Genomic DNA, 54671 nt, shown 5'->3' on the forward strand with positions numbered 1-54671 from the left:
CCCGGCCCGGCGCGCAACGTGACTGGACAGCCCGGCCCGGCGCGCAACGTGACTGGACAGCCCGGCCCGGCGCGCAACGTGACTGGACAGCCCGGCCCGGCGCGCAAAAAAGCCCGGGCAGCGGTACTGCCCGGGCTTTTTTGCGCGCGCCTGCTGTCGCGGTTCAGGCCGCGCGCTTCCCGGCGAAACTGCGGGTCGGGAAAAAACAGTAGAAATCTCCGTTGCCGATGCGGGCGATCCGCCGGACAACGTCGTGCCCCCGGGAAACCACGAACCTGCCGGTGCGCATGGCCAGCACCAGGCCGCAGAACCCGAACAAACCTTCAGTGAAAAACCATTGGGCTTCCATGTCGTCCTCCTCGGCCCGAAAGAGTACTCCTTCGAGCGCGCTGGTCAATACCCCTTTTCAAATTCTTTGCTTCACAAGATGAGGCGATTTTCGCTCATCCTCTTTCTCCGCCCCCTGGCCGCGCCCCGCCCTCACCGGGATTCGCCGCCCCGCGGGGCGCGCCGCGCCGCGCCTTCGCCCTGGCCGGGGCGCTGCGTCCCGCCAAAGGTCCGGGTGGGGAAAAAGCAATAAAACTCCCTGTCCCCCGAGGTCCACAGGCCCCTGATGAAGGCTCTCGACCTGGACGCCAGCCAGCCCCCCGCGCGCATGGCCAGCACCAGGACGCAGAACCCCAGCATGTACTGCGTGAAATGCCACTCGTGTTCCATTACCTCCTCCTCAACCCAATAGGCTACACTTTCCGGGAGGTTGGTCAACACCCTCGGCCAAATTCCTTCATTCACAAGCATGGGCTGATTTCGCCTATGCCCAAAACAAAAGAAGGCCCGGGAGGCTTACTCCCGGGCCCATTGGCGTCGAATGTTCGGCCCAGCGCTACGCGGCGGCCGTTTGTCCGCTACATGGCGTCGCTGGCGTCCAGCTGGTCGATCTGCTCGTCGATGGCCTTTTGCAGCTCGGCGGGCAGGCCCTCCATCTCCACGTTCAGGAAGCCGCGCACGATGGTGGAGGTGGCCTCGTCCTCGTCCAGGCCGCGCGCCTGGAGGTATTCGATTTCCTCCTGGGCGATCTTGCCCACCGCGGCCTCGTGGGACAACTCCACGCCCTCGACGTGGGCGTCCAGCTCGGGGATGGCGTGGATGCGGCCGCCGCCCAGGATCAGGCCCTTGCACTCCAGGTGCCCGCGCGCGGGCGCGCTGTGCGCGGTGATGCGCCCGGGGGCGATGATGGTGCCGCCCGTGGTCAGGGTGCGGGAGATGATCTCGCCGGCGGTGTTCTCGGCCAAGAGGTTGACCTCGGAGCCGGAGTTGATGTGCGAGCCCTTGGGGGCCACCAGCACGGAGTTGAACCTGGCGCGCGCGCCCCGGCCCACCAGGTCGATGCCCGGGTAGGATTGCAGAGTGCCCACGGGCTGCATGAGCACGTAGTTGTTCTGGAACACGCCCCCGGCCTCCACCACGCCCCGGGTGCGGGGCCTGACGGCGACCTTTTCGCTCCAGTTGTGGATCATGGTGAAGGTCAGCTTGCCGCCCTTCTTGACGTAGAACTCGGAGATGCCCAGGTGCGCGGCGGCCTCCTCGGCTCCGGACACGGCGCAGCCCGTGATCACGTGGAGCTCGCTGTCCTCCTCCACGATGATCACGTTGTGCACGTTCTGGCCCACGCCCTTGCCCTTCAAGAACAGGCAGGACTGCACGGGCTCGGGGATCTTGGCGCCCTGTTCCGTGCGCACGAAGTACCCGCCGTGCAGGTTCTCGAAAGCCGCGCGGGTGAACTCGTCCTTGTCCGGGTCGATGAGCTTCCAGAAATACTGGGACAGGCCGTCGTATTTCTTGAGGGCCTGCTTGATGTTCAGGACCTCGACCCCCGGGTTCATGCTCTTGCAGTGCACGCCGCTGTGGTTCATGTGCAGGAACTCGCCCGCCAGCTTGGAGCGGTCCACGTCCACGCCCGCCATGAGCAGCTGCCGCTTGTCCTCGGGGCTCAAGGTGCGCAGGTCCTCAATGGCGCCCTCCTCAACTCCGGAGAAGGTGTAGTCGGATAATCTGACGTTGGTGTCGCTCATTTAGGCACCCCGCGAATCGGTTACTTTGTCCAGACAACGCACACACTCCTGGTACCCGTACTTGCCCACGTGCTCCAGGATGTCCCGGGGCCGGGCCTCGCAACAGAGGTGCCCGTCGTACATGACTTGGCCGCGGTCGGCGTTGATGTAGTCCAGGATGTAGCCCGTGTGGGTGATGATCAGGCCCGAGGTGCGGTGCTCGGAGCGCAATTCCTTCATGGACCGGTCGGGCTGCGGGGCCGTGAACCCGTCCAGCAGGCGGCGCGCCACCATGCCGATGAGCTTCATGTTCTCCAGGTCCACGCCGGATTCGGGCTCGTCGAAAAGCACGAGGCTCGGCGCCTGGGACATGAGCTGCAAAAGCTCGGAGCGCTTGATCTCGCCGCCGGAGAAGCCCGCGTTGATGTCGCGGTCCAGAAAATCCGTGAAATTCACCAGGTCGGCCAGCTCGTCCACGCTGCGGTGGCCGTTGCCGCCGTGCTTGGCGCACATTTCCACCAGGTGGCGCGTCTTCAGGCCGTGGATGGTCGGCGGCCGCTGGAAGGACATGCCGATGCCCAGGCGGGCGCGCTCGTGGATGGGCGCGTGGGTGATGTCCACGCCCTTGAATTTGATGGTGCCGCCGGTGATGGTATAGTTGCCAAAACCCATGAGGGTCATGAGCAGGGTGGTCTTGCCCGAGCCGTTGGGCCCGAAGAGGATGAAGGTCTCGCCCTCCTCGATGCGCAGGTTGATGCCGCGCAGGACCTCCTTGTCGCCGATCTTCACGTGCAGGTCGTTGATATCAAGCATGTCTCGTTCCTTGTTTGTAGTGGACGGGACCACCGCCTTTGGGTTGTGCCTGTTCTCATAATCTTCCTGGCGAAAATGTCCAGGTGCGGAACCGCCAATTCATAGCAAAATAGTCAGAATTGCTTTCCCCTCTTCAAGGGCAAAAACGAGAGTTCCCGGCGTGATGGCGCATCGGCATTTCTCACAGGCCGCTCAAAAAGCGTGAGATGCGAGGAAGCGGAAAAACCCAGGACGCGCAGTGTATTGCGCATACATAAGCGGTCTGGATTTTTTCGCTGACGAAGCAGATCGCGTTTTTTCAGCGGCCGCCCGGGGGCCGCAGGCCGCGCCCGCCGGGTATGCGCCCGTCCGGGCGCACGCAGAAATAGCAGCGCCCCTTCTTGCGGAACAGGGGCAGCAGCAGCATCCCGGCCACGAAGCCACCCGCGTGCGCCCACCAGGCGATGCCCCCACCGTCCGAGCCGGCCAGGGACGCGACCCCGGAAAACAACTGCATGGCGGCCCAGATGCCCAGGAAGACCACCGCCGGAATCTCGAAAACAAAGGGGATGATGAACAGGGGCACCAGGGTCACCACGCGGGCGTGGGGATAGAGCAGGAAATAGGCCCCCATGACCCCGGCTATGGCCCCGCTGGCCCCAACCACCGGGACAGTGGAGTCCGAGTTGAACATGTAGTGCACGGCCAGGGCCGCCAAGCCGCAACAGAGGTAGAAGCCCAGGAAACGCCAGGGCCCCATGACGTCCTCGATGTTGTCCGCGAATATCCACATGGTCCACATGTTCATGATCAGGTGCAGCCAGCCGCCGTGCAGAAACATGTAGGTGATGAAGGAATAGAGCCCGAACTCCGGATATCCGGCCTGCAGGGCCATGTCCGGATGGCTGAAGCGCGCGGGCACCACGCCGAAAAGGTGGATGACGATGCCCGTGTCGCGGGTCGACAGGCTGGCGAGCCAGAGGAAAACCAGGGTGTTGGCGGCGATGAGCGCGTACACGGCCCAGGGCGTGTGCACCCGGGGTATGGAGTCGCGCAGGGGCAGCATCTAGCCGTCCCCCTCGGGGGCGGCCCACAGGGATTCCAGATGCGCGCGGGTCCTGGCCTGCCGGGTCTCGCGCCGCGCGGCCAGCTCGCGCACCAGGTCCGAGGCCTTGCGCCGCAGGGCGTCCAGGTCGCCGTCGTTGTCCACCACCAGGTCGCAGCGGGCCATCTTGTCGGCCTCGCTCCACTGCCAGGACTCCATGGCCGCGCCCACCTCCGGGGCCCAGCCGCGTCCGGCCAGGCGTTCGCGCCGCGCGGCCTCGGGCACGCGCACACCCACCACCAGATCCGTGAGCCCATCCTCGGGCCAGCCGCCCTCCAGGAGCAGCTGGACCTCGGCCACGGCGAAGACCGCGTGGCGATGCTCGCGCCAGAACTCCGCCACCCGGTGCCGCACCAGGGGATGCACCAGGTCCTGGACCTCGCGGCGCAGCGCGTCGGACTCGCACATGGCCGCGAACAGGCGGGCCTTGTCCACGGGCCGCCCGTCGGGCGCGAACTCCGGGCCGAAGCGACGGCGCATGAGCACCCAACCGTCCGCGCCCGCATCGTAGAGCCCGGCCACGCAGGCGTCGGCCGAGAACACGGGCGCGCCCGCATCGGCCAGCATGCCCGCCAGGGCGGACTTGCCGGAGCCCGGCATGCCCACCAGGCCCACGCGCTGCACGGACCGCAACAGCTCCAGGGCCAGGGTCCGGAAATCCTCGGGAGGTTCGCTGCAGAATTCCAGGCGCTCGCCCGTCAGCGGATGGACGAAGGCCAGACGCCAAGCGTGGAGCATCTGGCGCGACGCCAGGGCCGGGTCCAGGCCCGAGCCCCGCCGCCATTCGGCCTGTTCGCGCGCGCCGTACACCGCGTCGCCCAGCAGCGGATGCCCGATGTGGGCCATGTGCACGCGGATCTGGTGGGTGCGGCCGGTGTGGATGCGCACGCGCACCAGGCTCGCGGACGCGTCGGGCGCGATCCACAGCACGCGCCAGTCCGTGAGCGCCGCGCGGCCGCCCTTGTCCGTGACGGCCATGCGCGTCTTCACGCGCGGGTCGCGGCCGATGGGCGCGTCCACGCTGCCCTGGCCGCCCAGGGGCCCGGCGGGCACTCCGTGCACCAGGGCCAGATATTCCTTCTCGATCCTGCGCTCGGCGAAGTCCTCGGACAGGCGCAGGCGCGCGGCCTCGGTCAGGGCCACCAGCAGCAGCCCGGAGGTGTCCTTGTCGATGCGGTGCACGACGCCAGGGCGTTCGCCGCCCATGTCCAGGATGCCCGGGAAACGGTGCGCCAGGCGGTGCACCAGGGTGTCGTCCCCGATGCCTGGGCCGGGATGCACCACCAGCCCGGCGGGCTTGTCCACCACCACCAGGGCCTCGTCCTCGTGCACCAGGTCCAGGACCCCGGCGCGGGGCGTGAGCCCGGGGGCCGGGATGTCCAGGGCCAGTTCCAGGGCCTCGCCCCCGGCCAGCCGGAATCCGGGCTTGGCCTGGGCCCCGCCGTCCACCAGGGCCTTGCCCTCGCGGATCAGCTCCTGGACCCGCGCGCGGGACACGCCCCGCCCGGCCAGCTCCCCGGCCAGGAACGCGTCCAGCCGCGCGCCAGCCGCGCCCGGGGGCGCGTCCAGGCGGAGAACGCCGCCGGTTTCGTAATCGTCATGCATGGGATGATATCCAATCGTTTGCAATAATTAGAAAATCATTATTCGCAGGCCGTTCAAACAGTGAGATGCGAGGAAGCGGAAGCATCCGGGGCGCGCAGACCGACTAGCTGTTAGGCGAGTCTTCGAGCCTTACAGATATCGAGAGCAGAGCTGTATCGTGCATACACAAGCGGTCCGGATGGTTGCGCTGACGAAGCAGATTGCATCTTTTCAACGGCCTGCTAGGGAAGATATGCGCGCACCGCGCGAAACATGTCCTCGTAGGACAGCTTGGCGCGCAGGGCCAGGACCATGTCCACGGACAGCGCCATCTTGCGGGACGCCGTGTCCAGGATTTCGGCCTCGGCGATGTCCAGGCAGCCGCGCACGAAGCTGCGCTCGAACCCGTCCACCACCATGCCCAGGCCCTGGTTGAAGAACCGGCAGCGCCCGTTCTCGGCAAAGGGCTCCAGCCCGGCCTTGCCCTCGCGCCGGGCCCAGAGCACGTAGAACAGGAGCTTCACCAAAAGCTGCTCCGGGGACAGGGAGGGCTCCACCGTGACCACGTAGCCGTCCTTGCTCTTCTCGGCCATGCGCACCATGTCCAGGGCCATCTTGGTGGCGCTCTCCTCGGTCAGGGAAGGTTCGGCCAGGTACGCGCCCATGCGCATCAGCGCCTTGCGCGGGTTCTCGGCCGAGGCGATGACCGTGAGCGCCTCACGCATCATGGCCAGCTTGAGGCGCAGTTCGCGCACGGCCGTGTCCTGCCGCACCTGGCACAGGCGACGCAGCTCCGCGTCGGTCACTCCCGAGGAAAACATCTCCAGGAGATACTTGATGAACGGTTCCTGGGTGTTGACAACCTCTTCCTCCAGGGTCTTGGGCTGCAGCTTGGGCCCCATGACCTTGCGCAGTGACAGCCAATAGGCCGCGATGCCCTCCAGGGGCATCTCCAGGAGGTTCACGTCTCGCTGGGTCTCGTCGGTCTTCTGTTCGGTCTGGTCGCTCACAAGCCCCCCGGGCGAAGGTTGTCACTATGCGTCATTATCCATGGAAAAGAAAAGGGAATCAAGGTCCTCCCGGGATGAAGAAACCGGATGCCTGGGTATTTTCCCCAAATCCGCCTGGGAGCGGTTGCACTGGGGGCCAATGATGCTAGAATTAAGAGGTAAAAGAAAGAAATCCGCGAGAGGAAACCCGCAATGGCCGAGCAGGATACCACCCTCAAGCCCACACGCTCACTGACCGGCATCACCCCCGGGACCCAGCTCCTGGTATCCCTGGGCGGACTGGACGAACGCCTGAAGACCGTCTTCGTGGGCCTCGAAAAGGGTCGCCACTTCATGTTCCGCACCCCCAGGACGGCCCTGGGCACCAACCTCTACGACCATCTGTACACAGGCAACCGGGTGGTGGTGCGCTTTCTGCACTACGGGCACATCTGGGCCTTCGGTTCGCGCATCCAGGCCCACGTAGCCAAGCCCCATCCCCTGGTGTTCATCGACTACCCCGAGACCGTGCAGACCCACAACCTGCGCAAGGAACACCGCATCGACTGCTTCTTCCCGGCCACCCTGATGCAAGGCGAAACGCGCTGGCGGGGCATGATCCAGGACCTCTCCCGCGCGGGCTGCGCCCTGACCTACGACGCCTCGGCCCGCCCCGTGCCGCCCCAGGTGGGGGACATCGTCCACCTGCACTGCCCCCTGTTCAAGGCCGTGGACCAGGACCAGATCCGCTGCGACGTGCGCCGCGTGGAAGGCGGTCAGGACGAGCCCTTCCGCCTGGGCGTGACCTTCGCGGACCTGCCCGAACCCGTCGAGACCTGGATCGGCGATTACGTGGACCAGGCCCTGCTCGTCCTCGATCACTAGGCCTGTCGGCCGCCGTTCAAATCCGCGCGCAGGCGCTCCCCCAGCCCCCCAAAGGCCTCGTTCCGGGGCAGGCAGGCCAGGAGCCGCTCCAGGTAGCCCCGCTCCGCCAGGGCCCGGCGGCTGTGCCCGAAATTCAGATCATAGATCCAGGATAGGACCAAGAGCTTGAAATCGTTGGTGTAGCGCATATCCCGATACTCGCACAGGCTGCCAGCCAGGATCTGTTCCAGTATTTGCGGGGTGTAGGCCTCGGGGTCGTCGGCTAGGCCCAGGGTGACCACGGGATTGGCGGGCGCGCCGGGTTCCAGGTGGGACAGCATCACGGGATAGATGTCCAGTTTGTCCGCGTCGCGCACCACGCGCACGGCGAAGTCCACGTCCCCGGGCAGGTTCGGGGGCAGCAGCCGCCGGTTGTGCATCAGGATGGCGGCCAGGGCCACCTTCCTCAGGCGCGGCGAAAGCCCGTCCAGGACCCCGGCCGCGCGCGCGGCGTACAGGCTGAGGCGGCCGTGGTTCATGGACTTGCGGTCGTTGAAGGTGCCCCAGCGTTCGAACTGCGGGAAGCGCCCCATGTCGTGGTACAGGGCGGCCAGGTGCACGGCGTCCAGCAGGTCCCGGCCCGAAGCGCCGCCGCCCAGGGAAGCCGTGATGCCCAGGGCCTCGTCCAGCACGCGCAGGCTGTGGTCCAGCTTGAGGTCGATGTTCTCCCGGCCGTCGGCGATGCGGGCCCAGTGCTCCAGGGCGAAGGCCCGCAACCGTTCGCGGTGCGGGGCCAGAAATGCGTCAGTCTCCACGTTCGAGCCTCGCCAGTGCCTCGCGGTATTCGTCCGCGTCCAGTTCCCCGGCCTTGTACCGGGCGTAGATGTCCGCGGTCCGGCGTTTTCTTTCCTTGCGCTCCGCGATGTGGGCGGTGCCGAATTCCTTGGGCCGCAGGTGGCCGCCGGGCCCGAACAGCAGGCGCAGCCCCCAGGCCAGCGCCGCGAAGACCAGGGCCGTGAACAGGATGCGCAGGGCCCCGGCCAGCCAGGGGCTCGTTTCCCCGCCGAATGGCCAGCCCTCCCAGCCCGTGCGCCCCACCGCGGTCTGCACGGCCACGCCGAGCCCGAACACGTCCAACACCGCATCCACCTCCCGCGCGGGCCAAGGCCCGCGATTCCCGCCGGGCCCATCCCGGCGCGACCGAGCCTAGCCCTTTCCATCGCGGGCCTCAACCGTGTGTTGCCAAAGGGATTAGTTTTATTTATGAGCGTAAGACCATGACCGGCTTCAACAGGGGGTGTGTTGACGATGCGGTTTCTCATTGTGGACGACGAATTCGACAGTCGGCGCGTCATGCAGAAGATCCTGTATCCGTACGGCTATTGCGACGTGGCCGTGGACGGGGAAGAGGCCGTGGAGGCCTTCAGGTCCTCCCTCAAGGGGGGGGAGCCCTATGATCTCGTCTGCCTGGACATCATCATGCCCAACGTGGACGGCCAGCAGGCCCTGCGCGAGATTCGGGAGATCGAGACCGAAATGGGCGTACCCGACGAACAGCGCGTCAAGGCCGTGATGATCTCGGCCCTGGACGACACCAAGGAGTTGCACGACGCCTTCTTCCTGGGCGAGGCCACGTCCTATCTGGTCAAGCCCATCCGCAAGAAGACCCTGCTCAACGAGATCAGGAACCTGGGCATCGCCCTGGAGGAAAAGGACGCCGACTGAACCCGGCGTCCTGTGGCCCAACCGGCCGAGTCCACAGGGGAAAGGCCCGATCTTGCCGTTAAAGCCGGAAAGGTTTATTTCCGGCTTTTTCCATGCCAGGATATGGCCGGTTCAGACGAGAAAACCACACCGCCGCCCTGTGGGCGACGCGTCTACCCAAGGAGAAGCACAGTGACTCCCAAGGACTTGAAGTACTCCAAGACCCATGAATGGGTCCGCCTGGAAGGCGACGAGGCCACCGTCGGCATCACCCACTTCGCCCAGGAGCAGTTGGGCGACCTGACCTACGTGGAGTTGCCCGAGGTGGGCGACACCTTCGAGGCCGGGGAGGAGATGGGCTCCGTGGAGTCCGTGAAGGCCGCCAGCGAAATCTACGCCCCGGTCAGCGGCGAGATCGTGGCCGTGAACGAGGCCTTGGAGGACGCCCCCGAGACCGTGAACCAGGCCCCCTACGGGGACGGCTGGCTGGTGCGTTTCAAGGTCTCCGGCGGCGTGGACGCCCTTCTGGACGCCGCCGCCTACGAAGAGGTCATGGCCTCCGAGGCCCACTAGCACCCCTTTTTCCCCCGCCGCGGCCCCGGCGCGCCCCTCCCGGGCGCTCCGGGCCCGGCCTTTGGACGCGCCGGGCCCAAGGCGGCCCGTCCCGCCAACACAACCACAGGAGCCGGACGCAATGCCGTACGTTCCCCACACCGAGGAGGAAACCCGGCGCATGCTCGAGACCGTGGGCGTCACGTCCATGGAAGAGCTGTTCGCCGACATTCCCCCGGAACTCCGCCCCAAAAGTTTCGACATCCCCCAGGGCCTCTCCGAGATGGAGGTCATGACGCGCATGGAGCGCCTGGCCGCCAAGAACAAGGTGGACGTGGTCAGCTTCCTGGGCGCGGGATTCTACGACCACCACATCCCCGCGGCCGTGGACGCCTTGACGGGACGGGGCGAGTTCTACACCGCCTACACCCCGTACCAGCCCGAGGCCTCCCAGGGCACCCTGCAGGCCATCTTCGAGTACCAGACCGCCATCTGCCGCCTGCTGGACATGGATTGCTCCAACGCCAGCGTGTACGACGGCGGGTCGGCCCTCTTCGAGGCCATGATGATGGGCGTGCGCGCGTCCAAGAAGCGCAGCAAGCTGGTGGTCAGCGAGGCCCTCTCGCCCATCTACCGCATCATGCTCGACTCCTACACCTCGAACCTGAACCTGACCCTGGTCACCGTGCCCCACAAGGACGGCTCCACGGACCTCGCGGCGTTGAAGGCCGCTGTGGACGAGGACACCGCCGCCGTGGTGGTCCAGAACCCCAACTTCTTCGGTCAGGCCAACGATTTCACGGAGCTCTTCGAGCACGCCAGGGCCATGAAGGCCGCGAGCGTCGTCAGCGTCTACCCGCTGATGCAGTCGGTGCTCAAGACCCCCGGGGAGATGGGCGCGGACATCGCCGTGGCCGAGGCCCAGAGCCTGGGCCAGCCCCTGTCCTTCGGCGGGCCGTACCTGGGCGTCATGGCCTGCACCAAGAAGATGGTGCGCCAGCTGCCCGGGCGCATCGTGGGCCGCACCGTGGACACCGAGGGCCGCACGGGCTACGTGCTGACCCTCCAGGCCCGGGAGCAGCACATCCGCCGCCAGAAGGCCACGTCCAACATCTGCTCCAACCAGGCGCTCTGCGCCCTGCGCACCCTGGTGCACATGAGCCTCCTCGGCCCCTCGGGCCTGGAGCAGACCGCCGTGCGCTGCATGGAGTTGGCCCACTACGCGGCCGAGCGCCTGACCGCCCTGCCCGGGGTCTCGCTGCTCACGGACGGGCCCTTCTGCAACGAGTTCGCCGTGCGCCTGCCCGTGCCCGCCTTCGACGTGGTGGACGCCCTCACCGAGCGCGGCTACGTGCCGGGCTTCCCCCTGGGCCGCTACTACGAGGGCCTTCAGGACTGCCTGCTGGTGGCCTGCACCGAACGCCACACCCGCGAGGACATCGGCGTGATGGCCGAAATGCTGGGAGGTCTCTTGAGATGAAGACGATGTTCGAAAAATCCGTGCCCTGCCGCAAGGGCGTGTGCAACGGGCTGACCGGCTCCCGCGCCGCTGACTTCCTGCCCGCCGGGATGCTCCGCTCCTCGCGCGCCAGGCTGCCCGAGCTGGGCGAGCTGGACGTGGTACGCCACTTCACCGAGCTTTCGCGCCGCAACTTCGGCGTGGACGGGAATTTCTATCCCCTGGGCTCGTGCACCATGAAATACAACCCCAAGTTCACGGAGAACGTGGCCGCCCTGCCCGGGTTCACCCGGCTGCACCCGCTCATGGCCCAGCTCAAGGGCGCGGGCCACTTCACCCAGGGCGCCCTGGGAGCCATGTACGACATGGAGCACCTGCTCTGCGAGATCACGGGCATGGCGGGCTTCACCCTGCACCCCATGGCCGGGGCCCACGGCGAGCTCACCGGGGCCATGGTCATCGCCGCCTACCACAAGGACAAGGGCAACAAGAAGACCAAGGTCATCGTGCCCGACTCGGCCCACGGCACCAACCCGGCCTCGGCCGCCATCGCGGGCTTCGACGTGGTCTCCATCGACTCCAAGGACGGCATGGTGGACCCCGAGGCCCTGCGCGCCGCCCTGGACGACGAGGTGGCCGCGGTGATGATGACCTGCCCCAACACGCTGGGGCTGTTCGAGAAGCACCTGCCCGAGATCGTGGAGATGATCCACGCCGTGGACGCCCTGCTCTACTACGACGGCGCGAACATGAACGCCATCATGGGCAAGATGCGCGTGGGCGACGCGGGCTTCGACGTGGTGCACCTGAACCTGCACAAGACCATGGGCACGCCCCACGGCGGCGGCGGCCCGGGCTCCGGCCCGGTGGGCGTGTGCGAAAAGCTCATGCCCTACCTGCCCATCTCGCGGGTCAAACGCCTGGATGACGGGCGCTTCGTGCTGGACTACGCCCATCCCAAGTCCATCGGCTACATGGCCCCGTTCTACGGAAACTTCGGCGTGATGCTCAAGGCCTACGCCTACGTGCTGCGCCTGGGCAAGGAAGGCCTCGCGCGGGCCAGCGAGAACGCCGTGCTGGCGGCCAACTACATGCGCAAGCGCCTGGAGGGCGTGCTGGAAGTCCCCTTCGACCGCATCTGCATGCATGAGTTCGTGGCCTCGGCCGTGGGCGACAAGCTGAACGGCGTGCGCGCCCTGGACATCGCCAAGGCGCTCCTGGACAAGGGCCACCACGCGCCCACCATCTACTTCCCGCTCATCGTCAAGGAATGCCTGATGTTCGAGCCCACGGAAACGGAATCCAAAGACACGCTGGACGGCTTTCTGGACGACCTCATCGAGATCGTGGAGCGCGCGGCCACGGACCCCGAGTCCGTGATGGCCGCCCCCGTGACCCTGCCCGTGACCAGGCTGGACGAAACCAAGGCCGCCAGGGAGATGGTGCTCACCGATGACTGCGGGTGCTAAGTACGACCTCGTGGTCCTGGGCGGCGGCCCCGGCGGGCTGGACTGCGCCCTGGAGGGCGCGCGCCTGGGCCTGTCCACGGCCCTGGTGGAGCGCGGGCACCTGGGGGGCACCTGCCTGAACAGGGGCTGCATCCCCACCAAGCTCTTCCTGGGGGCCACGGACTGCGTGCACGAGCTGGCGGCCCAGGCCAAGCTCAAAATCGCCTCGGGCGACATCGGCGTGGACCTGCCCGCCCTGCAAAAGCGCAAGGAACAAATCCTCTCGGGCCTGCGCAAGGCCCAGGAAACGCGCCTGGCCCAGGCTGGCGTGGCCCTGGTGCATGGCAGCGGACGGCTGGCCGCGCCGGGCCTCCTGGCCGTGGACACGGACCAGGGCGTCGCGGAACTGGCCTGCGGCCGCCTGGTGGTGGCCACGGGCTCGCGGCCCACGGCCTTCCCGGGCATGACGCCCGACGGGGACCGGGTGCTGGACTCCGACGGCATCCTTGATCTCCAGGAGGCCCCGGAAAGCCTGATCATCGTGGGCGGCGGGGTCATCGGCCTGGAGCTGGGGCGCTTCTTCTCGCGCCTGGGCGCGGCCGTGACCGTGGTGGAGGCCCTGGAGCGCGTGGCGCCCTTCGAGGACCCCGAGGTTTCCAAGACCATCGCCCAGCTGGCCAAGCGCGAAAAGTGGAAGATCCTCACGGGCAAACGCGTGCAAAGCTTGGCGACGCGGGACGGCCAGGCCCTGCTGACCATGGAGGACGGCGAAACCCTCTCCGCCTCCCTGGCCCTGGTGGCCACGGGGCGCGGCCCCCTGACCGCCGGGCTGGGCCTGGAGGACGCGGGCGCGGTCCTGGACAGGCGCGGGTTCGTGCAGGTGGACGAGCACCTGGAGGCCGCTCCGGGCATCTCCTGCGTGGGCGACGCCAACGGCAAGGCCATGCTGGCCCACGCCGCCTCCCACCAGGGGCTCTACGCGGCGCGGCGCGCGGCGGGCGAAACCGACGCCCCCTACACCCCGGGCCCCATGCCCTGGTGCATCTACGGCGCGCCGGAGTCCATCCGCGTGGGCCAGATGCCCGGGGAGCTCAAGGACGCCGGAGTGGCGACGGAAGTCTCCACGGCCCAGCTGGCCGCCAATCCCATCGCCCAGGCCCACGCCTCGGCCCAGGGTTTCGTGAAGGCGGTCTGGGCCGACGGGCGCGTGGCGGGCATCACGGCGGTGGGCCACGGCGTCACGCACCTGGTGACCCAGGCGACCCTCGTGGTGGCCCAGGCCTGGAGCCCCGAGGACGCCGATAAAATCATCTGGGCCCACCCGACCCTGGACGAATCCCTGCTCGCGGCCCTGACCGCCGAGCGCATCCCGGCCTGAGGCCGGAACCGGACGATATGGATTTCAGCATCACCGATCTCATCGACATGGACCCCCAGGACTCCCCCGGCCCCCTGGAGGCCGTGCAGCCCATCGTCCTGGCCTCCGGCTCGCCCCGGCGCAAGGAAATGCTCGCGGCCCTGGGCCTGGAATTCGAGGTCCTGCCCAGCTCCGAGGACGAACCCCTGCCCGACGCGGACGAGGACCCGGACGAATTCGCGCGCCGCGCGGCCCTGGCCAAGGGCCTGGCCGTCGTCAGGCAGCGGCCCGAAGCCGTGGTCATCAGCTCGGACACCGTGGTGGTCCTGGACCGCGAGATCATGGGCAAGCCCGAGAACCCGGACCAGGCCATCCTGATGCTCACCCGCCTGGTGGGCACCACCCACCGCGTGGTTTCGGGCTGCGCCGTGTTCCCGCCCACGGGCGCGCCGGAGCTGTTCTCCGTGTCCACGGACGTGACCATGGGCCCGCAGCCCCTGGAGGTGCTCCTGGCCTACGTGGCCACGGGCGAGCCCATGGACAAGGCCGGAGCCTACGCCATCCAGGGCCAGGGCGGCTTTCTGGTGGAAACCATTTCCGGGTCCTACAACAACGTGGTGGGCCTGCCCCTGCACCGCCTGGTGGAGACACTTTTCCGCCTGCGCGCGGTGCGCCCCCGCGGCTGACCCCGCCTTGCCAAGGCCGCGCCCGGAGCGTAGTTCTCGAAGCGCGCCCCAACCAGGAGACCCGACCATGACCGACAACACACACAGCGGCGCGGACCGCCTGGCCGCCTTTTTCGCCACCCTGGGCCCCGTGGGGCACCTGCCCAAGGGGCCCGGCACCTGGGGCTCGGCGGCGGCCGTGGTCACCGCGCCGTTTCTTTTCCTGCCCCACTCGCCCCTGACCAGGACCCTGATCCTCTGCGCCCTGTTCGTGGTCGGCTCCCTGGCCTCCACGCGCGCCGAGGCCGTGTTCGGGAAAAAGGACCCCGGATGCGTGGTCATCGACGAGGTCCTGGGCCAGTGGCTGACCTACCTGCCCTTCTCCATCCTGCCCACCTGGCAGGTGCTGGCGGGGTTCCTGTTCTTCCGGATATTCGACATCGCCAAGCCCTTCCCCATCCGTCGCGCCGAGAACTGGCTGCCCGGGGGCTGGGGCGTGATGATCGACGACGCCGTGGCAGGCGTGTACGCGGCCGCCGCCCTGTGGGCCGCGCGCTGGGCCTTCGTGAACTGGGTGGCCGTGCACGCCGGCGGCATGTAGGGCACCTAAGAAACGAGACGGCATGGATCCGCGCCGCGCGCCACGTCCCCACCAGGGACGGCTACGACCTCTGATCCCCGCACTACGACGCCGAAGACAATCCCATGGTCGACCTGGACGCCCTGGTGGTGCCCAAACTTCTGGGTCCCATGAACGGCCTTCACGTCGTGGACCTGGTCTACGGCACGGGCCGCAACCTGCCCCTGCTGGCCAGGGGCGGCAAAGGGTCCTGGTCCTGGGCCTGGCGGCGCGCTGAGCCCCCTTTCAGACGCAAAAAACGCCGCGCGGCATGCCGCGCGGCGTTCGTTTCTTACAGCTGGGGTCCGGGTCTACTTGAAGACCTTGAACTCGTCGCGGCGGTTCTTGGCCCAGGCGGTCTCGTTGTGGCCGCCGTCCACGGCGCGCTCTTCGCCGAAGGAGACGATCTTCAGGCGGGAGGAAGGCACGCCCAGAACAACCAGGAACTCGTAGGCGGCGCGCGCACGGCGCTCGCCCAGGGCCAGGTTGTACTCCTCGGTGCCGCGCTCGTCGCAGTGGCCCTCGATGAGCATCTTCCAGGAAGCGTACTTCTTGAGGATGGCCGCCTTGGCCTTGAGCACGTCCTTGGCCTCGGCCTTGAGATCGTACTTGTCGAAGTCGAAGAAAATCTTGTTGGCGGTAAGCTCCGTCTCGGCCTTCTGCATGGCGGCCTTCTCGGCCGCGGCCTGGGCGGAATCAGCGCCCTTGGGCTCGGGCGTCGTGAAGGACACGCCCTGCCCCTCGGTGCCGGAGGTCTGCTTCTTGGCGCAACCGGTGGCCAGCATCAACGTCAGGGCCATAAGCATGGCCATTCCCAGCAAGACCTTGTTTTTCATCATGTCCTCCTCGCACATAGTCTTGAAAAAATATCACTTCCAACGAGTTGTCGGAAAAATCCTTCACCGCCGCAGGTCGAACTAGCTTGCAATCCTAGCGCGCCATGCATTGAAAATCAATATAATACGGAGCGTTTTTTGACCAGTGACAATGTGGCGAAAACCTCCCGAAACTTACAACCGGGGTCCGAAGGCCGGAAACGTCGCCGCGCCCTTGCCCGTGTCCAGCACCCGGGGCTCGTCCCCGTGGCGCGTGGTCAGGTACAACCGGTACCGCCCGCTGCGGTTGGAGGAGAACACCAGGAAATAGCCGTCGGGCGAAAACGCGGGTTCCTCGTCGTTGCCCGGGCCGAAGGTGATCTGCCGCTCGCGCCCGGTGTCCACGTCCATGACGAAGATGCGGTGCCCGTGCTTGGTGCGGCGGGAGAAGACCACCAGCTTGCCGTCCGGGGACAGGCTCGGGCTGGTGTTGTACTTCCCTTCCGTGGTCAGGCGGCGCTCCTTGCCCGTAGCCAGGTCCTTGATGAAGATCTGCGGGTTGCCCTGGCGGTCGGAGACGAAGGCCATGCGCGCCCCGTCGGCGGAAAAGGACGGCGAGACGTCGATGGCCCAGGACTTGACCAGGGTTTCCTTGATACGCGTCAGGTCGCGGGTCAGGCGGAATATCTCCATGTTGCCCCGGGACAGGGCCACGGCCACTGTGCCGTCGGGGGCGAAGTCCGCACCGCCGATGGTGGTGCCGGGCAACTTGGTGCGGAAAATGCGGTTGTTGGGCTTGTCCCACACGCCGAGCGTGTGGCTGCTCTCCCCGTGGTGGGCGAAGGCCAGGTAGCGCCCGTCCGGGGACCAGGCCGGGCTCACGCTGGAGCCGCCGAAGAACGTGATCTGCCGCCGCTCGCGGCCCTGGGGGGTCATGGACCAGATCTCGCGGTCGTTGCCCCGGCCGTCGCGGGTGAACGCCAGCACCGAGCGGAAGAACTCGCCGTGGCCGGTCAGCGCCTCCATGAAATTGGCGCAGAACATGTCCGCGGCCCGGGCCAGGCTCTCGGGGGCCACGCGGTAGGCCTTGCCCACCACCAGGCGGCCGGAGAAGGCCTCGTACACCCGGATCTCCACCCGGGGGGAGGCGCCTGCCTCCGCGCGCCAGCCCGTGGTCAGCACCAGGTCGACCTTGGAGATCTGGAAACGGCGCAGGTCCACCTCGGCGGCCGTGACCCCGGGGAAGGCCGTGCCGCCCAGCACCTCCTTGGACGGGACCAGGCGCAGGAAGGGCAGGAGGTCGAGGTCCTCCAGCAGATATTTCTCGAATTCCCCGGCCAGGGCCGGAGTCGGCGCGCGGGGAACGAGGCTCACGGCGTCGGCCAGGGTCATGTTCACCCGGCTCTGGCCGGGGCCGAAGATGTCTATGGTCAGGGCCTCGGCGGCCAGGCCGGGGCCGGAGGCCAGGGCCAGGGCGCACAGCGCCGCGCAAAGGATCGCAGTCAGTCTTCGCATCTGTCTACCGAATGTCCTGCAGGTTGAAGTTGATGCGTATCTCGCTGATGTCGCCGGGCGGCGGGGGCAGCTTTTCCGTCTCCTCCACGGCCTTCAGAACGGATTCGTCGAAGTCCGCCCGCCCGGACCGCGCCAGGAGGGAATATTCCCTGATGTACCCGTCCGGCCCCACGCGGATGAAGACTCCGGCCACCAGGCTCTGGTCCACGGGAATGTTGGGGTAGCGCCAGTTGGCGCGGATCAGCTCCTTGACCTGGGCGGCGTAGATGTCCTTGAGGCCCAGCATGGCCCCGTTCGGGTCCGTGCCCCCGGCGCCGACCTCCTCGCCCGTCTCGGCCTTGGCGGCGTCGCGGGCCTCGGCCAGGGCCGCGTCGGCCTCGGCCTGCTTCAGGGCCTCGGCCAGGGCCTTGTCCCGCTCCTCGGCCTCCTTGCGCTCCTTCCACTTGGCGTCGCGCCGGGCCTGGGCCAGGGCCTCCTTGAGCTCCTGCTCCTTGGTCTTCTGGGGCTTGGCGGGCTTCTTGGGCGCGGGCTTGGGCTCGGGTTTCTTTTCGGCCTTGGGCGTTTCCTTCTTGGGAATCTCCGTGACCTTGGGCTTCGCGGGCTTGGCCGCGATGGCCTTGGCCTCGGGCTTGGGCTCGGCCTTGGGTTCCGGCTTGGGCGCCGGGGCGGCGGGAGCGGGCTCGGCCTTGGGCTGCGCGGGCTTGGGGGCCTCAGCCTTGGGCTTGGGCTCGGGCAGCCGCCCCTTCTTGGGGGCCAGCTGCACCAGGTCCACCGTGTACACGGGCACGTCCAGGCTCACGCGCATCTCGCCGGGCGTGGCCAGATAGATTCCCGCAAGGGCCACACACGCATGCAGCAGAATGGAAAGAAGCCAGGAGAGAGTGCGCATCATATCTCGCAGCGGCGCGCCCCGGGGGCCGCGCGCATGCAGGCGTTATTTCTTCTTCTTGGCCGGGGCGGCCTGCTCGGGCTCGGCCACCACGCCCATATGGCTGATGCCCGCGGCCTTGATCTCGCCCATCACCGAGACCACGGCGCCGTAGAGCACCTCCCGGTCCGCGCGCAGATACAGGAACTTGCGGTCGGCCTTGACCAGGCGCTCCAGGTGCCCGGCCAGTTCGCCGGGCTTCACCTCGTACTCGTCCAGGAACAGGACCCCGTCCTTCTTGACGGTCAGGACCATGTGGTCCTTGTCCTTGGGCAGGGTGCGCACGGTCTTGGTCTCGGGCAGATCCACCTCGAGCCCCTGGGTCATGAGCGGCGCCGTGACCATGAAGATGATCAACAGCACCAGCATCACGTCCACGAAGGGCGTGACGTTGATCTCGGCTATGAAGCCGTTCTTGTGGGGACTCAGCGCCATGGGCCCTACTCCTCCCGTTTGGAGCCGCCGGACATCTCGCGCTGCGCGGCGTTGAGGAACGCGCCCGCGAAGCCCTTGAGCTCCGTCTCGATGCCCGAGAGCATGCCGAGGAAGAAGTTGTAGGCGATGGTCGCGGGGATGGCCACGGCCAGCCCCACGGCGGTGGCCACCAGGGCCTCGGAGATGCCCGGGGCCACGGCGGCCAGGGCGGCGGTCTTCATCTGGCCGATGGAGTGGAAGGCGTGCATGATGCCCCACACCGTGCCGAACAGGCCGATGAAGGGCGCGGAGTTGCCGCAGGTGGCCAGGAATGACAGGGACGCGGACAATTGCGAGAGCTGGGCGCCCACGCCCTGGTCCAGGGCCCGGGACAGGTTGCCCATGACCACGCTGGTGCCGTTGTCGCAGGCCACGCCCGCGCCGTCCAGGCGGCGCAGCTCGTTCAAGGCCGGGACCCCGCTGCGGTAGACCGGGGAGTCCTGGTTCTGGGCCAGGGCCTTCATGCCCTCGTCCAGGGACCCGGCGCTCAGGAAACGGCGCAGGTCCGTGCCCGCGTTCCTGCGCGCGGCGGACAGGGAGAAATACTTGAACAGGATCACGCTCCAGCTGGTCAGCGACATGACGGCCAAGAGCCCGAGCACCATTTTCACGGTGAGGGTGGCGTGGGCCAGCATGGCGAAGATACCGATCTGCGGCAAGGCTTCCATGGGTCACGATTCCTTTCTGCAATGCGCCGCGCCACGGGGGACGCGGACGTTGGAGGGGGCCGGACGACGAACGCGGACGTTCGGTCCGGCATGCACTCGCGCCTTTCAGGGGGGACACATATCAGGAAACGGCGAGATCATAAAGCAGGGGCAGGACCTCCTCGGCGGGCGCGTCCAGGCGCAGGTCCGCGACCCCGCCAAAGGCCGTGCGCCCGAGGTTCACCTCCACCACGGCCCCGCCCGAACGCTTCACGCGCCAGGGCATGGCGTTGGCCGGGGCCACCTCCCCGGAGGTGCCCACGATGAGCATCATGTCCGCGCCCGAGAGCAGCGCGTCGCTCCCGGCCACCGCGCCCCGGGGGATGCCCTCGCCGAAAAAGACAACCGAGGGCCGGATCAGCCCGCCGCAGGAACAGAGCACGGGAATATCCTTGGGGCCCAGGTCCGTGATGCGCGAGGCGTCCCAGGGCTTGCGGCAGCGGCGGCAATACCAGGACTCGCAGCCGCCGTGGTACTCCACCACCGTGCGCGAGCCCGCGCGCCGGTGCAGGCCGTCGATGTTCTGGGTCACCACGCCCCGGAGCAGGCCCGCGCGCTCCATGTCCGCCAGGGCAGTGTGCGCGGGGTTGGGCTTGGCCGTGTCGAACATGGAGGCCGCGTCCAGCAGGAACTCCCACACGCCCCGGGGGTTGCCGTTCATGGCCTCGATGCTGGCCACGTCCATGGGGTCGAACTGCGACCACAACCCGCCCGGGGACCGGAAGTCCGGAATCCCGCTGGGCACGGAAATGCCCGCCCCGGTCAGGGCCACGGCCTTCTTGGCGTTCTTCAGCAGGCCCGCCGCCCGCTCGCACAGCTCGTAATCAGCACCGCGCATGGCAACCATCTCCAGAAAGAAAATGAACGATAGAGATTCCGGACAGAAAAGAACTTCCCGGCAGGCCGTTCAAAAATAGCGCTTCGCTGAGATGCAAGGCGCAAGGAAAATGCAAGACCGATGCGTATCCCAATATGCGAGGTTTTGCATTTTTCGCAGCAGCGTAGCGACGCCGCAGATCGCTGTTTTGGGGCGGCCTGCGCTAGGACCGGATCATGATCCGCTGCACGATCTCCCGGGCATTGGCCTCGGCCTGGAGGTATTCCTCCTGGCTCAAGCCCGCGCCCAGGGCGACGGCGCGCCTGAGCTCGCGGCCCACCAGATCGCCGGGCAGGTGCGCGTCGTTGTTGATGACCAGCTTGGCGCCGGTGCGCCGGGCCATGGCGGCCACGTGGCCGTTGGACAGGCTGTGGCCCTTGCGCGTGGAAATCTCCAGGGCCACGCCCCGCTCGGCGGCCAGGGCGGCCTCCTGCTCGGTGATCAGCCCCGGGTGGGCCAGCACGTCCGCCCCGGCCTCGATGGCCGCCAGGTTGGTGCCGGGTTCCACGGGCTCCACCAGGGTCTCGCCGTGGACCACCACGATCTGCGCGCCCAGCTCGCGGGCCTTGGCCGCCAGCTCGGGGATCAGCCCGGGGGGAACGTGGGTCAGCTCCGCCCCGGCGTAGAGGTCGATGCCCGCATAGGGCGAATAGCGATCGGCCACCGCGCGCACCCCGGCCAGCACCGTGGCCAGGTTGCTGTGGTCCACGTGGTCGGTGAAGGCCAGGGCCTCGTAGCCCGCGACCTTGGCGCGGCGCGCCAGCTCGGCGGGGATCAGCTCCCCGTCGCTGAATATGGTGTGCGTGTGCAGGTCTATCATTGCGTGCCCCGCGAGGGTTCGCCCCTCACATCTTGTATTTGCTGTCGTCCTCGGAAAAGCGTTCCAGGAGTTCGTTCCAGCGGCTGGCGTCCTCGGTCTTGAGCACGGGGCTGGACTCCGCGGCCTCGGCGCCCACCTCGTCCAGGACGTCCCTGGCCACGAAAATGGGGCACTGGGCCCGCAGGGCCAGGGCCACGGCGTCCGAGGGCCGGGCGTCGATGCGGCGCTTGCCGCCGTCCAGGTCCGTCTCGATCTCGGCGTAGTAGGTGCCGCCCTCCAGGCGCACCACCTCCACCCGGGTCACGGTGGCCCCGAGCTCGCGGATGGAGCTCAGGAGCAGGTCGTGGGTCATGGGCCTGGGCAGGCTGACCTCGTTGAGCACCAGGGAGATGGCCATGGCCTCCATGGCTCCGATCCAAATGGGCAGGGACAGATTCTCGTCCAGGTCCTTGAGCACCAGAACGGGCACCTGGGACGTCTCGTCCAGGGCCAGGCCGAAAACCTTCATCTCCACCATCTCTACCATGGATCTCCCACCGCCTCTCCCGTGAGGGAGTGTTTCTTGGCCTCGGTGACGCGCACCCGGAGCAGCTTGCCCGCCGGGTCGCCGCCCCCGGGCAGGGGCACGTTGACCACCCGTCCGGCCTCGTCGCGGCCCCGCCAGGACACCTCGTCCCCGTCGTCCTGGCGCTTGCTTTCGGACTCCAGGAGCACCTCGGCCTCCAGGCCCTCGCGCAGGGCGTAGGCCGCCTCGGTGAGCCGCTCCTGCAGCGCCTGGAGCAGCACGAGCCTCTCGCCCGCCTCGTCCCTGTCCACCTTGGGCCGCATGCGCACGGAGCGCGTGCCGGGCCGGTCGGAATAGATGAACGAGAAGCTGGACTCGAAGCCCACCCGCTCCACGGCGTCCATGGTCAGCTGGAAATCCTCCCCGGTCTCGCCGGGGAAGCCCACGATGAGGTCGGTGGTCAGGGCGATGCCCGGCCGGGCCTCGCGCAGGGCCTCCACCAGCCCCATGTAGCGCTCCATGTCGTATCCTCTGCCCATGGATTTCAATATACTATCCGAACCCGCCTGCATGGGCAAATGCAGGGACGGGCAGAGGTTCGGCAGCTCGGCGAAGGCCCGGATGACGTCCGGGGCTAGGTCCTTGGGATGGGAGGTGGTGAAGCGCAGCCGCCGCACCCCGGGCACGTCGGCCACCAGCCGCAGCAGCTCGGCGAAGCTGGTTCCGTCGCCGCGCGCGTCCAGGCCGAAGCTGTTCACGTTCTGGCCCAGCAGCGTGAGCTCGCGCACCCCGCGCTGGGCCAGGGCCCGGATCTCGCCCAGGATCTCGTCCGTGGGCCGGGACTTCTGGCGGCCGCGCACGTAGGGCACGATGCAGTAGGCGCAGAAGTTGTCGCAGCCCTGCATGATGTTCACGAAGGCCTGCCCGGGCAGATGCGACACGGGCGCGCCCTCGCAGAGGTGCAGGTCGCGGGGGGCGAAATGGTCCACGAAGTCCAGCATGGCCGCGCGGCCCGGGGCGTCCTCCCCGTCCTCCAGCAGGCGCTCCAGGGCCTCGGGAACGCGGGTCACCTGATCCGTGCCGAAGACCAGGCGCACGCAGTCGAAGCGCTCGAAAAAGCCCTTGCCCACCTGCTGGGCCACGCAGCCGCCCACGGCCACGAAGCGCCCGGAGCCGGGCGCGCAATGGCGGCTCAGGCGGCCCACCAGGCTGTAGACCTTCTGCTCGGGCTTGTCGCGCACGCTGCATGTATTGATGATGAAGACCCGGGCCTCGTCCTCCGGGGCCTGCCGCCAGCCGTGCGCCGCCAGGGCGCGCGCCAGCCAGTCCGAGTCCTGCACGTTCATCTGGCAGCCGAAGGTGGCCAAATGGAATGTTTTCTCTTGCATGAATACCAAGGGGTTGGGTGGAGGCGGCCGGAAAACGCCCGGCGGCCGCGGGACCGGGGCCGCGCCCCGGCAAAGGTGGAGATAGGCGCGCGATGGCCGAAGGTCAATGCCCGGCCAGCCAGGAGCGCAGGAATTCCATGGTCCGGCGCAGGGTCTCCTGCTTGGGGATGTCGTCGTTGGCGATGACGAAGTCCTCGCGCTCCCCGGCCTCGAAGGCCACGTCCACGCCGATGACCTCGCCCAGGCCCGGGAACTCGCGGCCCGTGCGCTTGCGCTCCAGGGCCTTTTCGTACAGCCCGGCCATGACCAGGCCCTCGGGCCGCCCGGCCTCGCGGGCCATGGCCGTCGCGAGTTCGCAGGCCACGCGGATCTCCGCGAAGCGCGGGATCAGGGAACGCGCGTAGTCCCGGAAGGCGGCCTTGTACGCGGCCCCGTCCATGACCACGTTCACGCCCCGGCGGACCAGGGCCGCGGCCTCTTCGGCGAACAGGCGGTAGGCCTCCTCGCGCTCCCGGCTGCTGTAGGTGGGCTCGGGGAAATAGGCCTTGCGCCGGGCGTCCATCTGCAGCAGCTCGGCGGGAACGCCCATTTCGCCCAGCTCGCGCACCAGGCCGCGCGCCAGATTGGACTTGCCCGAACCGGGCAGCCCCACCACCCAGACCGCGAATCCCTGCTCCCTGCCCACGCCCTACCTCATGTAGCCGTTGAAGTTCCGGTAGTCGAAACGCTGGTGCTCCAGGACGTTCTCCACGAAGCGGAACAGCCCGCGCCGCACCTCGGGGTCCAGGCGGGGATACCATTCGGGCGAGGCCACCACCAGCCCCCGGAACACGTAGAACGGGGCGACGACCTCCACCATCTCCTCGTCCCCGGTGGCCGCCAGGTATTCCTCCCAGAACCCCGCGAACAACTCCATGAACGGCCCCTCAAGGCGCTTGGCCCCGTCCAGCAGGCCGAACAGGGCGTAGTTCATGCTCATGGTGGCCACGTCGTCGGCGGGCTCGCCCCACACGCCCCGGCTGCGGTCCAGCGCGCTGAAGTCGAAGCCCCCGTCCGGGGCCGGGCGCACCAGCACGTTCCAGGGGTGGAAGTCCCCGTGGACCTCGGCCAGGCGGTGGGCGTAGCCCCTGAGCTTCCAGCGCCAGTCGATGAGGCGCTTTTCCAGGGCCTGGAAGCGTTCGGGCGGGAACTCCGCGTAGGGATGGGGGTAGCCGTCCACGATGCCGAAGATGCACTCGCAGTCGCCCACCAGGTTGCGCACGCGGCGCACGTAGCGGTCGGGCTCGTCGTGCCGGGTGGAATGAATCCCGGCCAGCCAGCGCGCGAAGTCCCGGGCCAGGGCCAGGTCCGCCTCGCGGTATTCCCCGCCCCGGATGCGCTCCAGTTCCAGGAAATAGTCCGAGCCTTCGAGCTTCTCGTTGACGATGAAGAATTCGCGCGCCCCGGCCACGGGCACCATACGCCCGTCCGCGTCCAGGTAGCCCAGGCCCAGGGGCCGCACATGGCGCGGCAGGCGCGCCGAGGTTTCGTATTGGAAGAAGAGGACCCGCGCCCGGTCCCACCAGTCCTGGTGGCCGTAGCGGTCCCCGCGCATGGCCGAGAACACGGCCTCGCATGGCTCGCCGTCCCGCTCGTAGCGCACCAGGAGCGGCTTGCCGTAGCCGAAGTCCTTGATGCCCTGCTCGTCCAGGGAGCCGATATCCCCCAGGCCCGTCAGGCGGACGTCGCCGCCCAGGGCCCGGCGCAGGTATTCCTCCACCGCCCTGCGCGTCATTTCCATGGCCGTCGCCTCCCCCCGCCGCCTGTGCGGCGGATCATGAGAACCCTGCGGGGAGAGGCTCTGGCCGGACGCGGGGTCAGGCCGAAATCGCGATCAGGCCGGGCGCGGGCCGAAGTCCGCCTCGTACGCCCGCCAGAACTCGTCCTCGCTGAAGAAATGCTCCTGGGTGCCGAGTTTTTCCACGCTCCACTTGGCGCAGGCCGAGCCCACCTTGGCGGCTGCGGACAGGGGCAGCCCCATGGCCAGGCCCTTGAGCAGCCCGGCGCGGTAGGCGTCGCCCGCGCCCGTGGGATCCACCACGGCTTCGAGGCTCGCCGGAGCGATCTCGGTCACGGTCCCGTCCTTTTCATACACCACGGAACCCTTTTCTCCCAGCGTCGTGATGCAATTTTCCGCGTGCTTGCAAATTTCCTCGGCGGAAATGCCGGTGCGCTGGACCACGATCTCCAACTCGTAGTCGTTGGTGATCAGGGCGTAGGCCCCCTCGATGCACTGGGCCAGGTCCTCGCCGGACAGGGCGATGACGTTCTGGCCGGGATCGAAGATGTAGGGGATGCCGCGCTCCTTGTAGAGCTTGGGCAGCTCCACCATGTCCGAGAAGTTGCCCGGGGAGACGATGGCCAGGGCGTTCGCGGGGTCCACGCCGTTGAAAGAGTAGCCGCAGGGCGAGTTCATGGCCCCGGGGTTGAAGCAGGTGATCTGGTTGTCCGCCTTGTCGGTGGTGATGTGGCAGTTGGCGGTGAGCTCGCCGTCCACCCGCAGCACGCCGTCCAGGGACAGGCCCAGGTCCGAAAGGCGCTTGGCGTAGTGGTCGAAATCCTTGCCCGCGCTGGACAGGATCAGCGGCTTTTCGCCCAGCAGCGCCAAGCTGTAGGCGATGTTGCCCGCCGTGCCGCCGAAGCGCTCGGTGAGCCCGTTGCCCACGAAGGACACGTTCAGGATATGGATCTTGTCGGGAAGGATATGGTCGGAAAACCTGCCGGGGAAGCTCATGATGCGGTCGAAGGCCAGGGAGCCGGAAACGTAGATCTGCATGGAATCTCCTCATCCATTGGTGACGGCCCCCGGGTCCGGACCGTGGGGCGGCAAGGGGAAAATACGATGTCAGCGGGGCCGCGTCTCGGCCCGGATCCAATCCAGGAACGTGGGGCTGCCGCCCGCCACGGGCAGGGCGACCACGCAGGGCTCGTCGTAGGAATGGGCCTCGCGCACGGCGGCCACCAGCTCGTCCAGGCGGTCGTCCCAGGTCTTGGCCACCAGGACGGCCTCGGCCTCGTCCTGCACGGCCCCGTCCCACCAGTACAGGGACCGGATGGGGCCCAGGAGGTTCGCGCAGGACGCCAGGCGGCGGGTCACGAGCATGCGGCCCAGGGACGCGGCCTCGGCCTCGTCCGCCGCAGTGATATAGACGAACAACGCGGGCATGTTCAAGCCTCCGTCAGGGAGTTTTCCGCTTCACGCAGGGCGGGGAGGAGCCCGGAGGCCGGGTCCAGAGCCAGTCGCGGAGAAAGAGCTTTTCCCCGGTGGTCAGGGTCGAGCCCGCGAGCATCATGCGGGTCAGGATCATGTCCCAGGCGTCCTTGCCCTTGTTGCCCAGGGCCCGGCACGTGCCCAGCGGACCGTGGCAGCTCACGCAGCGCTTGGCCAGGATGGCGGAGGCGCGCGCCTCCGCCCGGGCGGCGGAAAGCTTTTCGGCCTCCGTCTCGGCGTTGTTCGCCTTGCCCACGGTCATGCGCGGCAGAAGCGCGCGGGGCCGCTCGGACTCCGTGAACACCAGATACAGCGTCACCCCCGCGATGAGGGCCACGAGCAGAATACCCACCCAGGCGTACCGCTCCTGCATGCAGCCTGCGCCTCCCCGGCGGCCCCCCGGCCGCCGTCACGCGGGCGCAAAAAAAAGCGCCCGCATTTTCTTCAATGACCCCGCGCCGCCAGCCCGTTTCCCGGGCCCGGGCAGCCCAAGCGGGGGTTGCCGGGCGGCGCGGTTTTAGGTATCCGCATGGGGATTTGGACCGTCAACAATCCCCCGAATTATATCAGGAGTTGCCATGCCCGTTCACGTTGTAGACCATCCCCTGGTCAGGCACAAGCTCGGCCTGCTCAGGCAGGACGGACTTTCCACAAAGGACTTTCGCCAGCTTTCCAACGAAATAGCCAGGCTGCTGACCTACGAGGCCACCAAGGACCTGGTCACGGAAAAGCGCACCATCAAGGGCTGGGCCGGTGACGTGGAGGTGGACAACATCCGGGGCAAGACCCTGACCGTGGTGCCCATCCTGCGCGCGGGCCTGGGCATGCTGGACGGCGTCCTGGACATGGTGCCCGGGGCCAAGACCAGCGTGGTGGGCTTCTACCGCAACGAGGAGACCCTGGAGCCCGTGGAGTACTACGTCAAGCTGGCCCGCAAGATCGACAGCCGCATGGCCCTGATCCTGGACCCCATGCTGGCCACGGGCGGCACCCTCATGGCCACCATCTCCCTGCTCAAGAAATCGGGCTGCAAGAACATCCGGGGCCTGTTCCTGGTGGCCGCGCCCGAGGGCCTCGCGCGCCTGGAGCGCGAGCACCCGGACGTGGACGTCTACGTGGCCGGGGTGGACGAATGCCTCAACGAGGTCGGCTACATCCTGCCCGGGCTGGGCGATGCCGGAGACAAGATCTTCGGCACCAAATAGCATTGAGCGGCGGGGCATGGCCCCGCCTTTTTTGAACCGTTTCATCCGAAGAAGGGGAGGAGACCATGGCCGCAACCGACTATTCCTTTCGAGTCAAGGACTGCCTGCTGGGCGCGCAGATGCTGTTCGTCGCCTTCGGGGCGCTGGTGCTGGTGCCCATACTCACGGGCCTGGACTCCAACGTGGCCCTGTTCACGGCGGGCGTGGGCACCCTGCTCTTCCAGGTCCTGACCAAGGGCAAGGTCCCCGTTTTCCTGGCCTCATCCTTCGCCTTCCTGCCGCCCCTATTCGCGGCGCAGCAGGGCCAGTTCACCTACCCGGGCATCATGTGCGGCCTGATGGCCGCGGGCGGGCTGTACGTGGTCCTCAGCATCCTCATCCGCATCTTCGGCGCGGACTTTCTGCACCGCATCCTGCCGCCGGTGGTCACCGGGCCGGTGATCATGCTCATCGGCCTGATCCTGGCGCCCACGTCCGTGCATATGGCCATGGGCCGCGCGGGCGACGGGTCCATCTGGCTGGAGCCGCAGACCACCGCGCTGATCATCGCGGGCATCTCCCTGGCCACCACCATCCTGGTCTCGCTGCTGGGCAAGGGCTGGCTGCGGCTGGTGCCCATCCTCTGCGGCATCGGCGCGGGCTACGCGGCCTCGCTGATCATGGACGCGACGGGCATCAGCGCGTCCCTGCACGCGGAATTCGTGGCCCGGGCCGTGGACGGCGCGGTGAACGGCATGGCCATCGCCCCCTGGATGGACGGCACGCTGGTCAGCTTCGCGCCCCTGGCCGAGCGGGCCTGGCTGGCCATGCCCAACTTCACCCTGCCCACCTGGGACCTGGACGCCGTCATCTTCGTGCTGCCCATCGCCATCGCCCCGGCCATCGAACATTTCGGCGACATCCTGGCCATCGGCTCCATCGCGGGCAAGGACTACGTCAAGGACCCCGGCATCCAGAACACCATGCTCGGCGACGGCCTGGCCACGTCCCTGGCCGCGCTGCTGGGCGGCCCGCCCAACACCACCTATTCCGAGGTCTCCGGGGCCGTGGCCCTGACCCGCTCCTTCAACCCGGGCATCATGACCTGGGCGGCCATCACGGCCATCGTGCTGGCCTTCTGCGGCAAGCTGGGCGGGCTCCTCAACACCATCCCCGTGCCGGTCATGGGCGGGATCATGGTGCTCCTGTTCGGGGCCATCGCGGTCATCGGCCTGTCCACCCTGGTGCGCGCGCAGATCGACCTGCTCCTGCCGCGCAACCTCGCCATCGTGGCCATCATCCTGGTCTCGGGCCTGGGCGGCATGGTGCTGAATCTGGGCGGAACGGACCTGAAGGGCATCGGCCTGGGCGCCATCCTGGGCGTGGTCTTGAATCTGGTGCTGCCCAAGGATAAACAAGCGTAGCAGGCCGCCCACAAACAGCGATCTGCGGCGTTGCTGCGAAAAATGCAAACCCTCACGTATTGGGATACGCTTCGGTCTTGCATTTTCCTTGCGCCTTGCATCTCACTATTTTTGAGCAGCCTGCGTTAAAGGATTTTTTGATACTCAGATTCCCCCGCCCCGGGGCCGCGCGCGCGGCCCCGGGCGGGACACAGCGAGGTTCGCATGGATTTCTACAAGGGCAAGAAGGTCCTGGTCACCGGGGGCTGCGGGTTCATCGGCTCCAACCTGGCCATCCGCCTGGTCCAAGCCGGGGCAGACGTCACGGTGGTGGACTCCATGATCGACGAGTACGGCGGCAACATGCACAACATCGCGCCCGTCGCCGGCGACATCCGCCTGAACATCTCCGACGTGCGCGACCAGGCCTCCATGCGCTACCTCGTGCGCGGCCAGGAGGTGGTCTTCAACCTCGCCGGGCAGGTCAGCCACATCGATTCCATGCGCGACCCGTTCACGGACCTGGAGATCAACGCCAAGGCCCAGCTCGGCGTGCTGGAAACCTGCCGCCACTGCAACCGCGAGGCGCGGGTGGTCTTGACCAGCACCCGCCAGATCTACGGCCGCCCGCAATACATGCCCGTGGACGAGAAGCACCCCCTGGACCCCGTGGACGTCAACGGCATCAACTGCATCGCCGGGGAATGGTACCACCTGCTCTACCACAAGGTGTACGGCATCCCGGCCACCGTGCTCCGCCTGACCAACACCTACGGCCCGCGCCAGCTGCTCAAGCACAACCGCCAGGGCTTCCTGGGCTGGTTCGTGCGCCTGGTCATGCGGGACGAGCAGATCCAGCTCTTCGGCGACGGCTCCCAGCGCCGGGACATGAACTACGTGGACGACGTGGTGGACGCCATCCTCCTGGCCGGGGCGCGCGGCGAGGCCGTGGGCCAGGTCTACAACCTCGCCGGGGACGAGCCCATCTCCCTCAAGGACCTGGTGGAGCGCATGGTGCGCATCGCCGGGCAGGGCTCCTACCGCCTGGTGCCCTGGCCCGAGGAAAAGAAGAAGATCGACATCGGCGACTTCTACGGCGACGGCGCCAAGATCAAGGACGCCCTGGGCTGGACCCCCGCCACCACCACGGACGACGGCTTGGCCAAGACCTTCGCCTACTACGCGGACTGCCTGGACCAATACGTAGACTAGTTTTTGCCTCCGGCGGCTCAAGGGGGTAACCCCCTTGAGAATCCCTCTTCCCTTGTTCGGGCGCGAAGCGCTCCCGAACAAGGGAAAGGCCGCGCATCGGGTTAACTTCCCCCGGCACACAGAGCCACATCATGAAGCACAACCTCATCCACGAACTGTCCATCCGCCCGGTCCTGGGCGACGGGGCCATGGGCACGCGCCTGTTCGACAAGGGCGCGGACCCCACCGGATGTTTCGACCAACTGAACCTCACGAACCCGGGGCTGGTGGCCGAGGTGCACGCCGAGTATCTGGCCGCCGGGGCGGAGGTCCTTGAGACCAACACCTTCGGGGCCAACGCGGTGAAGCTGGAGGCCTTCGGCCTGGGGCATCTGGCGGCGGAGATCAACGCGCGCGGCGCGGAGCTGGCGCGCGAGGCCGCCGGGGACAGGGCCTGGGTGGCCGGTTCCATGGGCCCCCTGGGCAGGCTGGACGAGCCCCTGCCCGAGGAGCGGGTGCGGGAGGTGTTCGCGGAGCAGGCCCGGGCCCTGGCCGGGGGCGGGGTGGACGTCATCATCCTGGAGACCTTCCCGCGCCTGGACATGCTCCTCACGGCCTTGGCCGCCGTGCGCGGGGTCGTGAGCCTGCCCGTGATCACGCAGCTGGTGTTCGCCGGGCCGGGCGGCTCGCTGGGCGGCCCGGGACCGGAGCGGGCCCTGAAAGCCCTGGCCGAGGCCGGGGCGGACGTGGTGGGCTTCAACTGCGGCCTGGGGCCCAAGGGCGCGCTGGACGTGCTCGGCCGCGCCGGGCATCCGGGACGGCCCGTGTCCGTGTTCCCCAACGCGGGGCACCCGGAGCGGGTGGACGACCGCCTGCTCTACGGCGGCTCCCCCGAATATTTCGCCCGCGCCTGCATGCGGCTGGTGCAGGCCGGCGCGCGGCTGGTGGGCGGGTGCTGCGGCACCGGCCCGGCGCACGTGGCGGCCCTGGCGGAGCTCCTGCGCGAGGCCCGGGGCGCGGGGCTCACCGCCGTTCCCAAGGCAGCGCCCGTGGAGCACGGGGACGAGGTCCCGGAGCTGCCCCAGAGCGGCCTGGCGGCCAAGCTGGCGCGCGGGCGGAAGATGCTCCTCGTGGAGCTGGACCCGCCCCGGCACCTGGACGCGGCGCCGTTCATGGAGGCGGCCTCGGCCCTGGCGCGGGCCGGGGTGGACGCGGTGACCGTGGCCGAGAACCCGCTGGGCTCGCCGCGCCTGTCCAACACCGTGCTGGCGGGCATGATCCGCCGCCAGACCGGGGCCGAGGTGCTGGTGCACATGACGGGCCGCGACCGCAACCTGGTGGGCATGCAGGCCACCATCATGGGCCTGGCGGCCCAGGGCCTGCAGAACGTGCTGGCCGTGACCGGCGACCCGCCCACCGCAGGCACGGACGAGGTGGTCAAGGGCGTGTTCGACCTGCGCTCCTACGAGCTCATCGAACTGTTCACGCGCTTCAACAGCGGCCGCAACCAGCACGGCGAATCCATGCGCCTGCGCCCCAACTTCGCGGTGGGCGCGGCCTTCAACCCCAACACCAAAAACCCCGCCCTGCAGGTCTCGCGCATGCGCGAGAAGGCCAAACGCGGGGCCGCGTACTTCCTGACGCAGCCGGTCTACACCATTGAAAAGGCCGTCCAGGTGCTGGAGCTGACCGCGCCCGTGGGCGCGCCCGTGTTCCTGGGGGTCATGCCCCTGGCCAGTTCGCGCAACGCCGAATACCTGCACAACGAATTCCCGGGCATCAGCATCCCCGACGACATCCGCGCGCGCATGCGCGAGGCCGGGGACCGGGGCCAGGAAGTGGGCGTGGAGGTGGCCTGGGAGCTCATCGAATACGCCTGGGACAAGTTCGCGGGCGTGTACCTGATCCCGCCCTTCAACCGCTACAAGGTGGCCCTGGAGATACTCGCTCGCCTGGACGCGGCGGGGCTGCGCCGCAGCTGAACAATCTTCGCTCTTTCAAGGACATGCGGCGCTCCCGCCTTGGGGGACGCCGCTTTTCTTTTTCTGTGGACAAATTGCCCGGAGTGGGGCTTTGGTGTACATAGGCAGCGAGGACCGCCATGACCCACGTTACGGCCGAGACCATCACCAAGGATGCGCTCATCGACTGGCTCTACGAGCACGGAAAGCTGACCGCGGACCTGGAGTTGGACATCCACGACAATTTCGACGCGGCCCTGCCCGCGGCTGCGGCCGCGCAGCGGGACATGCCCGGCGTGGGCCGGTTCGCGTCGGGCAAGAAGCGGATGCAGGCCTTTCTCGCCGCGTGCGCGATCCTGGACGCGCGGCCCGGCCTGGAATCCAGCGAGGCCATGGTGGCCCTGTGCATCCTGCGCATGCTCTCGCCGGAATTCCGCAAGGCCATCGCGGAATTCGACCACCACGCCCCGACCTTCGATTCGGAAGAGGTCGAGGCCCTGCCCGGCCTGGCCCGGGCCTACCTGGAAGTGAGCCGCGACTTCAACACCCCCCTCGTGGCGGGCTGACCCCTCCCAGACACGAAAACGGCCCCCTTCCGAAAAAGGGGGCCGTCTTGTTCCATAAGGTGCCGGAAGACGCCGGAATCGGCGCCCCGCTATTCCTCGGTCAAGTCACCGACCTCGAAGCCGATGGCCGTGATGGCGGCCTTGACCTGGTCCTCGTTCACGGAAGGCGCGGCCTCGAAGGTGGCGGCCTTGTCCTCCAGACTGACGTCAACGCCGGACACGCCCGGGACCTTGGACAGGGCCTCGGTCACGGAAGCGGTGCAATGGCCGCAGGACATGCCGTTTACTTGCAGTTTCTTCATGGCTGTCTCCTTGTGTTCCAGTGGGGGTACAGCACAAAAACTAAGACCGCATCCCCCCGCTGGCAAGCCCCGAACAAAACAACGGGCCGCTCCCGTCTCCGGGAGCGGCCCGCCAAATAGGGATTCTCAGCCTTCAGCCCTTGGGCCGTCATCCGGCCCTAGGGATGAGGACAGCAGCGCTAGGGGGGTTACCCCCTTGAGCCGCCGGAGGCCTCCCCTACCCCTGGGCGTCTATCCACTCCTGAGCCTCGGTGAGGCTCAGGGAGCCCTCGTAGATGGCCCGGCCGGTGATGGCCCCTTCCAGGCCCTTGGCGCACAGGGGGTACAGGGCCTGGATGTCGGCCAGGGTGGCCACGCCGCCCGCGGCGATGACCGGCAGGCTGGTGGCCTCGCAGAGCTTTTCCAGGGCCTCAACGTTCACGCCGGTCTGCATGCCGTCGCGGCTGATGTCCGTGTAGACGATGAAGGCCGCGCCCTGCTCCTCCAGCCGGGGGATGACGTCGAACACGGTCTGGCCCGAGTCCTCCACCCAGCCCTTGGTCTTGAGGCGGCCGTCCACGGCGTCCAGGGACACGCCCACCTTGCCGGGCAGGGCCTCGCACAGTTCGCCGAAGGCCTCGGGCTCGTCCAGGGCCATGGTGCCGATGATCAGGCGCGTGACCCCGGCGTCGATGTAGGCCTGGGCGGTCGTGAGGTCGCGAATGCCGCCCCCGAGCTGCACGGGGATCTCCAGGAGCGCGCACAGGCGACGGATGAGGTCGTAATTCTTGGGACGGCCGGAAAACGCGCCGTCCAGGTCCACCACGTGCAGATAGCGGGCGTCCAGGTTGGCCCAGTGATGGGCCATTTCGCTGGGGTCGTCGGCGAACACGGTGACCTGGTCGGCCAGCCCCTGCTTGAGGCGCACGCACTGGCCGTCCTTGATGTCCACGGCGGGAAAAACAATCACAGGCCGAACTCCTCCAATCCCTGGGCCAGCCCCTCGCGGGCCAGCTCCATGGCGGTTATCCATTTGCCGCCCCGGCGCATGAACTTGCGCGCGCCGAGGAGGTTCTCGCTCAGGGAGAGCTGGGTTTCCTCGAAATGGTAGCGCCCGCCCAGACCCTTCTCGCGCACGTTGACCAGGAACAGGTCCAGGGTCACGGACGCGGCCTGGCGCACGGACACCTCGCTGCCGTCGCGCTCGCGCCAATAGGTCAGCTGGGGCACGAGCAGCCAGTCCACGCCCGCGCACTCGCCCACGGCCAGCCAATGGTCCAGGGCGTTGCCGCGCGGGGAGCCGTTGTCCTTGGCCAGGAGCTCCTCCTGGCACTGGCGCACGGCCGCGGCCCCCATCCAGGTGGCGGGGCCGGTTTCCTTGAGTTGCTCGGCCAGGGTCTTGTCCAGCCCGACCAGCACCTTGTGGGTCACGGGGGTCCGCTCCTCGGGCAGGTACCCGGCGAGCATCTCGCGGCCGCCCTGGGGCAGGAAGAACCCGGCCACGCCCAGGGTGCCCTGGGGACCTTCCACGGGGGCCGAGGAACGCCTGCACCCCGCCACGAGGGACGCGGCGCACGCGACCGCCAGCAACAGGAAAACCATGCGGCGAAGGATGTTCATCAGTCCAGACTCCCCTTGGTGCTCAGAACGCCCCGGCGGGCGATGCCGGCCGCCTGGCGCAGGGCCAGGCCGAAGCCCTTGAAGGCGCTTTCGAGCAGATGATGTCCGTTGCGGCCATAGAGGAAATTGACGTGCAGGTTCATGCCCGCGCGCTGGGCCACGGACTTGAAGAACTCGCGCCAGACGTCCTTTTCCTCGCCCGCGATCAGGGCCGGGACGGCCTCGTCCAGATAGACCAGATAGGGGCGGCCCGAAATGTCGATGGAAACGTCGGTGAGGGCCTCGTCCATGGGCACGCGGGCGTTGCCCACGCGGGCGATGCCGGCCTTGTCGCCCAGGGCGTCGGCCAGGGCCTGGCCCAGGCAGAGGCCCACGTCCTCCAGGGAGTGGTGGGCGTCCACGTCCAGGTCGCCCTTGCAGGAAAGCGCCAGGTCCATGCCCGCCCAATGGGCGAACAGGGTCAGCATGTGGTCGGCGAAACCCAGGCCCGTATTGATGTCCGTGGCGCCGGAGCCGTCCAGGTCGAGGCGCACCTCGATGGCGGTCTCCCTGGTGGTCCGTTCGTAGCTGGCCGTGCGGCTGCTCATGTCGTTGTTCTCCCGGAGTTGACTGTCCGTCACAGACTTCCAAGAATGCCTGTTTTTCCGCGCTCCGTCAAAACAAAGGCCGCGCTGGGCGCGGCCTTCGGGAATGCTTCACAGGGTCGGTCAGGCCGAGTCTCCGGCCTCGTCGGCCTCGTCGGCCTCGGCCTGCTTGGCCAGCTTGCGGGGCTCGTTCTTGCCGAAGAAGTAGGCCAGCCAGATGCCGATCTCGTAGAGGACGATCAGCGGCCCGGCCATGAGGGCCTGGGAGAAGGGGTCCGGCGGGGTCAGGGCCGCGCCCACCACAAAGGACATGAGAATTGCGTACTTGCGCTTCTTCCTCAGGCCCTCGGAGCTGACCACGCCCAGGCGCGCCAGGAAGAAGATCACCAGCGGCAGCTCGAAGGCGAAGCCGAAGGCGAAGAGCAGCTTGATGGCCAGGGACAGGTATTCCTTGACCGCGGGCAGCAGCTTGATGTGCTCGGTCTCGAAGCCCGCGAAGAATTCGAAGGCGATGGGGAAGACCTTGAAATAGCCGAACAGGGAGCCGCCCACGAAGAACAGGGCCGTGAACAGGGCGATGGGCACCACCCAGCGCCGCTCCTCCTTGTACAGCCCCGGGGCCACGAAGGCCCAGAACTGGTAGAAGATGAACGGGCTGGTGGCGAAGAAGCCGGCGATGGCCGCCAGCTTGATGTAGGTGATGAAGCCCTCGGCCAGGCCGGTGTAGACCAGATGCTCGCCCTCGCCGATGACGTCGGTGAGCGGAATGATGAGATAGCCGAACAGCTGCTCGGCGAAGGCGTAGCAGGCGCAGGTGCCCACCACGAAGGCCAGGGCCGCGCGCACCATGCGCACCCGAAGCTCGTCCAGGTGGTCCATGAGGCCCATCTCGGCGAGTTCGTCGTCCTCGGGCTGCTCCCCGTCCTCGGAGGATTCGGCGTCCTCGGCGGCCTCGTCGTCCACCGGGTCGGCTTCGACGACGTCCCCCTCCGGCCTTTCGGCCAGGGCGGTTTCCTCGTCCATCTCCGGGCTGGTCTTTTCTTCGTCGGTCATGGGCGCTCGCGCGGCTCTAAAGGGTTGTCGAGCAGGCCGCCCCAAAACAGCAATCTGCTGCGTTGCTGCGAAAAATTCAAACCCTCACGTACCGGGAGTACGCTTCGGTCTTGAATTTTTCTTGCGCCTTGCATCTCACTATTTTTCAACGGCCTGCGTAAAAGGACTTTTTGACAATCTGCTAGGCCTGCTTGGGCTCGGCGTCGGCGGCCGGGGCGGCCTCGGCCTCGACCACGGGGCCTTCCTCGCCCGCCGGGGCCTCGGCCCCGGCGGCGGGCTCGTCCTGGGCGGCCGGAGCCGCATCGGCTGAGGATGCCGCCTCCGCCTGGGCGGCGGCGTCCTCGGCCAAAAGCTCGCTCTTGGCCTTCTTGGTGCGCTCCTGGCGCTCCACGCGCTCCACCTCGGCGTCGATGGTGCGCTTCACATCACCGGTGACGCGCTTGAACTCGCCAAAGGCCTTGCCCAGGCTGCGCGCGATCTGCGGCAGCTTCCTGGGGCCGACCACCATGAGCGCCACCGCCATGATGACGAGCAGCTCCATTGTGCCGATTCCGAACATGGTGCACCTATGCTGACTATACGGGCCAAGGCCCGGGGATTATTCCCATTCGATGGTTCCCGGAGGCTTCGAGGAGATGTCGAAGACCACCCGGTTCACGCCCTTGACCTCGTTGATGATGCGGTTGGACATGCGCGCCAGCACTTCCGACGGCAGGCGGGTCCAGTCCGCCGTCATGGCGTCGAGGCTGTCCACCACGCGCAGGGCCACGACGTTCTCGTAGGTACGGCCATCACCCATAACCCCGACGGTCTTCAAGGGCAAGAGCACGGCGAAGCCCTGCCAGACCTTGCGGTACCAGTCGGCGGCGTGCAGTTCGGCCTGCACGATCTTGTCCGCGCGCCTGAGGATGTCCAGGCGCTCCTTGGTGATCTCGCCGATGATGCGGATGGCCAGGCCAGGCCCCGGGAAGGGGTGGCGCCAGATGATGGAATCGGGCAGGCCCAGCTCCATGGCCACGCGGCGCACCTCGTCCTTGAACAGCTCCCGCAGGGGCTCGACGAGCTTCAGGTTCATCTTCTCGGGCAGGCCGCCCACGTTGTGGTGGCTCTTGATGACCACGCTGGGGCCGCCCTTGAAGCTGATGGACTCGATGACGTCGGGGTACAGGGTGCCCTGGGCCAGGTATTTCACGTTCTTGATCTTGGCGGCCTCGCGGTCGAAGATCTCGATGAACTTGTAGCCGATGATCTTGCGCTTCTTCTCGGGGTCGTCCACGCCCGCCAGCTCGCCCAGGAACTCGTCCTGGGCCTGGACCCAGACGAGGTTCAGGTCGAAGTGCTCGCGCAGGTAGCCGATGACCTCCTCGCCCTCGTTCATCCTGAGCAGCCCGTTGTCCACGAAGATGCAGGTCAGGCGCTTGCCGATGGCCTTGTGCAGGAGCAGCGCCACCACCGTGGAGTCGATGCCGCCGGACAGGCCGCAGACCACATGCTCGTCCTCGCCGATCTTCTCGCGCAGTTCGGCCACGTTGGACTCCACGAAGGAACTCATGGTCCAGCCCGGGGTCAGCCCGGCCACCTTGAACAGGAAGTTGGAGAGGATCAGGCTGCCGTCGTCGGTATGCGCCACCTCGGGGTGGAACTGCAGGCAGTAGATCCTGCGCGCCGGGTCGCCCATGGCGGCCACTTCCACGCTCTCGGTGGAGGCCAGGACCTCGAAGCCCGGGGGCGTCGCGTCCACGTGGTCGCCGTGGGACATCCAGACGTTGTGCGCGCCGTTCATCTTGAGGCCCTGCCACAGGGGGCAGGTCTCCTGGGCGGCCACGGTGAGCTGGGCGCGGCCATATTCGCGGTCCGCGCTTGCGGTGATGCGCCCGCCCAGTTCCTGGGCCAGGAGCTGCATTCCGTAGCAGATGCCCAACACGGGCAGGCCCAGTTCCAGGACGCCCTGCTGCAGCGCGGGGGAATCCTCCTCCATGACGCTGGCCGGGCCTCCGGAAAGGATGATGGCCTGGGGGTCGCGGGCCTTGATCTCGTCCAGGGTCGCCTCGCAGGTCAGGATCTCGGAATAGACCCCCGCCTCGCGCACGCGTCGCGCGATGAGCTGGGTGTACTGGGACCCGTAGTCCAGGATGACGACGCTGTCTGTCTGTGACATGGCGTGTTGCCTCGCTCGCTTATGGTTGCCGGGCCGGGGCCCGGGCCGAATGGTGGACCTAGTAGGCGTCCACCCGGTAGTTGGGGGCTTCCTTGGTGATGATCACGTCGTGGACGTGGGACTCGCGCAGCCCGGCCGCGGATATCTGGGTGAACTGGGCCTTTTCCTTGAGCTCCTCGATGGTGCCGCAGCCCGTGTAGCCCATGCCCGAACGCAGGCCGCCCACCAGCTGGTAGATGCTGTCGGCCACGGAGCCCTTGTAGGGCACCCGGCCCACGATGCCCTCGGGCACCAGCTTCTTGGAGTCGTCGGAGAGCTTGCCCTGGTGCGTGGCCTGATGCACGGCCTGGTCCTTCTTGTCCTCCTCGGCCTGCTTCTCCTGGAAGTAGCGGTCCGAGCTGCCCTCGCGCATGGCGTCGATGGAACCCATGCCGCGATAGATCTTGTAGGTCCGGCCCTGGTAGAGGATGGTCTCGCCCGGGCTTTCCTCGGTGCCCGCGAACATGGAGCCCATCATGGCCGAGTCCGCGCCGGCGGCCAGGGCCTTGACCACGTCGCCGGAGAACTTGATGCCGCCGTCGGCGATGAGGCAGCGATCGGCCTCGTCGCAGGCCTTGCGGGCCTCCATCACGGCGGTGATCTGGGGCACGCCCACGCCGGCCACCACGCGGGTGGTGCAGATGGAGCCGGGGCCGATGCCCACCTTCACGGTGTCCGCCCCGGCCTTGATCAGCGCCTTGGCGCCGTCGTAGGTGGCCACGTTGCCCGCCACCAGGACCACATCGGGGAAGGCGGCCTTCACCGCGGCCACGGAGCGCAGGATGTTGGCGGAATGGCCGTGGGCCGAATCCAGGACCAGGAAGTCCACGCCCGCGCCGATGAGGGCGGCGGCGCGCTCGTCGCGGTCCTTGCCCACGCCGATGGCCGCGCCCACGCGCAGGCGGCCGTGGTCGTCCTTGCAGGCCATGGGATACTTCTTGATCTTTTCGATGTCCTTGATGGTCAGAAGGCCCTTGAGCGTGTTCTGATCGTCCACCACCAGGAGCTTCTCGATGCGGTGCTCGTGGAGCTGGGCCTTGGCCTGGTCCAGGGTGGTGCCCACGGGCACGGTGACCAGGTGGTCGGCGGTCATCACGTCGCGCACCAGGATGTCCGGGTCGCTGACGAAGCGCACGTCGCGGTTGGTGAGGATGCCCACCAGCCGGTCGCCCTTGACCACGGGCAGGCCGGAAATCCTGTACTGGGACATGACGGACAGGGCCTGGCCCACGGTGATGTCGGGTTCGATGGTCACGGGGTCCAGGATCATGCCGGACTCGGATTTCTTGACCTTCTCCACCTCCAGGCGCTGCTGCTCGATGCTCAGGTTCTTGTGGATGACGCCGGCGCCGCCCTGGCGGGCCATGGCGATGGCCATTTCGGCCTCGGTGACCGTGTCCATGGCCGCGCTGATGAGCGGGATGTTCAGGCGCAGCCCCGGGGCCAGCCAGGTGCTCACGTCCACCGCGTCGGGCAGCACTTCGGAATAGGCGGGCAACAGGAGCACGTCGTCGAAGGTCAGCCCCTTGTGTGCGATCTTGTCCATTGAATCTCTCTCCGTTGGCGGCTTGTCCATTCGTGCGTGCGTCGCCCGGCGATCAGTCCTCACCCAGGTACGCCGCCCGCACCTTGGGGTCCTTGAGGAGCTTGTCCGCCGGGCCTTCCATAATGACTTCGCCGGTGGCCAGCACGTAGGCCCTGTCGGCGACGGCCAGGGCCATCTGGGCGTTCTGCTCCACGAGCAGCACCGTGGTCCCGGCCGCGTTGATCTTTTCGATGACCTTGAAGATGTTCTCCACCACGATGGGCGCGAGCCCCAGGGACGGCTCGTCCAGGAGCAGCAGCTTGGGCCTGGCCATCAGCGCCCGGCCCATGGCCAGCATCTGCTGCTCGCCGCCGGACAGGGTGCCGCCGTGCTGCTTCCTGCGCTCCCTGAGCACCGGGAACAGGTCGTAGACCATGCGCTCGTCGCGGCGCACCTCGTCCTTGTCCCTGCGCAGGTAGGCGCCCATCAGCAGGTTCTCCTCCACCGTGAGCACGGGGAAAATCATACGGCCTTCGGGCACCTGCGTCACGCCCATGGCCACGATCCTGTCCGTGCTCATGCGGGTGATGTCCTCGCCCAGAAAGGCCACGCCGCCCTCCTTGGGCCGGGTCACGCCGGAGATGCTCATGAGCGTGGTGGACTTTCCGGCGCCGTTGGCCCCGATGAGGGTCACGATCTCGCCCTCGTTTATCGTGAGGGACACGCCCTTCAGGGCGTGGATGCTGCCGTAGTAGGTGTGGATGTTGTCGACCCTAAGCATTGGCCGCCCCCCTGCCGAGATAGGCCTCGATGACCTTGGGGTTCTCGCGGATCTCGGCGGGCAGGCCTTCGGCGATGAGCATGCCGTGGTCCAGGACCACGATGCGCTCGCAGATGGTCATGACCAGCTTCATGTCGTGCTCGATGAGCACCACGGTGACGCCCTCGCCCAGGATGTTGTGGATCAGGTCCACGAGCATCCTGGTCTCCTGGGGGTTCATGCCCGCTGCGGGCTCGTCCAGCATGATCAGCTTGGGCTCCGTGGCCAGGGCCCGGGCGATCTCCAGACGGCGCTGGTCCCCGTAGGACAGGCTGGAGGCGTCGTCCAGGGCCTTGCGTTCCAGGCCCACGAAGCTCAGCCAGCGCATGGACTTGTCCACGATCTCGGCCTCTTCGCGGCGCTGGGAGCGGCTGCGCAGCACAGCGCCCAGGAAGTTGGCCTTGGAGCGGCAGTGGCAGCCCAGGCGCACGTTGTCCAGGACCGTCAGGTCGTGGAACAGGCGGATGTTCTGGAAGGTCCGGGCGATGCCCAGCTTGGTCACGCGCTCGGGCTTGAAGCCGTTGGTCACCACCGGGTCGCCGCCGTCGCCGTCGAACACGATACGGCCGCCAGTGGGCTTGTAGACCCCGGCGATGCAGTTGAACATGGTGGTCTTGCCCGCGCCGTTGGGGCCGATGAGGCCCATGATCTCGCCGCGGCGCACCTCGAAATCCACCTCGGCCAGGGCCATGAGCCCGCCGAAGCGCTTGGTCACGCCGTCTATCTTAAGAATCGGTTCCACCGGCCGCTCCTTCTATCCCGTTGATTCGCTTCGCAAGGGCCACCAGCAGGGGATTGGACTTGCTGCTGGAGGCGATGGCCGGGAAGAACCCGGCGGGCTTGAAGCGCATGATCAGGACCATGACCAGGCCGTAGGCCAGGAAACGGACCTCCGGGGGCAGGCCGAGGGACGGCAGGAGCTCGCGCAGGACTTCGCCCAGGGAGACCAGGATCACCGCGCCCACCAGGGCGCCGCTGATGTTGCCCAGCCCGCCCAGGACCACCATGCAGAGCACCAGGAAGGATTCCCAGAACTTGAACATGTCCGGCGAGAGGAACAGGTGCCAGCGGGCGAAGAACGAACCGCCCAGGGCGCCGATGCCCGCGCTGATGGCGAAGGCGATGACCTTGTAGTTCAGGATGTTCACGCCGCAGCTGGACGCGGCCAGCGGGTCCTCGCGGATGGCGAACCAGGCCCGGCCCAGGCGCGAATCCTCCACCCTGCGCAGGATGAAGAAGACAACCAGGACCATGAGCACCGCGAGGTAGAAATACGGCACCTCGCCGTCGAACTCGAAGTACCAGTCCGGGTTCAGCCACTCGAAGTTGAAGGCGATGGGGTCGATGCCCGGCAGGCCCAGGGGGCCGCGCGTGAGCCAAATCTCGTTGGTCAGGAACAGGCAGACCAGCTCCGAGAACCCGAATGTCACGATGGCGAAGTAGTCGCCCGTGAGCCGTAATGTGGGCGCCCCGAGCAGGATGCCCCACAGGGCCCCGTTCAGGGCGGCCAGGGGCACGATGAACCAGAAGCTCATGCCGTAGTGGATGGTCAAGAGCCCCGAGGTGTAGGCCCCGATGCCGTAGAAGCCCACGAACCCGAGGTCCAAGAGGCCGCAGAACCCGGGCACGATGTTCAGGCCCATGGCCAGGACCATGTAGACCATTATCAGGGTCATGACGTGCAGCAGGTAGTCGTCGGAAAACGGCAGCAAGGGGTAGACCAGGGCCGCGACGGCCACGAGCGCGTATAATTTTTTCTGCATTGCGCCCTCCTACGCCTTGTCCGTCACGGACTTGCCGAGCAAGCCCGCGGGTTTGAAGAGGATCACCGCGATCATCACCGCGTAGGCCACGCCGTCGCGGTACAGGGACGAGACGTAGCCCGCGCCCATGGCCTCGGCCACGCCCAACACCACACCGCCCAGCATGGCCCCGGGCACGGAGCCGATGCCGCCGAGGACGGCGGCGGCGAAGGCCTTGACCCCCGCCACGTAGCCCATGGTGGGGTACAGGGTGTTGTAGTACACGCTGACCAGTATGCCCGCCATGGCGCCGAAGGCCGAGCCCAGGGCGAAGGTGAAGGAGATCACGAAATTGACGTTGATGCCCATGAGGGCGGCGGCGGTCTTGTTCTGGGCCAGGGCGCGCATGGCCGTGCCGATGCGGGTGCGGTTGATGATCCAGAACAGGCCGAACATCATGGTGATGGTGACCACGAAGATGAAGACCTGCAGCCAGGTCAGGTGCACGTCGCCCATCTGCAGGGCGGTCTCGTTGAGATAGGCGGGAACGGCCGACTGCACGAAGGGCATCGGGCGGCTGCCCCAGATGATCATGGCCAGGTTTTGCAGGAATATGGACATGCCGATGGCGGTGATGAGCGCCGCCAGGCGCGGGGCGTTGCGCAGGGGACGGTAGGCGATGATGTCCAAGATGATGCCGAAGCAGGCGCAGCAGGCCATGGCCATGACGATGGCCAGGTAGAACGGCGCCCCGAACACCGAGATGAACGTCACGCAGAGGAACGCGCCGAACATGTATATCTCGCCGTGGGCGAAGTTGATCAGCTCGATGACTCCGTAGACCATGGTGTAGCCCACGGCTATCAAGGCGTAGATCACGCCCAGGGTGAGTCCGTTGACGAGCTGTGGCAGGAACTGGTCTAGCAAGGGACTCTCCACGCGGATTGAGGGGTGGCGCGCACGGGTGCGGGCCCGTCAATCGTTTATAGGGCCTCGGCCCCGCCGAATCAATAATAAGAAACAGGCTGGGCACGCCCAGCCTGTTTCGACAGTCTTGTTCGAAAGCGGCCCTAGTCGAGCTGCTTGGCGGTGACGAAGGCGCCGTCCTTGACCATCTTCACGAAGGCGGGCTTCTGCGCGTCGCCATGCTCGTTGAAGTAGGTCAGCCCGGAAGCGCCCATGAAGCCCTTCTCCGGGGTGTTCATACCCGCGAGATAATCGCGGATCTTGGCGCGATCCGGCCCGGCCTTTTCGATGGCCTTGAGCAGGATGCCTGCGGCGTCATAAGCGTTGACGCTCATGTAGTCAACATCGCGCTTGTAGCGCTTCTCGAAATCGGCCAGGAACTTCTTGCCGATGTCGTTGGCGGCGTCGGGCAAAAACGGGGTGGTCAGGTAGGTGCCCTCGGAGGCGGCGCCGGCCAGCTTGATGTAGTCGGCGTTGTCCAGGCCGTCGGCGCCGAACTTCATGACCTCCATGCCCAGCTTGTGGGCCTGGTCGGCGATGAGCGCGCCCTCGTTGTAGTAGCCGGAGATGAAGATGCCTTCGGGGTTGCCGGCCTTCAATTTGGTCAGCTGCGGGGTGAAGTCGGTGGTGCCCTTCACGTAGGCTTCCTCGCCCACGACGCCCAGTTCCAGGGTCTTGGCCTTGGCCACGAAGGCCTCCTTGAGGCCGATGCCGTAGTCGTTGTTCTCATAGAACACGGCGACCTTCTTCAGGCCCAGGACCTTGCTGGCGTATCCGGCCAGGAACGCGCCCTGCAGGTCGTCGCGGTACACGTCGCGGAAGGACCAGACGAGGCCCTTGCGGTCCTTGTTCTGGTCCGAGATGGAGACGTTGGTGGCGGTGGGGGAGATGGCGGCGATGCCCTTGCGCACGTAGGTGGGCAGGGCGGCCAAGTGGGCCGAGGAGCAGAGATGGCCGACGATGCCGACGATATCCTTGTCGCGCACGATCTTGGTGGCCACGGTGGCGGCCTCCTTGGGATCGCACAACTCGTCCATCCAGACCACCTCGATCTGAGCGCCGTTCACGCCGCCGGCGGCGTTGACTTCCTCGACCTTCATCTCCACGCCGGCCTTGACGTTGTCGCCGTAGGCGGCGGCGGGCCCGGTGAAGGGCGAGGCGCAGGCGATCTTCACGGTCTTGGCAAACGCGGGAGCACTGACCAGCGCCAGCACGCATGCCAGCAACAGGGCTTTCCACCATCCGTTCCTCATGTCGAACCTCCACGGAAATGTTGCATGTTAAACGTGGGCCGCGCGACGTACCCAACTCATCAAAATGTCAGAAACAATACAAACAGTACCCATCCAGTCCCGACATCTTTCATCGCAGGGGAATTATCTGCCACGAAGGCCTTCTACTGTCAAACCATTCATCCATTTTGTAAAACTACCCATACTGTATCTTTTGCGCATTGCGCATACAAAAACGTCCACTAAAGCGAATTGCTTCAGTGGACGTTTGCATTTTTCGTGTTCCGAAACTCAATCCAGGGATTTCAGGGCCTCCCCGGCCTCGCGACGCAGATCCTCGTCCACTCCCGGGGCGTCGACCACGGCCTGGAAATGCCCGCGTCCCTTGGCCTTGTCGTCCAGGTAGTGCCCGTAGAGCACGCCCAGGTTGAAACGGGCCATGAGGTTGTCCGGCTCCAGGCCCAGGAGCAGCTCGAACTTGTCGGCGGCGTCGCGGTAGCGCTTGAGGTTGAACTCGCAGATGCCCATGAGGTTCAGCACCGAGGCGTTGCCCGGCTCCACCACCAGGGCGCGCGCCAGCAGCGACTCGGCCTTGTCCCAGGCCTGCATGCGCATGAACTGCTCGGCCAGGGTGTGCAGCACGTGCACGTCCTTGGGATTCTCGGCCAGCTTCTGCATCAACGCCGTGACCATGCCCATGGACGGGCCGTCGCCCTCCGCCTGGGCCGGGGGCGCGGAATGCTGCCTGGGCTGGACCACCAGGGAGGGGTTGCCCGCCCGCCAGGCCACGCTCCAGACCAGCATGGCCGCCAGCCCGGCGGCCACGGCCAGGGCCACGGCCTTGGCGCCCGTGGACAGGGCGGGCATGCCCGGGCTGGGGCGCGGGGTTCCGCTGGAAGATTTCCTAGTCATCGGCAAGCATCTCCATCTGGCGCACGCGGGCGGCGAGGGCCTTCTGGCGCGCGGCCAAGAGGGCCACGAAACCGCCGATGCCCAGCCACACGGCCACGTTGGCGGCCAAAAGATAGGTCTGGTAGTCCATGGTCGTCTCCTTGTCTGCAATGCGGCAGCCCCGTGGGCGGCCGCTTTTCAATTCCTTAATCGAGCCGTGAACGCGCGGCGGCCTCAAGGCGCTCCTCCATGTCCAGCTGCCGCGTGCGCAGGGCCGTGAGCGCCAGCCAGAGCAGGCCGAAGGCCCCCAGGCAGACGAACATGGCCGCGAGCATCTCGGGCTCCAGCCCGCCGCCCTGGCGCTTGAACACCGCCGGGTGGATGCTGCGCCACATGCGCGCGGACAAAAACACCAGGGGCACGTCCAGCACGGCCACCACGCCCACCACGGCCGTGACCACGGCCCGGCGCTCGCCGCCCAGGCCCGAGGCCCGCAGCACGAGATAGGCGCAGTACACGAACCACATCACCAGGGTGGTGGTCAGCCTGGGGTCCCAGGTCCACCACACGCCCCAGGACGCCCGGCCCCAGAGCATGCCCAGCACCAGGGTCGTCCCGGCGAAGACCACGCCCACCTCGCAGGCCGCTCCGCCCAGGTGGTCCCAGAACGGGCTGCGCCGCACCAGGAAGCCCACGCCCGCGACGCCCACCACCACGAAGCTGAACAGCGCCCACCAGGCCAGGGCGATGTGGGAATAAAAGATCTTCTGCACCGGCCCCATGGTGGCCTCCACGGGCGCGTAGAACCACACGAACCACTGCGCCGCGCACAGGGCCAGGGCCGCCGCCAGGGCCACGGGGGTGATCCAGTTCCTATTTGGCGCCATTGCCCACTCCCTTGGCGCCCGCCACGCGCTTGTCGCGGATGAGGATCCGCTTCTGGCCACTTTCCATTTCCTCGATTTCCATGTCGAAAAGCTGCATCGCCTTCACCAGCTCACTCAATTTCTCGTATCCGTAGTGCCGGGAGTCGAACGCCGACCAATACTTGCCGATCTGCCCGCCCACGGTGCTCAGCATGGCCCAGCCCTCGTCATTGGACGCGGCCTCCACGGCGGTGCGCATGGCCTGCACCAGCTTGGTGTCGCACTTCAGGTCCTTGGTGCCGACCTTCTGGACCACGCCGTCCTGGCGCTGGGCCTCCGCCCCGGCCTGCTGGCGGAACACCTCGGTGTACACGAACTTGTCGCACGACTTGACGAAGGGCTGGGGGGTCTTGCGCTCGCCGAACCCGTAGACCGTCATGCCCGACTCCCTGAGCCGCGTGGCCAAACGCGTGAAATCGCTGTCGCTGGAGACCAGGCAGAAGCCGTCGAAAGTATGGGAGTACAGCAGGTCCATGGCGTCGATGATCAGGGCGGAATCCGTGGCGTTCTTGCCCTTGGTGTAGGCGAACTGCTGGATGGGCTGGATGGCCTGCTCGTGGAGCACCTCCTTCCAGCCCTTCAAGGTATCCACGGTCCAGTCCCCGTAGGCCCGCTTGACGTTGGCCACGCCGTACTTGGCGATCTCCGCGAGCAGTTCGTCCACGATGCTGGCCTGCGCGTTGTCCGCGTCTATCAGGACCGCCAACTTGTCCGAGTCCGACATCCGATTACTCCTTATTCCTCGCCGCCGTACACAAAGGGGAACAAAAACAGCGCCGCGCCCGAGAACAGGGCGTCGAAGCCCACGGCCAGGCCCAGCCAGCCCGTGGCGTCCCCGGCCTCGCCGGCGAACAGGAACCCGAAGACCCGCACCCCGGCCATGAGCAGGGGCACCAGCAGCGGGAACAGGATCACCGTGAGCAGGCTCTCCTTGGCGGCCTGGCCCTGGGCCAGGGCCCCGAGGAGCGCGCCCAGGATGACCACGCCCCAGTCCACCAGGGCCAGGGCGGCCAGGGCCTGGAGCCAGTCCCCCCCCGCGCCCTGCCCCAGAAAAACCACGGCCGCGGGGAAGAACACCGCCTGGGCCACGAGGAGCAGCAGCCAGCCAGCCAGGGCCTTGCCCAGCCAGACCGCGTGCACGGGCATGGGCGCCAGGACCAGGGCCAGGCGCGTGCCGTTCTGCTCCTCCAGGGCGTAGAGGGTGTTGAAGATCAGCACCTGGGAGAACAGGCTGGCCAGCCAGAATATCCCGGCGGCGGCCTGGGGCGGGGTCAGCTCGCCCGTGGGCCGGGCCAGGCTGAACACGAAAATAAGGAGCAGCCCCAGGAGCACGGGCTGGGCCAGACCCACCCCGCCGGCCAGCACGATGCGCAGGTCCTTGCGCGCCAGGGTCAGGGACGCGCCGATCATGCGCCCTCCCCGGCCAGGGCCCCGGCGGGCTCGTATTCGGCCGCCGGGCCGAAGTAGCCGCAGGTCCTGTCCTCGATGGCGAAGACCTTGTCCGCCCGGGCCAGGTCCCCGGCCACGTCGTGGCTGATCCAGACCACGGCGGCCCCGCGCTCCCGGGCTGTGGCGATCTCGCGCCGCAGGACGTCCAGGGAACGGCGGTCCAGGCCCGTGCCCGGCTCGTCCAGGAACAGCAGGTCCGGCGCGCTCATGAAGGCCCGGGCCAGGGACAGGCGCTGGGCCATGCCCCGGGAGAAGCCGCCCGCCGCCTCGTAGGCCGCGCGCTTCAGGTCCACCCGCTCCAGGGCCGCCAAGAGGGCGTCCTCCCCGCAGTCCAGGCCGTAGAGCCGGGCCCAGAAGCGCAGGTTCTCCAGGGCCGAAAGCTTGGGATAGATGAAGGTCCTGTGGCCCACGAAACCGACCTTTTCGGGCGGCACGTCCATCTCCACCCGGCCCGCGCTGGGCCGCGAGAGCCCGGCCATGATCCTGAGCAGCGTGGACTTGCCCGCGCCGTTGGCCCCCACCAGAAGCAGCACGCAGCCCGGCTCCAGCTCCAGGGAGAGCTTCTTGAACACGAGCTTGGACCCGTAGAATTTGGACACGTCCGACAATCGGATCAACATCAGGCCTCCGGCGCAGCGCGCCTCGCGGAAATCCGGCTCCGGGCCGTTCCGGCCCAATACCGCATAATTCCTTCGGCTGCTAGCGCTTACGACCCACCGCGAACAGCGGGAACAGCGTCATGAGGGTCCCGCCGATCCAGATCCAGTTCACCAGGGGGTTCACCGAGAGCTTGAAGGACGCCGCCCCCTGCTCGTCGTGGCCCAGGACCGTGGAATAGATCTCGTCGCCCAGCGAGGGGATAACCGAGACTTCGGCGAAGGGCTGGTCGAAGTTGCGGAAGGCCCGGCGCTGGGGCTTCAGGCGGCCCACGGGCCTGCCGTCCTTCGTGACCTCCAGGTCGGCCTCGAACACGGCCATGGCCTGGGTGCTCTCCTGGTGGGAATCAACGAACTTGAACTCGTAGCCCCCGAGGCTGGCCGTGGCGCCCGGGGCCAGGACCACCTGCAGCTCCTGCTTGTAGGGCCCGGAAAAGGCCACGCCCAGGACCATCAGGGCCAGGCCCAGGTGCACGCCGTAGGCGCCCCAGGAGGCCTTGCTGCGGCGGGTGCCCGCGTCCGTGGCGAACAGGGCCGCGAAGCTCACCAGCCCGGCCGAGGCCGAGGTGGCCGCCACCAGGGGCAGGGGCTCGCGCACGCCCAGGGACCAGAAGATGCCCGCCAGGGGCACCACGGCCGCCGTGACCACCCAGAACATGCGCTTGTCCCTGAGCCCGCCCTTCCAGCCCAGCCAGGGGCAAAAGACCAGGAACACGGCGACGAGGGTGAACAGCGGCAGGCAGACCCGGTTGTAGAACCCCGCGTCCAGGCCCTGGGGATTCGGGCTCCAGATGTTGGAGATCACCGGCCACATGGTGCCCAGAAGCACCACCGCGCCCAGGGCCAGGAACAGCCACGCGGCCATGAGCAGGAAGCCCTGGCGCGAGACCAGTTCGTCCAGGGGCTTGGCGCTCTCGTCGCGGCCGAGCCAGGCCACCGCCGCGCCCACGGCGAGCATGCCCGCCATGAAGGCCAGCAGCGGCCCGCCCACCCCGCCGGAGCCGAAGGCGTGCAGGGAGTCGATGACCCCGCTGCGCACCAGGTAGGTGGCGAAAAAGCACAGCAACAGGGTCAGGACGATGAGCAGCACGTTGGTCCGGTGCAGGGCTCCCCTGCGGACCTGGATCACGGCGGTGTGCAGGAAGGCCGTGGCCGAGAGCCAGGGGATCAGGGAGGCGTTCTCCACCGGGTCCCAGGCCCAGTAGCCGCCCCAGCCCAGCTCCATGTAGGACCACCACGCGCCCAGCACGATGCCCGCCGTGAGGAACAGCCAGGCCGTCAGGCTCCAGTTGCGCCCGGCCGCGAGCCAGCCCTTGGAATCGCCCGAGACCCACACGGCCAGGGCCAGGCAGGCGGGCACGGTGAAGGCCGCGTAGCCGATGAACAGCAGCGGCGGATGGAAGATCATGCCCGGGTTGCGCAACAGCGGGTTCAGGCCGTTGCCCTCGGCGGGCGCGGGAGACAGGGTCAGGAAGGGGTTGGACGGACCGGCCAGGATGATCAGGAAAAAGGCCTGCACCGCGCAGTGGGTCAGCCAGAACCAGGCCTTGGCCTGGGGCGAGAGGTCGGCGTAGGTGCGCGTCTGGGCGAACAGGGCGCCCATGAGCGCCACGCACAGGGCCCAGAACAGGAAGGACCCGGCCTGCCCGGCCCAGAAGGCCGTGACCGCGTAGAACAGGGGCAGGAAGGAATCCGTGTACGAGGCCACGTACTGGAAGGAGAAGTCGCGCGCCACCAGGGCCCGCACCAGCACCGCCGAGGCCAGGGCCAGGAGCAGCAGGCTGCCCAGTTGGGCGGCCTCGGCCAGGCGGACGGGCTCCGAACGGCGCTTGGCCAGGCCCCAGGCGCAGGCCAGGCCGGGCCCCAGGGTGGTCAGCAGGGCCAGCACGAGGCACAAAAATCCGATCATCTGCATATGATACCCCTAAGAGCAAAGGCCGGGCCCAAGGCCCGGACAGCGGAAAACCGCGCGGGCGCTAGCCCTGCTGCGCCTTTTCCTCTTCGCGAATCTTCTTGTACTTGGAGGGACACTTGGTCATCAGGGTCTTGGCGGTGAACACGCCCGTGGACGGGGACAGGCCGCCCTCCACGATGACCTCGACGCCGGGCTTGAAGGTGTCGGGCACCGCGCCCGTGTAGGTGACCATGATGGACTGGGCGGCGTCGTCCTTGTCCACCAGGCGGAAGGTGACGCCCATGGTCCCGGGGCCTCCCTGGAGGTCCCTGGCGTCCACGGCGCCGAAGAGGCGGGCGCTGGAGAGCTTCCCGGGCTCTATGGCCAGCGCCTCGGAGACGTTGACGAAATACACGCTGTTTTCCGACACGCCGGAGAACAGCAGCCAGCCCAGCCCGCCGAGCAGCAGGCAGAGGGCAGCCACGTACACGCCTTTTCCGTTCTTCTTGTTGGCCATAATGATAACCTCTACCACATTATTGAAAAAACATCTTACGCAGACCGTTCACAAATAGTGAGATGCAAGGCGCAAGAAAAATTCAAGACCGAAGCGTACTCCCCGTACGTGAGGGTTTGAATTTTCGCAGCAGCGAAGCGACGCCGCAGATCGCTGTTTGTGGACGGTCTGCTACGCTTTTCTCACGCCGCGCGCCAGCTTTTCACGCTGTTCGCGCGCCAGCGCCCGGAGGTCCGCGACCTCGTCGGTTTCGTCCATGATTTCCTTGCCCAGGATCTCCTCCAGAACGTCCTCCAGGGAGACAACTCCGGCGACTCCACCCCACTCGTCCAGGACCACGAACAGATGCATTCGGGATTCCAAAAACGTAATCAGCACCTTATCCAGGGTCAAGGAGTCCAGCACGAACTTCACGGGCTTCATGAGGTCCGCCATGCGCACGTCGTCGCGGTCGTCGGCCAGGGCCCGCAGCACGTCGCGGCGGTAGACGATGCCCACGATCTCCTCGGGGTCCTCGTCGTACACGGGCACGCGGCTGTGGTGCCAGATGTCGTGCTCCGCCCTGGAGCGGGCCACAGTGAGGTCCGCGGGCAGGGAGAAGACCACCGTGCGCGGTGTCATGATCTCCCGGACCACCTTGCGGTCCAGGCCCAGGACGCCCTTGATGGCCATTTCCTCGTAGGGCTTGAGAACCCCGGAGCGGCGCGTCATGGTGGCCAGGGCGGTGATGTCCTCCTCGGTGTGGTGCGGGGCGCCCTTCTTGCGCTGCACCAGCCCGGAAACCAGACCCAGCAGCGCCACCAGGGGCGAGAGCACCCAGACCAGGGCGCGCATGGGCTGCGCCAGGAACGGGGCCAGACCGCGCGTGTACATCACGCCCATGGTCTTGGGCAGGATTTCCGAGAACACCAGGATGACCACGGTGAAGGCCACGGTGAACACGCCCAGGGCATCCTGGCCGAAGAGCCGCGCGGCGGCGGCCCCGGCGATGGCCGCCCCGGCCGTGTTGGCGATGGTGTTCAGAGAGAGGATGGCCGCGATGGGCTTCTCCACGTCCGTGCGCAGGGCGTAGAGGATGTTGCCCGAGGCCTTGCCTTCCTTGCGCAGCTGCTCGATGCGGCTCCAGGGCACGGAATAGAGCACGGCCTCGGCCACGGAACAAAAGGCCGACACGCCGACGGCCAGGCCCACGGCGAGAATCAGGTCCAGCATGGCCCGGGATACCTCGAGAGGAAAAGGGAAACAGGACCGTCGCCGCCCCGGCCAATGCCGGGGGGAACCGGGTCGTATGGTTCGTCCGATACGCGTTGGTGCATGAGTCCTCGCGTTCCATCTACCAAAGGCCCACCCCCCGCGCAAGAGACAAAATTTGCACAACCCGCCGCGCTGCGGGCCTCCGCACCGCCGGGCGTCCCCTCCCGGCCTTGACGAAGGGCCACATCTTGCCTCACAAAGGGACCCGGATCGGAACCCGACCCAAAGGATATCCTCACCCGCATGCTGAAACCGCTACAAAACGTCATCCTGGACCGCGACGGCACGGTCATCCGCGACCGGCACTACCTGAGCGACCCGGACGGGGTGGAGCTTCTGCCCGGAGCGGCCCGGGGGCTCGCGCGTCTGGCCGGGGCCGGGGTGCGCCTGTTTTTGGCCAGCAACCAGTCGGGCATCGGCCGGGGCTACTTCGGCCTGGACGAGCACCAGGCCGTGCAGGCCCGCCTGGACGAGGTCCTGGCCGGGGCCGGGGTGCGCCTCGCGGGCGCGGCCTTCTGCCCCCACGCGCCCGAGGACGGCTGCGCCTGCCGCAAGCCCGCCACGGGCATGTGGGAGGATCTGGCCCGCGAGCACGGCCTGGACGCCCAGGCCACGGCCATGGTGGGCGACAAGCCCGCCGACGTGTCCATGGGCCTCAATGCCGGGCTGGCGGCCACGGTGCTGGTCCTCACGGGCAAGGGCCGGGAATCCGCCGAGAAACTGGGCCTGCCGCCCCTGACCGGCCCGTGCATGGAGCTTCCCGAACGCCGCGAGGGCTGGCCACACGCCGTGGCCGAGGACCTGGACGCGGCCAGCCGTTGGCTGCTGGAACAAGGGGGCCGGGCATGAAGATAGGCGTCTGGAACACGGCCTTTCTGGGCGACGCGGTGCTGACCCTGCCGCTCCTGCACACTTTGGCCCAGGGCTTCCCCGGGGCGGAGCTGCACTTTTTCGTGCGCGCGGGGCTGGAGCCCCTGTTCGCGGCCCAGCCCGAACTGGCCGGGGTCCGCGGCTTCGCCAAGCGCGACGCCCAGTCCGGCGCCAAGGGCGCCCGGGGCATGGGCCGCGCCGTGGCGCGCATGGGCCTGGACCTCTGGATCAGCGCCCACACCAGCCTGCGCAGCGGCCTGGTGTCCCGCTGGTCCAGCATCCCCCGGCGCATCGGCTATTCCCGGCCCTGGTACAACGCCTTTTTCTACACCCACACCGTGGACCGGGCCTTCGGCCGCATGGACGAGATCGAACGCCTGCTGCGCCTGGCCGGGCCCCTGAACGTGCCCCTGGTGCGCGAGCCGCGCCTGGTGCTGCCGGAGCGGGCCGTGAAGCGGGCCGGGGAGCTGTTCGCGGAACTCGGGGACGGCCCGGTGCTGGGCGTGCACCCCGGGTCCACTTGGCCCACCAAGCAGTGGCCCGAGGAATATTTCAGCGAGGTGGCGGGCCGCGCCGCCCGGGACGGAGCCCGCGTCCTGGTTTTCGGCGGCCGGGGCGAGGAGGACGTGGCCGCGCGCGTGGCGCGCGGCGCGGGCTGTCCCGAGCGGGTGCGCGACATCTCCGGCACCTTGTCCCTGCCCGAGCTGGCCGCCCACCTGGGGAGGCTGGATTGCTACCTGACCAACGATTCCGGGCCCATGCACCTGGCCTGGGTCCAGGGCACCCCCGTGAGCGCGGTGTTCGGCCCCACGGCGCGCGACCTGGGCTTCTTCCCGCGCGGCGAGGGCTCCACGGTGCTGGAGACGGAACTCGCCTGCCGCCCCTGCTCCCTGCACGGCCCTCGGCAATGCCCCCAGGGGCACCACCGCTGCATGCGCGACGTGACCCCGGACATGGTCTGGGCCGACGTGCGGCGCAAGCTGGAGGCCGCCCGTGCCTGAGGCCCTGCCCAACCGCTGGCTGGTGGTGCGCCTGAGCGCCCTGGGCGACGTGGTCCTGACCACCGGAGTCCTGGAGCACCTGGCGCGCACGCGCGGCTGGAGCTTCCATTTCCTGACCAAGAAGGCCTTCGCCCCGGCGCTGACGGGCCACCCGGCCGTGGAGAAGCTGGTCCTGCCCGACAGCGGCAACCTGGACGGCCGGGCCTGGCTCCAGGCCTGCCGCCAGCTGGCCGAGCGCTACCAGGGCTGGGGGCTTCTGGACCTGCACGGCACCATGCGCTCCCTGGTGCTGGGCGCGGTGTGGAAGGGCCCGGTGAGGCGCTATCCCAAGTTCACCCTGGCCCGCCGCCTCTACGGCGTCACGGGCTGGCCCGGGGCGCGCCGGACCCTGGAGGCCCTGAACGTGCCCCAGCGCTACGC

Annotated in this window: 61 protein-coding genes (1 of these 61 running past the window's edge); 16 read left to right on the plus strand and 45 right to left on the minus strand. The window is 67.6% G+C overall.

All coding sequences use genetic code 11. The annotated features are described in order from the left end of the window. Nucleotides 1-163 precede the first annotated feature (163 nt). The 7 genes from ACYYG1_RS12775 to ACYYG1_RS12805 all read right to left on the minus strand — a co-directional run bounded on the left by ACYYG1_RS12775 (nt 164) and on the right by ACYYG1_RS12805 (nt 6542). Nucleotides 164-349 carry a hypothetical protein gene (locus ACYYG1_RS12775; RefSeq protein ID WP_461210708.1) on the minus strand — a complete coding sequence of 62 codons (186 nt, stop codon included), beginning with the start codon at nt 347-349 and terminating at the stop codon, nt 164-166. A gap of 131 nt (nt 350-480) precedes the next feature. Beyond that, the gene (locus ACYYG1_RS12780; RefSeq protein WP_461210709.1) at nt 481-717 is read right to left on the minus strand and encodes a hypothetical protein; all 237 of its coding nucleotides are present in this window, start codon (nt 715-717) and stop codon (nt 481-483) included. 188 nt (nt 718-905) lie between these two features. After that, entirely contained in the window at nt 906-2072 is a 1167-nt protein-coding gene (locus ACYYG1_RS12785; protein ID WP_461210710.1) for a SufB/SufD family protein, read from the minus strand. Next, nucleotides 2073-2864, minus strand: coding sequence for an ABC transporter ATP-binding protein (locus tag ACYYG1_RS12790; protein ID WP_461210711.1), 792 nt, complete (start codon nt 2862-2864; stop codon nt 2073-2075). It lies immediately after the preceding gene. Between the two features lie 298 nt (nt 2865-3162). Beyond that, on the minus strand, nt 3163-3909 hold the full coding sequence (locus tag ACYYG1_RS12795; RefSeq protein WP_461210712.1) for a rhomboid family intramembrane serine protease: 747 nt from the start codon (nt 3907-3909) through the stop codon (nt 3163-3165). Further along, nucleotides 3910-5553, minus strand: coding sequence for a dephospho-CoA kinase (locus ACYYG1_RS12800; protein ID WP_461210713.1), 1644 nt, complete (start codon nt 5551-5553; stop codon nt 3910-3912). A 221-nt stretch (nt 5554-5774) separates the two neighbouring features. Next, nucleotides 5775-6542, minus strand: coding sequence for a MotA/TolQ/ExbB proton channel family protein (locus ACYYG1_RS12805; RefSeq protein WP_461210714.1), 768 nt, complete (start codon nt 6540-6542; stop codon nt 5775-5777). 192 nt (nt 6543-6734) lie between these two features. Between ACYYG1_RS12805 and ACYYG1_RS12810 the strand changes: the two genes are divergently transcribed. Continuing rightward, nucleotides 6735-7406: a flagellar brake protein gene (locus ACYYG1_RS12810; protein WP_461210715.1), complete on the plus strand. Its 672-nt coding sequence runs from the start codon at nt 6735-6737 to the stop codon at nt 7404-7406. Here the strand turns inward: ACYYG1_RS12810 and ACYYG1_RS12815 are convergent. Together ACYYG1_RS12815 and ACYYG1_RS12820 are read right to left on the minus strand one after the other, a co-directional pair. Further along, nucleotides 7403-8200 (minus strand): HD domain-containing protein, encoded by a 798-nt coding sequence (locus ACYYG1_RS12815; protein WP_461210716.1) that lies wholly within the window; start codon nt 8198-8200, stop codon nt 7403-7405. The two genes, ACYYG1_RS12810 and ACYYG1_RS12815, sit on opposite strands and share 4 nt — an antisense overlap. Beyond that, nucleotides 8190-8525 carry an SHOCT domain-containing protein gene (locus tag ACYYG1_RS12820; RefSeq protein ID WP_461210717.1) on the minus strand — a complete coding sequence of 112 codons (336 nt, stop codon included), beginning with the start codon at nt 8523-8525 and terminating at the stop codon, nt 8190-8192. The genes ACYYG1_RS12815 and ACYYG1_RS12820 overlap by 11 nt, the downstream gene beginning before the upstream one ends. A gap of 168 nt (nt 8526-8693) precedes the next feature. Here ACYYG1_RS12820 and ACYYG1_RS12825 point away from each other — a divergent pair, with 168 nt between their 5' ends. The 7 genes from ACYYG1_RS12825 (at nt 8694) to ACYYG1_RS12855 (ending at nt 15171) form a co-directional block, all read left to right on the plus strand. After that, the gene (locus ACYYG1_RS12825) at nt 8694-9110 is read left to right on the plus strand and encodes a response regulator (protein ID WP_461210718.1); all 417 of its coding nucleotides are present in this window, start codon (nt 8694-8696) and stop codon (nt 9108-9110) included. Nucleotides 9111-9281: 171 nt separating this feature from the next. Next, nucleotides 9282-9662, plus strand: a complete 381-nt coding sequence (gene gcvH / locus ACYYG1_RS12830; protein WP_461210719.1) for a glycine cleavage system protein GcvH — start codon at nt 9282-9284, stop codon at nt 9660-9662. Nucleotides 9663-9783: 121 nt separating this feature from the next. Further along, a complete protein-coding gene (gene gcvPA, locus ACYYG1_RS12835) occupies nt 9784-11121 on the plus strand; it encodes an aminomethyl-transferring glycine dehydrogenase subunit GcvPA (RefSeq protein ID WP_461210720.1) in 1338 nt (445 codons plus the stop codon). Then, on the plus strand, nt 11118-12569 hold the full coding sequence (gcvPB, locus tag ACYYG1_RS12840) for an aminomethyl-transferring glycine dehydrogenase subunit GcvPB (protein ID WP_461210721.1): 1452 nt from the start codon (nt 11118-11120) through the stop codon (nt 12567-12569). The genes gcvPA and gcvPB overlap by 4 nt, the downstream gene beginning before the upstream one ends. Further along, nucleotides 12553-13926 (plus strand): dihydrolipoyl dehydrogenase family protein, encoded by a 1374-nt coding sequence (locus tag ACYYG1_RS12845; RefSeq protein ID WP_461210722.1) that lies wholly within the window; start codon nt 12553-12555, stop codon nt 13924-13926. The genes gcvPB and ACYYG1_RS12845 overlap by 17 nt, the downstream gene beginning before the upstream one ends. Before the next feature lie 17 nt (nt 13927-13943). After that, the gene (locus ACYYG1_RS12850) at nt 13944-14591 is read left to right on the plus strand and encodes a Maf family protein (protein WP_461210723.1); all 648 of its coding nucleotides are present in this window, start codon (nt 13944-13946) and stop codon (nt 14589-14591) included. 67 nt (nt 14592-14658) lie between these two features. Beyond that, complete coding sequence (locus ACYYG1_RS12855) at nt 14659-15171, plus strand: phosphatidylglycerophosphatase A family protein (protein WP_461210724.1); 513 nt, start codon at nt 14659-14661, stop codon at nt 15169-15171. A 329-nt stretch (nt 15172-15500) separates the two neighbouring features. Here the strand turns inward: ACYYG1_RS12855 and pal are convergent, their stop codons facing one another. The 14 genes from pal to ACYYG1_RS12925 all read right to left on the minus strand — a co-directional run bounded on the left by pal (nt 15501) and on the right by ACYYG1_RS12925 (nt 26841). Further along, nucleotides 15501-16028 (minus strand): peptidoglycan-associated lipoprotein Pal, encoded by a 528-nt coding sequence (pal, locus tag ACYYG1_RS12860; protein WP_461210725.1) that lies wholly within the window; start codon nt 16026-16028, stop codon nt 15501-15503. A gap of 171 nt (nt 16029-16199) precedes the next feature. After that, on the minus strand, nt 16200-17519 hold the full coding sequence (locus ACYYG1_RS12865; RefSeq protein ID WP_461210726.1) for a translocation protein TolB: 1320 nt from the start codon (nt 17517-17519) through the stop codon (nt 16200-16202). Nucleotides 17520-17523: 4 nt separating this feature from the next. Continuing rightward, nucleotides 17524-18411, minus strand: coding sequence for a cell envelope integrity protein TolA (gene tolA / locus ACYYG1_RS12870; RefSeq protein WP_461210727.1), 888 nt, complete (start codon nt 18409-18411; stop codon nt 17524-17526). Between the two features lie 42 nt (nt 18412-18453). Continuing rightward, nucleotides 18454-18882, minus strand: a complete 429-nt coding sequence (locus ACYYG1_RS12875; protein WP_461210728.1) for an ExbD/TolR family protein — start codon at nt 18880-18882, stop codon at nt 18454-18456. A 5-nt stretch (nt 18883-18887) separates the two neighbouring features. Continuing rightward, nucleotides 18888-19589 (minus strand): MotA/TolQ/ExbB proton channel family protein, encoded by a 702-nt coding sequence (locus tag ACYYG1_RS12880; protein WP_461210729.1) that lies wholly within the window; start codon nt 19587-19589, stop codon nt 18888-18890. Between the two features lie 121 nt (nt 19590-19710). Beyond that, on the minus strand, nt 19711-20466 hold the full coding sequence (locus ACYYG1_RS12885) for an SIR2 family NAD-dependent protein deacylase (RefSeq protein ID WP_461210730.1): 756 nt from the start codon (nt 20464-20466) through the stop codon (nt 19711-19713). Nucleotides 20467-20668: 202 nt separating this feature from the next. Further along, on the minus strand, nt 20669-21325 hold the full coding sequence (locus tag ACYYG1_RS12890) for a histidinol phosphate phosphatase domain-containing protein (RefSeq protein WP_461210731.1): 657 nt from the start codon (nt 21323-21325) through the stop codon (nt 20669-20671). 25 nt (nt 21326-21350) lie between these two features. Continuing rightward, complete coding sequence (locus tag ACYYG1_RS12895) at nt 21351-21842, minus strand: bifunctional nuclease family protein (RefSeq protein WP_461210782.1); 492 nt, start codon at nt 21840-21842, stop codon at nt 21351-21353. 2 nt (nt 21843-21844) lie between these two features. After that, nucleotides 21845-23218 (minus strand): tRNA (N6-isopentenyl adenosine(37)-C2)-methylthiotransferase MiaB, encoded by a 1374-nt coding sequence (gene miaB, locus ACYYG1_RS12900; RefSeq protein WP_461210732.1) that lies wholly within the window; start codon nt 23216-23218, stop codon nt 21845-21847. A gap of 103 nt (nt 23219-23321) precedes the next feature. Then, nucleotides 23322-23903, minus strand: coding sequence for an adenylyl-sulfate kinase (locus ACYYG1_RS12905; protein WP_461210733.1), 582 nt, complete (start codon nt 23901-23903; stop codon nt 23322-23324). Nucleotides 23904-23906: 3 nt separating this feature from the next. After that, nucleotides 23907-24998 (minus strand): phosphotransferase family protein, encoded by a 1092-nt coding sequence (locus tag ACYYG1_RS12910; RefSeq protein ID WP_461210734.1) that lies wholly within the window; start codon nt 24996-24998, stop codon nt 23907-23909. A gap of 93 nt (nt 24999-25091) precedes the next feature. Continuing rightward, a complete protein-coding gene (locus ACYYG1_RS12915; protein WP_461210735.1) occupies nt 25092-26033 on the minus strand; it encodes a carbohydrate kinase family protein in 942 nt (313 codons plus the stop codon). 69 nt (nt 26034-26102) lie between these two features. Next, nucleotides 26103-26423, minus strand: a complete 321-nt coding sequence (cutA, locus tag ACYYG1_RS12920) for a divalent-cation tolerance protein CutA (protein ID WP_461210736.1) — start codon at nt 26421-26423, stop codon at nt 26103-26105. Nucleotides 26424-26436: 13 nt separating this feature from the next. Beyond that, nucleotides 26437-26841, minus strand: a complete 405-nt coding sequence (locus tag ACYYG1_RS12925) for a hypothetical protein (RefSeq protein WP_461210737.1) — start codon at nt 26839-26841, stop codon at nt 26437-26439. A 205-nt stretch (nt 26842-27046) separates the two neighbouring features. Here ACYYG1_RS12925 and upp point away from each other — a divergent pair, with 205 nt between their 5' ends. The 5 genes from upp to ACYYG1_RS12950 all read left to right on the plus strand — a co-directional run bounded on the left by upp (nt 27047) and on the right by ACYYG1_RS12950 (nt 32773). After that, entirely contained in the window at nt 27047-27673 is a 627-nt protein-coding gene (gene upp / locus ACYYG1_RS12930) for a uracil phosphoribosyltransferase (RefSeq protein ID WP_461210738.1), read from the plus strand. A 65-nt stretch (nt 27674-27738) separates the two neighbouring features. Continuing rightward, the gene (locus tag ACYYG1_RS12935; protein WP_461210739.1) at nt 27739-29076 is read left to right on the plus strand and encodes a uracil-xanthine permease family protein; all 1338 of its coding nucleotides are present in this window, start codon (nt 27739-27741) and stop codon (nt 29074-29076) included. Between the two features lie 204 nt (nt 29077-29280). Continuing rightward, a complete protein-coding gene (locus tag ACYYG1_RS12940) occupies nt 29281-30267 on the plus strand; it encodes an NAD-dependent epimerase/dehydratase family protein (protein ID WP_461210740.1) in 987 nt (328 codons plus the stop codon). A 131-nt stretch (nt 30268-30398) separates the two neighbouring features. Then, a complete protein-coding gene (locus ACYYG1_RS12945) occupies nt 30399-32228 on the plus strand; it encodes a bifunctional homocysteine S-methyltransferase/methylenetetrahydrofolate reductase (protein WP_461210741.1) in 1830 nt (609 codons plus the stop codon). Nucleotides 32229-32347: 119 nt separating this feature from the next. Beyond that, nucleotides 32348-32773, plus strand: coding sequence for a hypothetical protein (locus ACYYG1_RS12950; protein WP_461210742.1), 426 nt, complete (start codon nt 32348-32350; stop codon nt 32771-32773). Between the two features lie 89 nt (nt 32774-32862). Here ACYYG1_RS12950 and ACYYG1_RS12955 read toward each other — a convergent pair whose 3' ends face one another. The 22 genes from ACYYG1_RS12955 to ACYYG1_RS13060 all read right to left on the minus strand — a co-directional run bounded on the left by ACYYG1_RS12955 (nt 32863) and on the right by ACYYG1_RS13060 (nt 52338). Continuing rightward, the gene (locus ACYYG1_RS12955; RefSeq protein ID WP_461210743.1) at nt 32863-33075 is read right to left on the minus strand and encodes a heavy-metal-associated domain-containing protein; all 213 of its coding nucleotides are present in this window, start codon (nt 33073-33075) and stop codon (nt 32863-32865) included. Nucleotides 33076-33292: 217 nt separating this feature from the next. Then, the gene (gene hisA, locus ACYYG1_RS12960; RefSeq protein WP_461210744.1) at nt 33293-34024 is read right to left on the minus strand and encodes a 1-(5-phosphoribosyl)-5-[(5-phosphoribosylamino)methylideneamino]imidazole-4-carboxamide isomerase; all 732 of its coding nucleotides are present in this window, start codon (nt 34022-34024) and stop codon (nt 33293-33295) included. Further along, nucleotides 34021-34674, minus strand: a complete 654-nt coding sequence (locus tag ACYYG1_RS12965) for a hypothetical protein (RefSeq protein ID WP_461210745.1) — start codon at nt 34672-34674, stop codon at nt 34021-34023. The genes hisA and ACYYG1_RS12965 overlap by 4 nt, the downstream gene beginning before the upstream one ends. Continuing rightward, entirely contained in the window at nt 34674-35261 is a 588-nt protein-coding gene (hisB, locus tag ACYYG1_RS12970) for an imidazoleglycerol-phosphate dehydratase HisB (protein WP_461210746.1), read from the minus strand. The genes ACYYG1_RS12965 and hisB overlap by 1 nt, the downstream gene beginning before the upstream one ends. Before the next feature lie 120 nt (nt 35262-35381). Then, entirely contained in the window at nt 35382-36146 is a 765-nt protein-coding gene (tatC, locus tag ACYYG1_RS12975) for a twin-arginine translocase subunit TatC (RefSeq protein ID WP_487247197.1), read from the minus strand. 346 nt (nt 36147-36492) lie between these two features. After that, complete coding sequence (locus ACYYG1_RS12980) at nt 36493-36852, minus strand: twin-arginine translocase TatA/TatE family subunit (RefSeq protein WP_461210748.1); 360 nt, start codon at nt 36850-36852, stop codon at nt 36493-36495. Between the two features lie 57 nt (nt 36853-36909). Next, on the minus strand, nt 36910-38469 hold the full coding sequence (gene guaA, locus ACYYG1_RS12985) for a glutamine-hydrolyzing GMP synthase (RefSeq protein ID WP_461210749.1): 1560 nt from the start codon (nt 38467-38469) through the stop codon (nt 36910-36912). Nucleotides 38470-38527: 58 nt separating this feature from the next. Continuing rightward, the gene (gene guaB, locus ACYYG1_RS12990) at nt 38528-40054 is read right to left on the minus strand and encodes an IMP dehydrogenase (protein ID WP_461210750.1); all 1527 of its coding nucleotides are present in this window, start codon (nt 40052-40054) and stop codon (nt 38528-38530) included. Between the two features lie 52 nt (nt 40055-40106). Then, complete coding sequence (locus ACYYG1_RS12995; RefSeq protein ID WP_461210751.1) at nt 40107-40814, minus strand: ABC transporter ATP-binding protein; 708 nt, start codon at nt 40812-40814, stop codon at nt 40107-40109. Beyond that, nucleotides 40807-41595, minus strand: coding sequence for an ABC transporter ATP-binding protein (locus ACYYG1_RS13000; RefSeq protein WP_461210752.1), 789 nt, complete (start codon nt 41593-41595; stop codon nt 40807-40809). Before ACYYG1_RS13000 ends, ACYYG1_RS12995 begins: the two co-directional genes overlap by 8 nt. Next, nucleotides 41579-42616 (minus strand): branched-chain amino acid ABC transporter permease, encoded by a 1038-nt coding sequence (locus ACYYG1_RS13005; RefSeq protein ID WP_461210753.1) that lies wholly within the window; start codon nt 42614-42616, stop codon nt 41579-41581. The genes ACYYG1_RS13000 and ACYYG1_RS13005 overlap by 17 nt, the downstream gene beginning before the upstream one ends. Before the next feature lie 9 nt (nt 42617-42625). Next, complete coding sequence (locus ACYYG1_RS13010; RefSeq protein ID WP_461210754.1) at nt 42626-43522, minus strand: branched-chain amino acid ABC transporter permease; 897 nt, start codon at nt 43520-43522, stop codon at nt 42626-42628. Nucleotides 43523-43665: 143 nt separating this feature from the next. Continuing rightward, the gene (locus ACYYG1_RS13015; RefSeq protein ID WP_461210755.1) at nt 43666-44814 is read right to left on the minus strand and encodes an ABC transporter substrate-binding protein; all 1149 of its coding nucleotides are present in this window, start codon (nt 44812-44814) and stop codon (nt 43666-43668) included. Nucleotides 44815-45084: 270 nt separating this feature from the next. Beyond that, the gene (locus tag ACYYG1_RS13020) at nt 45085-45705 is read right to left on the minus strand and encodes a tetratricopeptide repeat protein (protein ID WP_461210756.1); all 621 of its coding nucleotides are present in this window, start codon (nt 45703-45705) and stop codon (nt 45085-45087) included. Next, nucleotides 45698-45835, minus strand: a complete 138-nt coding sequence (locus tag ACYYG1_RS13025; protein ID WP_461210757.1) for a CcmD family protein — start codon at nt 45833-45835, stop codon at nt 45698-45700. The genes ACYYG1_RS13020 and ACYYG1_RS13025 overlap by 8 nt, the downstream gene beginning before the upstream one ends. A gap of 55 nt (nt 45836-45890) precedes the next feature. Beyond that, the gene (ccsA, locus tag ACYYG1_RS13030) at nt 45891-46571 is read right to left on the minus strand and encodes a cytochrome c biogenesis protein CcsA (protein ID WP_461210758.1); all 681 of its coding nucleotides are present in this window, start codon (nt 46569-46571) and stop codon (nt 45891-45893) included. Next, nucleotides 46558-47334 carry an NYN domain-containing protein gene (locus tag ACYYG1_RS13035; RefSeq protein ID WP_461210759.1) on the minus strand — a complete coding sequence of 259 codons (777 nt, stop codon included), beginning with the start codon at nt 47332-47334 and terminating at the stop codon, nt 46558-46560. Before ACYYG1_RS13035 ends, ccsA begins: the two co-directional genes overlap by 14 nt. An 11-nt stretch (nt 47335-47345) precedes the next feature. Continuing rightward, a complete protein-coding gene (locus ACYYG1_RS13040) occupies nt 47346-48020 on the minus strand; it encodes a heme exporter protein CcmB (RefSeq protein ID WP_461210760.1) in 675 nt (224 codons plus the stop codon). Next, nucleotides 48017-48679, minus strand: a complete 663-nt coding sequence (locus tag ACYYG1_RS13045; protein ID WP_461210761.1) for an ABC transporter ATP-binding protein — start codon at nt 48677-48679, stop codon at nt 48017-48019. The genes ACYYG1_RS13040 and ACYYG1_RS13045 overlap by 4 nt, the downstream gene beginning before the upstream one ends. Before the next feature lie 79 nt (nt 48680-48758). Continuing rightward, entirely contained in the window at nt 48759-50630 is a 1872-nt protein-coding gene (locus tag ACYYG1_RS13050) for a heme lyase CcmF/NrfE family subunit (protein ID WP_461210762.1), read from the minus strand. 61 nt (nt 50631-50691) lie between these two features. Further along, entirely contained in the window at nt 50692-51126 is a 435-nt protein-coding gene (locus tag ACYYG1_RS13055; protein ID WP_461210763.1) for a cytochrome c maturation protein CcmE, read from the minus strand. Nucleotides 51127-51297: 171 nt separating this feature from the next. Beyond that, nucleotides 51298-52338 (minus strand): hemolysin family protein, encoded by a 1041-nt coding sequence (locus ACYYG1_RS13060; protein ID WP_461210764.1) that lies wholly within the window; start codon nt 52336-52338, stop codon nt 51298-51300. 285 nt (nt 52339-52623) lie between these two features. Between ACYYG1_RS13060 and ACYYG1_RS13065 the strand changes: the two genes are divergently transcribed. The 3 genes in view from ACYYG1_RS13065 to ACYYG1_RS13075 are tightly spaced (each overlapping or abutting the next) and all read left to right on the plus strand, a layout consistent with a single transcriptional unit that may run on beyond the window. Beyond that, on the plus strand, nt 52624-53229 hold the full coding sequence (locus tag ACYYG1_RS13065) for a D-glycero-alpha-D-manno-heptose-1,7-bisphosphate 7-phosphatase (protein WP_461210765.1): 606 nt from the start codon (nt 52624-52626) through the stop codon (nt 53227-53229). Beyond that, nucleotides 53226-54251, plus strand: coding sequence for a glycosyltransferase family 9 protein (locus ACYYG1_RS13070; protein WP_461210766.1), 1026 nt, complete (start codon nt 53226-53228; stop codon nt 54249-54251). Before ACYYG1_RS13065 ends, ACYYG1_RS13070 begins: the two co-directional genes overlap by 4 nt. Next, nucleotides 54244-54671: the start of a glycosyltransferase family 9 protein gene (locus ACYYG1_RS13075; protein WP_461210767.1), read on the plus strand. It continues 592 nt past the right edge of the window; 428 of the gene's 1020 nt are visible here — the first part of the coding sequence; it begins with the start codon at nt 54244-54246; its stop codon lies beyond the right edge, outside the window. The genes ACYYG1_RS13070 and ACYYG1_RS13075 overlap by 8 nt, the downstream gene beginning before the upstream one ends.

This window comes from Desulfocurvus sp. DL1XJH-121, from assembly GCF_054819825.1.

Coding starts and splice junctions, on each gene's coding strand:
- ACYYG1_RS12775 (WP_461210708.1), bottom strand. CDS start 349: ATGGAAGCCCAATGGTTTTTCACTGAAGGTTTGTTCGGGTTCTGCGGC.
- ACYYG1_RS12780 (WP_461210709.1), bottom strand. CDS start 717: ATGGAACACGAGTGGCATTTCACGCAGTACATGCTGGGGTTCTGCGTC.
- ACYYG1_RS12785 (WP_461210710.1), bottom strand. CDS start 2,072: ATGAGCGACACCAACGTCAGATTATCCGACTACACCTTCTCCGGAGTT.
- ACYYG1_RS12790 (WP_461210711.1), bottom strand. CDS start 2,864: ATGCTTGATATCAACGACCTGCACGTGAAGATCGGCGACAAGGAGGTC.
- ACYYG1_RS12795 (WP_461210712.1), bottom strand. CDS start 3,909: ATGCTGCCCCTGCGCGACTCCATACCCCGGGTGCACACGCCCTGGGCC.
- ACYYG1_RS12800 (WP_461210713.1), bottom strand. CDS start 5,553: ATGCATGACGATTACGAAACCGGCGGCGTTCTCCGCCTGGACGCGCCC.
- ACYYG1_RS12810 (WP_461210715.1), top strand. CDS start 6,735: ATGGCCGAGCAGGATACCACCCTCAAGCCCACACGCTCACTGACCGGC.
- ACYYG1_RS12825 (WP_461210718.1), top strand. CDS start 8,694: ATGCGGTTTCTCATTGTGGACGACGAATTCGACAGTCGGCGCGTCATG.
- gcvPA (WP_461210720.1), top strand. CDS start 9,784: ATGCCGTACGTTCCCCACACCGAGGAGGAAACCCGGCGCATGCTCGAG.
- gcvPB (WP_461210721.1), top strand. CDS start 11,118: ATGAAGACGATGTTCGAAAAATCCGTGCCCTGCCGCAAGGGCGTGTGC.
- ACYYG1_RS12845 (WP_461210722.1), top strand. CDS start 12,553: ATGACTGCGGGTGCTAAGTACGACCTCGTGGTCCTGGGCGGCGGCCCC.
- ACYYG1_RS12850 (WP_461210723.1), top strand. CDS start 13,944: ATGGATTTCAGCATCACCGATCTCATCGACATGGACCCCCAGGACTCC.
- ACYYG1_RS12855 (WP_461210724.1), top strand. CDS start 14,659: ATGACCGACAACACACACAGCGGCGCGGACCGCCTGGCCGCCTTTTTC.
- pal (WP_461210725.1), bottom strand. CDS start 16,028: ATGATGAAAAACAAGGTCTTGCTGGGAATGGCCATGCTTATGGCCCTG.
- ACYYG1_RS12865 (WP_461210726.1), bottom strand. CDS start 17,519: ATGCGAAGACTGACTGCGATCCTTTGCGCGGCGCTGTGCGCCCTGGCC.
- tolA (WP_461210727.1), bottom strand. CDS start 18,411: ATGATGCGCACTCTCTCCTGGCTTCTTTCCATTCTGCTGCATGCGTGT.
- ACYYG1_RS12875 (WP_461210728.1), bottom strand. CDS start 18,882: ATGGCGCTGAGTCCCCACAAGAACGGCTTCATAGCCGAGATCAACGTC.
- ACYYG1_RS12880 (WP_461210729.1), bottom strand. CDS start 19,589: ATGGAAGCCTTGCCGCAGATCGGTATCTTCGCCATGCTGGCCCACGCC.
- ACYYG1_RS12885 (WP_461210730.1), bottom strand. CDS start 20,466: ATGCGCGGTGCTGATTACGAGCTGTGCGAGCGGGCGGCGGGCCTGCTG.
- ACYYG1_RS12890 (WP_461210731.1), bottom strand. CDS start 21,325: ATGATAGACCTGCACACGCACACCATATTCAGCGACGGGGAGCTGATC.
- ACYYG1_RS12895 (WP_461210782.1), bottom strand. CDS start 21,842: ATGGTGGAGATGAAGGTTTTCGGCCTGGCCCTGGACGAGACGTCCCAG.
- miaB (WP_461210732.1), bottom strand. CDS start 23,218: ATGCAAGAGAAAACATTCCATTTGGCCACCTTCGGCTGCCAGATGAAC.
- ACYYG1_RS12910 (WP_461210734.1), bottom strand. CDS start 24,998: ATGGAAATGACGCGCAGGGCGGTGGAGGAATACCTGCGCCGGGCCCTG.
- ACYYG1_RS12915 (WP_461210735.1), bottom strand. CDS start 26,033: ATGCAGATCTACGTTTCCGGCTCCCTGGCCTTCGACCGCATCATGAGC.
- cutA (WP_461210736.1), bottom strand. CDS start 26,423: ATGCCCGCGTTGTTCGTCTATATCACTGCGGCGGACGAGGCCGAGGCC.
- ACYYG1_RS12925 (WP_461210737.1), bottom strand. CDS start 26,841: ATGCAGGAGCGGTACGCCTGGGTGGGTATTCTGCTCGTGGCCCTCATC.
- upp (WP_461210738.1), top strand. CDS start 27,047: ATGCCCGTTCACGTTGTAGACCATCCCCTGGTCAGGCACAAGCTCGGC.
- ACYYG1_RS12935 (WP_461210739.1), top strand. CDS start 27,739: ATGGCCGCAACCGACTATTCCTTTCGAGTCAAGGACTGCCTGCTGGGC.
- ACYYG1_RS12940 (WP_461210740.1), top strand. CDS start 29,281: ATGGATTTCTACAAGGGCAAGAAGGTCCTGGTCACCGGGGGCTGCGGG.
- ACYYG1_RS12945 (WP_461210741.1), top strand. CDS start 30,399: ATGAAGCACAACCTCATCCACGAACTGTCCATCCGCCCGGTCCTGGGC.
- ACYYG1_RS12950 (WP_461210742.1), top strand. CDS start 32,348: ATGACCCACGTTACGGCCGAGACCATCACCAAGGATGCGCTCATCGAC.
- ACYYG1_RS12955 (WP_461210743.1), bottom strand. CDS start 33,075: ATGAAGAAACTGCAAGTAAACGGCATGTCCTGCGGCCATTGCACCGCT.
- ACYYG1_RS12965 (WP_461210745.1), bottom strand. CDS start 34,674: ATGAACATCCTTCGCCGCATGGTTTTCCTGTTGCTGGCGGTCGCGTGC.
- hisB (WP_461210746.1), bottom strand. CDS start 35,261: ATGAGCAGCCGCACGGCCAGCTACGAACGGACCACCAGGGAGACCGCC.
- tatC (WP_487247197.1), bottom strand. CDS start 36,146: ATGGGCCTCATGGACCACCTGGACGAGCTTCGGGTGCGCATGGTGCGC.
- ACYYG1_RS12980 (WP_461210748.1), bottom strand. CDS start 36,852: ATGGAGCTGCTCGTCATCATGGCGGTGGCGCTCATGGTGGTCGGCCCC.
- guaA (WP_461210749.1), bottom strand. CDS start 38,469: ATGTCACAGACAGACAGCGTCGTCATCCTGGACTACGGGTCCCAGTAC.
- guaB (WP_461210750.1), bottom strand. CDS start 40,054: ATGGACAAGATCGCACACAAGGGGCTGACCTTCGACGACGTGCTCCTG.
- ACYYG1_RS12995 (WP_461210751.1), bottom strand. CDS start 40,814: ATGCTTAGGGTCGACAACATCCACACCTACTACGGCAGCATCCACGCC.
- ACYYG1_RS13005 (WP_461210753.1), bottom strand. CDS start 42,616: ATGCAGAAAAAATTATACGCGCTCGTGGCCGTCGCGGCCCTGGTCTAC.
- ACYYG1_RS13015 (WP_461210755.1), bottom strand. CDS start 44,814: ATGAGGAACGGATGGTGGAAAGCCCTGTTGCTGGCATGCGTGCTGGCG.
- ACYYG1_RS13020 (WP_461210756.1), bottom strand. CDS start 45,705: ATGACTAGGAAATCTTCCAGCGGAACCCCGCGCCCCAGCCCGGGCATG.
- ACYYG1_RS13025 (WP_461210757.1), bottom strand. CDS start 45,835: ATGGACTACCAGACCTATCTTTTGGCCGCCAACGTGGCCGTGTGGCTG.
- ccsA (WP_461210758.1), bottom strand. CDS start 46,571: ATGGCGCCAAATAGGAACTGGATCACCCCCGTGGCCCTGGCGGCGGCC.
- ACYYG1_RS13035 (WP_461210759.1), bottom strand. CDS start 47,334: ATGTCGGACTCGGACAAGTTGGCGGTCCTGATAGACGCGGACAACGCG.
- ACYYG1_RS13040 (WP_461210760.1), bottom strand. CDS start 48,020: ATGATCGGCGCGTCCCTGACCCTGGCGCGCAAGGACCTGCGCATCGTG.
- ACYYG1_RS13045 (WP_461210761.1), bottom strand. CDS start 48,679: ATGTTGATCCGATTGTCGGACGTGTCCAAATTCTACGGGTCCAAGCTC.
- ACYYG1_RS13050 (WP_461210762.1), bottom strand. CDS start 50,630: ATGCAGATGATCGGATTTTTGTGCCTCGTGCTGGCCCTGCTGACCACC.
- ACYYG1_RS13055 (WP_461210763.1), bottom strand. CDS start 51,126: ATGGCCAACAAGAAGAACGGAAAAGGCGTGTACGTGGCTGCCCTCTGC.
- ACYYG1_RS13060 (WP_461210764.1), bottom strand. CDS start 52,338: ATGCTGGACCTGATTCTCGCCGTGGGCCTGGCCGTCGGCGTGTCGGCC.
- ACYYG1_RS13065 (WP_461210765.1), top strand. CDS start 52,624: ATGCTGAAACCGCTACAAAACGTCATCCTGGACCGCGACGGCACGGTC.
- ACYYG1_RS13070 (WP_461210766.1), top strand. CDS start 53,226: ATGAAGATAGGCGTCTGGAACACGGCCTTTCTGGGCGACGCGGTGCTG.